The sequence below is a fragment of the Corallococcus macrosporus genome (assembly GCF_017302985.1).
Lineage (GTDB): Bacteria > Myxococcota > Myxococcia > Myxococcales > Myxococcaceae > Corallococcus > Corallococcus macrosporus_A.
Window position 1 is genome coordinate 1 of sequence record NZ_JAFIMU010000010.1, and the last position, 55,159, is coordinate 55,159.

At 70.6% G+C, this 55,159-nt stretch carries 53 protein-coding genes and 1 pseudogene (1 of these 54 cut by a window edge); 24 read left to right on the top strand and 30 right to left on the bottom strand.

From position 1 onward, the window contains the following. The 5 genes and pseudogenes from JYK02_RS30740 to JYK02_RS30760 form a co-directional block, all read left to right on the top strand. Window positions 1-1,098: pseudogene (locus tag JYK02_RS30740) on the top strand (serine/threonine-protein kinase); the annotation flags it as partial. Continuing rightward, window positions 1,095-2,090: a tetratricopeptide repeat protein gene (locus JYK02_RS30745; RefSeq protein ID WP_207056370.1), complete on the top strand. Its 996-nt coding sequence runs from the start codon at window positions 1,095-1,097 to the stop codon at window positions 2,088-2,090. The pseudogene JYK02_RS30740 and the gene JYK02_RS30745, both read left to right, overlap by 4 nt. Window positions 2,091-2,107: 17 nt before the next feature. Further along, the gene (locus tag JYK02_RS30750; RefSeq protein WP_207056371.1) at window positions 2,108-4,006 is read left to right on the top strand and encodes a sigma 54-interacting transcriptional regulator; all 1,899 of its coding nucleotides are present in this window, start codon (window positions 2,108-2,110) and stop codon (window positions 4,004-4,006) included. Window positions 4,007-4,026: 20 nt separating this feature from the next. Next, window positions 4,027-4,611 (top strand): hypothetical protein, encoded by a 585-nt coding sequence (locus JYK02_RS30755; RefSeq protein ID WP_207056372.1) that lies wholly within the window; start codon window positions 4,027-4,029, stop codon window positions 4,609-4,611. Then, window positions 4,608-6,245 carry a carboxypeptidase regulatory-like domain-containing protein gene (locus JYK02_RS30760; RefSeq protein ID WP_347402626.1) on the top strand — a complete coding sequence of 546 codons (1,638 nt, stop codon included), beginning with the start codon at window positions 4,608-4,610 and terminating at the stop codon, window positions 6,243-6,245. Before JYK02_RS30755 ends, JYK02_RS30760 begins: the two co-directional genes overlap by 4 nt. Window positions 6,246-6,248: 3 nt before the next feature. Here JYK02_RS30760 and JYK02_RS30765 read toward each other — a convergent pair whose 3' ends face one another. From JYK02_RS30765 to JYK02_RS30775, 3 genes are all read right to left on the bottom strand, one after another. After that, entirely contained in the window at window positions 6,249-6,758 is a 510-nt protein-coding gene (locus JYK02_RS30765) for a hypothetical protein (protein ID WP_207056374.1), read from the bottom strand. A 101-nt stretch (window positions 6,759-6,859) separates the two neighbouring features. Further along, complete coding sequence (locus JYK02_RS30770; protein WP_207056376.1) at window positions 6,860-7,888, bottom strand: tetratricopeptide repeat protein; 1,029 nt, start codon at window positions 7,886-7,888, stop codon at window positions 6,860-6,862. A 132-nt stretch (window positions 7,889-8,020) separates the two neighbouring features. Beyond that, complete coding sequence (locus tag JYK02_RS30775; RefSeq protein ID WP_207056842.1) at window positions 8,021-8,746, bottom strand: hypothetical protein; 726 nt, start codon at window positions 8,744-8,746, stop codon at window positions 8,021-8,023. 195 nt (window positions 8,747-8,941) lie between these two features. Here JYK02_RS30775 and JYK02_RS30780 point away from each other — a divergent pair, with 195 nt between their 5' ends. Further along, a complete protein-coding gene (locus JYK02_RS30780; RefSeq protein ID WP_207056378.1) occupies window positions 8,942-9,367 on the top strand; it encodes a YciI family protein in 426 nt (141 codons plus the stop codon). A gap of 4 nt (window positions 9,368-9,371) precedes the next feature. Here JYK02_RS30780 and mutL read toward each other — a convergent pair whose 3' ends face one another. After that, window positions 9,372-11,255 (bottom strand): DNA mismatch repair endonuclease MutL, encoded by a 1,884-nt coding sequence (gene mutL, locus JYK02_RS30785; protein ID WP_207056381.1) that lies wholly within the window; start codon window positions 11,253-11,255, stop codon window positions 9,372-9,374. A 102-nt stretch (window positions 11,256-11,357) separates the two neighbouring features. Here mutL and JYK02_RS30790 point away from each other — a divergent pair, with 102 nt between their 5' ends. Both JYK02_RS30790 and JYK02_RS30795 read left to right on the top strand, forming a co-directional pair. Continuing rightward, window positions 11,358-12,329, top strand: coding sequence for an SDR family oxidoreductase (locus JYK02_RS30790; RefSeq protein WP_207056383.1), 972 nt, complete (start codon window positions 11,358-11,360; stop codon window positions 12,327-12,329). Beyond that, window positions 12,326-14,380 (top strand): lysophospholipid acyltransferase family protein, encoded by a 2,055-nt coding sequence (locus JYK02_RS30795; RefSeq protein WP_207056385.1) that lies wholly within the window; start codon window positions 12,326-12,328, stop codon window positions 14,378-14,380. The genes JYK02_RS30790 and JYK02_RS30795 overlap by 4 nt, the downstream gene beginning before the upstream one ends. 15 nt (window positions 14,381-14,395) lie before the next feature. Here JYK02_RS30795 and JYK02_RS30800 read toward each other — a convergent pair whose 3' ends face one another. Next, window positions 14,396-15,274: a GGDEF domain-containing protein gene (locus JYK02_RS30800; RefSeq protein ID WP_207056386.1), complete on the bottom strand. Its 879-nt coding sequence runs from the start codon at window positions 15,272-15,274 to the stop codon at window positions 14,396-14,398. Between the two features lie 97 nt (window positions 15,275-15,371). After that, window positions 15,372-17,963, bottom strand: a complete 2,592-nt coding sequence (locus JYK02_RS30805; protein WP_207056388.1) for a carboxypeptidase regulatory-like domain-containing protein — start codon at window positions 17,961-17,963, stop codon at window positions 15,372-15,374. Window positions 17,964-18,149: 186 nt separating this feature from the next. On the opposite strand from JYK02_RS30805, the gene JYK02_RS30810 reads away from it, so the two are divergent. Together JYK02_RS30810 and JYK02_RS30815 are read left to right on the top strand one after the other, a co-directional pair. After that, the gene (locus JYK02_RS30810; protein ID WP_207056390.1) at window positions 18,150-18,449 is read left to right on the top strand and encodes a DciA family protein; all 300 of its coding nucleotides are present in this window, start codon (window positions 18,150-18,152) and stop codon (window positions 18,447-18,449) included. Further along, entirely contained in the window at window positions 18,446-20,017 is a 1,572-nt protein-coding gene (locus JYK02_RS30815; RefSeq protein ID WP_207056392.1) for a CAP domain-containing protein, read from the top strand. Before JYK02_RS30810 ends, JYK02_RS30815 begins: the two co-directional genes overlap by 4 nt. A 115-nt stretch (window positions 20,018-20,132) precedes the next feature. On the opposite strand, the gene JYK02_RS30820 is transcribed toward JYK02_RS30815, so the two are convergent. After that, window positions 20,133-20,366: a hypothetical protein gene (locus tag JYK02_RS30820; protein WP_014396719.1), complete on the bottom strand. Its 234-nt coding sequence runs from the start codon at window positions 20,364-20,366 to the stop codon at window positions 20,133-20,135. Between the two features lie 295 nt (window positions 20,367-20,661). On the opposite strand from JYK02_RS30820, the gene JYK02_RS30825 reads away from it, so the two are divergent. Further along, the gene (locus JYK02_RS30825) at window positions 20,662-22,797 is read left to right on the top strand and encodes a transglycosylase SLT domain-containing protein (RefSeq protein ID WP_207056393.1); all 2,136 of its coding nucleotides are present in this window, start codon (window positions 20,662-20,664) and stop codon (window positions 22,795-22,797) included. Between the two features lie 94 nt (window positions 22,798-22,891). Here the strand turns inward: JYK02_RS30825 and cmk are convergent, their stop codons facing one another. From cmk to JYK02_RS30840, 3 genes are read right to left on the bottom strand one after another with little or no spacing between them, the layout of a single operon-like run. After that, the gene (gene cmk / locus JYK02_RS30830; protein WP_207056395.1) at window positions 22,892-23,587 is read right to left on the bottom strand and encodes a (d)CMP kinase; all 696 of its coding nucleotides are present in this window, start codon (window positions 23,585-23,587) and stop codon (window positions 22,892-22,894) included. Beyond that, entirely contained in the window at window positions 23,584-24,675 is a 1,092-nt protein-coding gene (gene hisC / locus JYK02_RS30835) for a histidinol-phosphate transaminase (RefSeq protein WP_207056397.1), read from the bottom strand. Before hisC ends, cmk begins: the two co-directional genes overlap by 4 nt. Window positions 24,676-24,688: 13 nt before the next feature. After that, on the bottom strand, window positions 24,689-25,657 hold the full coding sequence (locus JYK02_RS30840; protein WP_207056399.1) for an acetyl-CoA carboxylase carboxyltransferase subunit alpha: 969 nt from the start codon (window positions 25,655-25,657) through the stop codon (window positions 24,689-24,691). 92 nt (window positions 25,658-25,749) lie between these two features. Between JYK02_RS30840 and JYK02_RS30845 the strand changes: the two genes are divergently transcribed. Both JYK02_RS30845 and JYK02_RS30850 read left to right on the top strand, forming a co-directional pair. Beyond that, window positions 25,750-26,439, top strand: coding sequence for a tetratricopeptide repeat protein (locus JYK02_RS30845; RefSeq protein WP_207056401.1), 690 nt, complete (start codon window positions 25,750-25,752; stop codon window positions 26,437-26,439). 108 nt (window positions 26,440-26,547) lie between these two features. Next, window positions 26,548-27,015 carry a hypothetical protein gene (locus tag JYK02_RS30850; RefSeq protein ID WP_207056403.1) on the top strand — a complete coding sequence of 156 codons (468 nt, stop codon included), beginning with the start codon at window positions 26,548-26,550 and terminating at the stop codon, window positions 27,013-27,015. Between the two features lie 25 nt (window positions 27,016-27,040). Here JYK02_RS30850 and JYK02_RS30855 read toward each other — a convergent pair whose 3' ends face one another. The 6 genes from JYK02_RS30855 to JYK02_RS30880 all read right to left on the bottom strand — a co-directional run bounded on the left by JYK02_RS30855 (window position 27,041) and on the right by JYK02_RS30880 (window position 35,569). Further along, window positions 27,041-29,017 (bottom strand): ArsA family ATPase, encoded by a 1,977-nt coding sequence (locus JYK02_RS30855; protein ID WP_207056405.1) that lies wholly within the window; start codon window positions 29,015-29,017, stop codon window positions 27,041-27,043. Between the two features lie 290 nt (window positions 29,018-29,307). After that, complete coding sequence (gene nla6, locus JYK02_RS30860) at window positions 29,308-30,747, bottom strand: enhancer binding protein Nla6 (RefSeq protein WP_120527285.1); 1,440 nt, start codon at window positions 30,745-30,747, stop codon at window positions 29,308-29,310. 72 nt (window positions 30,748-30,819) lie between these two features. Further along, window positions 30,820-31,470: a histidine kinase dimerization/phospho-acceptor domain-containing protein gene (locus JYK02_RS30865; RefSeq protein ID WP_347402627.1), complete on the bottom strand. Its 651-nt coding sequence runs from the start codon at window positions 31,468-31,470 to the stop codon at window positions 30,820-30,822. Window positions 31,471-31,738: 268 nt separating this feature from the next. After that, entirely contained in the window at window positions 31,739-32,197 is a 459-nt protein-coding gene (locus JYK02_RS30870; protein ID WP_120551930.1) for a deoxycytidylate deaminase, read from the bottom strand. 84 nt (window positions 32,198-32,281) lie between these two features. After that, a complete protein-coding gene (locus JYK02_RS30875; protein ID WP_207056409.1) occupies window positions 32,282-33,163 on the bottom strand; it encodes a S1C family serine protease in 882 nt (293 codons plus the stop codon). 150 nt (window positions 33,164-33,313) lie between these two features. Next, window positions 33,314-35,569, bottom strand: coding sequence for a serine protein kinase PrkA (locus JYK02_RS30880; RefSeq protein ID WP_207056411.1), 2,256 nt, complete (start codon window positions 35,567-35,569; stop codon window positions 33,314-33,316). A gap of 332 nt (window positions 35,570-35,901) precedes the next feature. Here JYK02_RS30880 and JYK02_RS30885 point away from each other — a divergent pair, with 332 nt between their 5' ends. Next, entirely contained in the window at window positions 35,902-37,422 is a 1,521-nt protein-coding gene (locus JYK02_RS30885; protein ID WP_207056412.1) for an Hsp70 family protein, read from the top strand. A gap of 83 nt (window positions 37,423-37,505) precedes the next feature. Here the strand turns inward: JYK02_RS30885 and clpX are convergent, their stop codons facing one another. From clpX to JYK02_RS30900, 3 genes are all read right to left on the bottom strand, one after another. Then, window positions 37,506-38,783: an ATP-dependent Clp protease ATP-binding subunit ClpX gene (gene clpX / locus JYK02_RS30890; RefSeq protein WP_207056413.1), complete on the bottom strand. Its 1,278-nt coding sequence runs from the start codon at window positions 38,781-38,783 to the stop codon at window positions 37,506-37,508. A 224-nt stretch (window positions 38,784-39,007) separates the two neighbouring features. Beyond that, window positions 39,008-39,661, bottom strand: a complete 654-nt coding sequence (locus JYK02_RS30895) for a hypothetical protein (protein WP_207056414.1) — start codon at window positions 39,659-39,661, stop codon at window positions 39,008-39,010. Between the two features lie 27 nt (window positions 39,662-39,688). Then, entirely contained in the window at window positions 39,689-40,600 is a 912-nt protein-coding gene (locus JYK02_RS30900) for an AgmX/PglI C-terminal domain-containing protein (protein WP_207056415.1), read from the bottom strand. Window positions 40,601-40,643: 43 nt separating this feature from the next. Between JYK02_RS30900 and JYK02_RS30905 the strand changes: the two genes are divergently transcribed. Further along, the gene (locus JYK02_RS30905; RefSeq protein WP_207056416.1) at window positions 40,644-41,504 is read left to right on the top strand and encodes a tRNA pseudouridine(38-40) synthase TruA; all 861 of its coding nucleotides are present in this window, start codon (window positions 40,644-40,646) and stop codon (window positions 41,502-41,504) included. Between the two features lie 10 nt (window positions 41,505-41,514). On the opposite strand, the gene JYK02_RS30910 is transcribed toward JYK02_RS30905, so the two are convergent. The 9 genes from JYK02_RS30910 to JYK02_RS30950 form a co-directional block, all read right to left on the bottom strand. Then, the gene (locus JYK02_RS30910) at window positions 41,515-41,679 is read right to left on the bottom strand and encodes a ribbon-helix-helix domain-containing protein (protein ID WP_014396701.1); all 165 of its coding nucleotides are present in this window, start codon (window positions 41,677-41,679) and stop codon (window positions 41,515-41,517) included. 63 nt (window positions 41,680-41,742) lie between these two features. Further along, window positions 41,743-42,267 (bottom strand): hypothetical protein, encoded by a 525-nt coding sequence (locus JYK02_RS30915; protein ID WP_207056417.1) that lies wholly within the window; start codon window positions 42,265-42,267, stop codon window positions 41,743-41,745. Beyond that, a complete protein-coding gene (larE, locus tag JYK02_RS30920) occupies window positions 42,264-43,172 on the bottom strand; it encodes an ATP-dependent sacrificial sulfur transferase LarE (RefSeq protein ID WP_207056418.1) in 909 nt (302 codons plus the stop codon). The genes JYK02_RS30915 and larE overlap by 4 nt, the downstream gene beginning before the upstream one ends. 92 nt (window positions 43,173-43,264) lie before the next feature. Further along, a complete protein-coding gene (gene cysC / locus JYK02_RS30925) occupies window positions 43,265-44,038 on the bottom strand; it encodes an adenylyl-sulfate kinase (RefSeq protein WP_207056419.1) in 774 nt (257 codons plus the stop codon). 157 nt (window positions 44,039-44,195) lie between these two features. Continuing rightward, entirely contained in the window at window positions 44,196-44,729 is a 534-nt protein-coding gene (locus JYK02_RS30930) for a M67 family metallopeptidase (protein ID WP_347402628.1), read from the bottom strand. Then, window positions 44,648-45,280: a HesA/MoeB/ThiF family protein gene (locus tag JYK02_RS30935; RefSeq protein ID WP_207056421.1), complete on the bottom strand. Its 633-nt coding sequence runs from the start codon at window positions 45,278-45,280 to the stop codon at window positions 44,648-44,650. The genes JYK02_RS30930 and JYK02_RS30935 overlap by 82 nt, the downstream gene beginning before the upstream one ends. A gap of 10 nt (window positions 45,281-45,290) precedes the next feature. Further along, complete coding sequence (locus tag JYK02_RS30940; RefSeq protein WP_207056423.1) at window positions 45,291-45,563, bottom strand: ubiquitin-like small modifier protein 1; 273 nt, start codon at window positions 45,561-45,563, stop codon at window positions 45,291-45,293. 3 nt (window positions 45,564-45,566) lie between these two features. Continuing rightward, the gene (locus JYK02_RS30945; RefSeq protein WP_207056425.1) at window positions 45,567-45,806 is read right to left on the bottom strand and encodes a sulfurtransferase TusA family protein; all 240 of its coding nucleotides are present in this window, start codon (window positions 45,804-45,806) and stop codon (window positions 45,567-45,569) included. After that, window positions 45,794-46,570: a HesA/MoeB/ThiF family protein gene (locus JYK02_RS30950; RefSeq protein ID WP_207056427.1), complete on the bottom strand. Its 777-nt coding sequence runs from the start codon at window positions 46,568-46,570 to the stop codon at window positions 45,794-45,796. Before JYK02_RS30950 ends, JYK02_RS30945 begins: the two co-directional genes overlap by 13 nt. A 102-nt stretch (window positions 46,571-46,672) precedes the next feature. Between JYK02_RS30950 and JYK02_RS30955 the strand changes: the two genes are divergently transcribed. The 6 genes from JYK02_RS30955 to JYK02_RS30980 all read left to right on the top strand — a co-directional run bounded on the left by JYK02_RS30955 (window position 46,673) and on the right by JYK02_RS30980 (window position 52,639). Next, on the top strand, window positions 46,673-47,095 hold the full coding sequence (locus JYK02_RS30955) for a hypothetical protein (RefSeq protein WP_207056429.1): 423 nt from the start codon (window positions 46,673-46,675) through the stop codon (window positions 47,093-47,095). Between the two features lie 87 nt (window positions 47,096-47,182). Next, window positions 47,183-48,466 carry a sensor histidine kinase gene (locus JYK02_RS30960; RefSeq protein WP_207056430.1) on the top strand — a complete coding sequence of 428 codons (1,284 nt, stop codon included), beginning with the start codon at window positions 47,183-47,185 and terminating at the stop codon, window positions 48,464-48,466. A 21-nt stretch (window positions 48,467-48,487) separates the two neighbouring features. Continuing rightward, window positions 48,488-49,228 carry a response regulator gene (locus JYK02_RS30965; protein ID WP_207056431.1) on the top strand — a complete coding sequence of 247 codons (741 nt, stop codon included), beginning with the start codon at window positions 48,488-48,490 and terminating at the stop codon, window positions 49,226-49,228. A 100-nt stretch (window positions 49,229-49,328) separates the two neighbouring features. Further along, the gene (locus JYK02_RS30970) at window positions 49,329-50,441 is read left to right on the top strand and encodes an S-(hydroxymethyl)glutathione dehydrogenase/class III alcohol dehydrogenase (RefSeq protein ID WP_120552425.1); all 1,113 of its coding nucleotides are present in this window, start codon (window positions 49,329-49,331) and stop codon (window positions 50,439-50,441) included. Continuing rightward, entirely contained in the window at window positions 50,438-51,292 is an 855-nt protein-coding gene (gene fghA, locus JYK02_RS30975; RefSeq protein WP_207056432.1) for an S-formylglutathione hydrolase, read from the top strand. The genes JYK02_RS30970 and fghA overlap by 4 nt, the downstream gene beginning before the upstream one ends. A gap of 72 nt (window positions 51,293-51,364) precedes the next feature. Next, on the top strand, window positions 51,365-52,639 hold the full coding sequence (locus tag JYK02_RS30980) for a DEAD/DEAH box helicase (protein ID WP_207056433.1): 1,275 nt from the start codon (window positions 51,365-51,367) through the stop codon (window positions 52,637-52,639). Here JYK02_RS30980 and JYK02_RS30985 read toward each other — a convergent pair. Further along, a complete protein-coding gene (locus tag JYK02_RS30985; protein ID WP_207056434.1) occupies window positions 52,633-53,121 on the bottom strand; it encodes an FKBP-type peptidyl-prolyl cis-trans isomerase in 489 nt (162 codons plus the stop codon). The two genes, JYK02_RS30980 and JYK02_RS30985, sit on opposite strands and share 7 nt — an antisense overlap. A gap of 75 nt (window positions 53,122-53,196) precedes the next feature. Next, on the bottom strand, window positions 53,197-53,733 hold the full coding sequence (locus tag JYK02_RS30990; RefSeq protein WP_207056435.1) for a DUF2378 family protein: 537 nt from the start codon (window positions 53,731-53,733) through the stop codon (window positions 53,197-53,199). A gap of 188 nt (window positions 53,734-53,921) precedes the next feature. Between JYK02_RS30990 and JYK02_RS30995 the strand changes: the two genes are divergently transcribed. The 3 genes in view from JYK02_RS30995 to JYK02_RS31005 are tightly spaced (each overlapping or abutting the next) and all read left to right on the top strand, a layout consistent with a single transcriptional unit that may run on beyond the window. Beyond that, entirely contained in the window at window positions 53,922-54,464 is a 543-nt protein-coding gene (locus tag JYK02_RS30995; RefSeq protein ID WP_207056844.1) for an RNA polymerase sigma factor, read from the top strand. Beyond that, window positions 54,461-55,120 (top strand): DUF1109 domain-containing protein, encoded by a 660-nt coding sequence (locus tag JYK02_RS31000; RefSeq protein ID WP_207056436.1) that lies wholly within the window; start codon window positions 54,461-54,463, stop codon window positions 55,118-55,120. Before JYK02_RS30995 ends, JYK02_RS31000 begins: the two co-directional genes overlap by 4 nt. Continuing rightward, window positions 55,117-55,159, top strand: partial view of a Carotenogenesis protein CarS gene (locus tag JYK02_RS31005; protein WP_207056437.1) — the start only. The gene runs 254 nt beyond the window's last position; only the first 43 of its 297 coding nucleotides appear in the window; the start codon lies at window positions 55,117-55,119; the stop codon falls past the right edge of the window. Before JYK02_RS31000 ends, JYK02_RS31005 begins: the two co-directional genes overlap by 4 nt.

Genomic DNA, 55,159 nt, shown 5'->3' on the forward strand with positions numbered 1-55,159 from the left:
CGCGCGCTGGCGTGCCTCAACCACGTGCTCGCGCTGGACGCGACGAACGAGCGGGCGCTGGGGTTGCTCAAGAGCATCCAGCGTCAGCAGCGGCGGCGCACGTGGCGCAGGCGCGGCATCCGCGCGGGCATCGGAGCCGGCGTGGCGCTCGCGTTGGGCCTGGGCGGCTGGCAGGTGTACCGGATGAACGCCGGTGCGCCCGAGACACCGAAGGTGGAGACGGCGGGCCCGCGAACCGACGGCACGAAGGCCACCGTCGGCACCCAACTTCCGACTGGCACCGCTGCCGCCACCGGCATGCAAGGCTCGCAGGTCGCCGGCGCGCCGAGCGGCACTCAAGGCACGGGTGGCACGCCCAACGGCACGCAGGGCACGGGTGGCACAAACGGCTCGCAGGGCGCGGGGGCTTCCAACGGCTCGCAGATCGCGGGCGCGCCCAATGGCTCGCAAGGCACGGGCGACGCCACGGGCACGCCTGGCGGTTCACGCTCCACGGGTGCGCAGGGCACGGGCGGCACGGGCACTCCCGTCCGCGACCCCGACACCAACCCTCGCCTCCCCTCCCCCACGGAGCGCACGGCGCGCCCCACGATGGTCGCCAGCCTCGACCCGCAGGACGACCCGAAGTCCTCTCGCGCTGGCCGGATCCCCGTGTCCATCCTCGTGCGCCCCTACGGCTCCATCCGCGTGGACGACGGCCCCGCCGGCACGCAGCAGCTCGCGCAGCACGACGTGCACCTGACGCCGGGCCCGCACACCATCACCGTCTCCTGCGGCTACTGCGAGGACGCCACGGAGACCATCGACGTGAAGCCCAACGGCGAGAACGTCTTCCGCCTGCGCGCCCTCCTCAAGTCCTCGCGGCTCGCCCTGGACTACCAGCCGCCGGACGCCACCGTGCGCGTGGGCGACGCGGAGCGCACCGCGCACGACAGCCTCCAGAACCCCTTCGACATCCGCTCCCCCCGGGGCCCCGCCAGCTTCCAGCACCGCGTGGAGGTGGAGATCTCCTCCCCCGGCTACAAGACCGAGAAGCGCGTCGTCCTGCTGGAGCCCGGCAAGCCCACCACCCTGCGCGGGAGCCTGGCCCCCGAATGAGCCGTGGCCCGCTGCTTCTCGTCGCCCTCCTCGTGGCCCTGCTGGGCCCCGCGTCCGCGCGCGCCCAGGTCCCCAACGGCGCGGATCCGGAGGTCGCGGCCCTGCGCTCGTCCTTCGAGTACGGCAAGTACGCCGAGGTGCTGGAGCGCGCCGGCCAGCGCATCGACCGCGGCGACCTGCCCGAGGACGACCTGGTGGAGCTGCATAAGCTGGCGGGCCTGTCCGCCTTCAACCTCAACAAGACCGACGAGGCCGAACGCCACCTGCGCGCCGTGCTCCGGCTGGACCCCGACTTCAGCCTGGACCCCTTCGTCGTCCCGCCCCCGGCCGTCGCCTACTTCGAGGACCTGAAGAACCAGATGTCCGGCGAGCGCGAGTTCCTCCGCCAGGAGCAGCGCCTGCGCCTGGAGCGCGAGAAGGCCGAACAGGAGCGCCGCGAACAGGAGCGCGTCGCCCTGGAGACGCAGCGCCGCCGCGCGGAGGAGCTGGCCCGCCAGGTCACCGTGCGCACCGTGGAGAAGCGCAACTTCCTGGTCAACTTCGTCCCCTTCGGCGCCGGCCAGTTCCAGCAGGGCCGCAACAGCATGGGCATCGTCTTCGCCGCCACCGAAGGCGCCCTGGCCGTCACCAGCATCATCGCGTTCTTCGCGTACGACTCGCTCTTCGAGGAGCGGTTCGTGAACCTCGACAACGTGCTGGACGAGGACGGCCGCGCGTCCATCCCGGTGCGCTTCATCCCCACGGATCGCGCGCGGCAGGCGGACACGTGGCAGCTCATCAAGCTCGCGTCCGCCACCGGCTTCTACACCGTCTACACCCTGGGCGTGGTGGACGCCGTCTACCACCACGAGGACCAGGTGGTGAGCAGCACCACCGTGGAGTCCCGCCCCGAACCGAAGCCTTCTCCCTCCGTCTCCCAGGCCGCGCCGCCGCGCATGCGGCTGTACTCCACCCGTGGTGGGCTGGGCGCCGGCTTCTCCCTCACGTTCTAGCCCCAGAAACTCCGCCCATGGCCAGCCTCACCGTCCGCACCCCCGATGGAAAGGTCCGCACGGTCTCCCTGCTCAAGCGCATCACCAGCCTGGGGCGGGGATCCGACAACGACGTGCCCCTGGAGGACGCCAGCGTTCCCGCCAGCGCCCTGCACGTCACCTTCGACGGCTCCCGCTATGAAGTGGGCAGCCTGGGCGCCACCTTCCACGTCAACGGCAAACGCCGTGACAACCACGCGCTGGCCACCGGCGACGTGGTCAAGGTCGGCGGCACCGAGCTGACCTTCTCCCGCGAGGACGCCCCCCGCGAGCCCGTGCGCCGCGAGGTGCCCGAGCGCGAGGTGTCCCTGCCCTCCGCCTCCACGGCCTCCTCCGACTCGCACACGGCGGAGCTGCCCGGCGTGGTGGGCCGCGAGCTGGTCCTGCTCAAGCGGCTCACCGCGTTCAGCGAGCGGCTCTTCGGCAGCTACGACGTGGACCGCATCCTGGAGAGCCTGCTGGACGAGGCCATCGAGGTCACCCGCGCCGACAAGGGCTTCCTCATCCTGATGGAGAGCGGCGAGCCGCGCGTGAAGGCCGCGCGCAACGTGGCCCGGGAGAACATCGAGGACGCGGTGGAGAAGCTGTCGGACTCCATCATCTCCAAGGTGGTGAAGGACCAGAAGGCCATCATCGTCGCGGACGCGCTGGACGCGCCGGAGTTCAAGGCCAGCGAGTCCGTGGTGAACCTCAAGGTCCACTCCGTCATGTGCGTGCCCGTGATGCACAAGGGTGACCTGTTCGGCGTGCTCTACGTGGGCAACGACCGGCTGGTGAACCGCTTCGAGCCCAAGAGCCTGGACATGCTCACGGTGTTCGCGGCGCAGGCGTCGCTGCTCCTGCAGAACGCGCTGCTCGTGAACGACCTGAAGCTCGACAACACGGAGCTGCGCCGCAAGCTGGAGGACCAGCGCTACGGCGACATCGTGGGCTCGTGCCAGGGCATGCGGGACGTGTACAAGCGCCTGGACAAGATCGCCCCCACGGACATCTCCGTCCTGATTACCGGCGAGACGGGCACGGGCAAGGAGCTCATCGCCCGGGAGATCCACCGCCGCTCGCCGCGCACCAAGGGCCCGTTCATCACGGTGAACTGCGGCGCCATCCCGGAGAACCTGCTGGAGAGCGAGCTGTTCGGCCACGCCAAGGGCGCCTTCACCGGCGCGGTGGCCACGCGGCCCGGCAAGTTCCAGGCGGCCATCGGCGGCACACTCTTCCTGGACGAAATCGGCGAGATGCCGCTCCAGCTCCAGGTGAAGCTCTTGCGCGCGCTCCAGGACAAGGTCGTCTACAAGGTCGGCGAGAACCGCGGCGAGCCGGTGGACATCCGCGTGGTGGCCGCGACGAACAAGATCCTGGAAGAGGAGGTGAAGCGGAACACGTTCCGCGAGGACCTCTACTACCGGCTCAACGTCGTCACCGTGAAGCTGCCGCCCCTGCGCGAGCGCGGCGAGGACGTCATCGTCCTGGGCCGCTTCTTCCTGCAGAAGTACGCGCGCGAGTTCAACTCCAAGGCGCGCGGCTTCACGCCCGCGGCCGCCGTGTCCATGAAGAAGTACGGCTGGCCGGGCAACATCCGCGAGCTGGAGAACCGCTTGAAGAAGGCCGTCGTCCTCGCGGACAAGCCGCTGCTGGGCGCGGACGACCTGGACCTCAAGCCGGAGAACCTGGAGCCCATCATGCCGCTGCTCCAGGCGAAGGAGGAGTTCCAGAAGCGCTACATCAACGAGGTGCTGGCGCGGAACAACGGCAACCGCACCAAGACGGCCAAGGACCTGGGCGTGGACCCGCGCACCATCTTCCGCCATTTGGAGAAGCTGGAGGCGGAGAAGACGGGCGGTCCGCTGCCCCCCGACGACAACGAGGAACTGCTATAGGGTTGCCGTCAAGCCACGCCATGCACCACCACGCGACGCGACAGTCCCGGGGCATCCTCCAGCCGCTCGTGACGGCGCTGGGGCTGGCGGCGCTCGCGGCGGGTTCGGGCTGCCTCATCCCCCAGGATGAGGCGTTGCTGGAGAGCGTGCCGCAGTTCCGCAACCGCCCGCCGCGCATCCTGGAGGAGCAGGTGACGCCCTCGGAGCGCATCCTGCGCAGCTTCGGCGTGGGCAGCTGCGTCCAGGACTTCAAGGTGGTGGTGGAGGACCTGGACGTCGACGACCGCATCACCGTGGAGTGGTACGTGGACTACAACCCGTCCAACCCCACGGGCTTCTACCGGCAGTTCGTCCTGCCCAACACCGGCCAGCCCGCCCGTGGCGACCGCGGCGATCTGCGCATGGACCTGCGCTCGGCCAACAACCCGCTGGCCCCGCCGGGCATCCACCTGGTGGAGGCGCTCGTCACCGACCGGCACCTCACCAACCGCCAGCCGGATCCCCCGGAAGAGGTCCTGCTCGCGGACGGCGGCGTGGTGAAGGACCCGGGCTTCGTCACCTCGTACTCGTGGGTGGTGAACACGGTGGCGGGGGACTGCCAGTGACGCGCGCGCTCCGGGCCCTGGCGCTGGCGCTCGGGCTGACCGGGGCCGGGTGCGCGTTCCTGGAGGACGAGCCTCCGCCGGATCAGCTCGTGTGCCGCTCCGACGCGGAGTGCGCCGCGGGCCAGGTGTGCTTCGTGGACGGCTGCGGCAACCCCGGCGGCGACATCGTCGTGGAGGTGGAGCCCCACCCCAAGGCGGGCCTGCTCGCGCAGGACTTCCCGGTGGACCGGCTGCGGCCGGAGCAGAACCTGGAGCTGTTCAGCCCCGTGCGCCTGCGCGGCGAGGTGTCCCGGGGCGCCGCCGCCACGGCCGACGGCGGCACGTCCCCCGTCCCCTACCGGGCCCCCATCCACCTGCTGGCCACGGGCGAAAGCCGCCTCATCCCGGGCGTCGCGCGGCGCTACGAGACGACGCTCACGCCGGACGACGGCGCGTGGATGCTGCCGGTGGGCAGCGGCGACTACACGGTGACGCTCACGCCGCTGGACCCCGCGCTGCCGCCGCTGTCGCGCACGGCCTCCGTGGACCCCGCCACGGGCGGCATGGTGGCGTTCGACCTGCCCACCGCCCCGCGCGTCGTGACGATGACGGGGACGCTGGTGCTCCAGGGCTCGCGCAGGGTGGACGCGGACATGGAGGTGCAGGCGCTGGATGAGTCGCTGCGTCCGCTGTCCCAGCGCGCCCGCGTGGCCCGCGACACGGGCGCTTTCCAGCTGGCGCTCAGCGTGGAGGACGCCTCGCGCGACACGGTGCTGCTGCGCGCGACGCCCGTGGACGCCGGCAGCCTGATGCCCTGGAAGACCTTCGTGGTGGAGCCGTTCAGCGAGCTCCCCTCCGCGCTGGAGCTGGGCGACCCCGGCGCCGCCGTGCGCGTGGAGGGCCGCGTGCTGGAGTCCAACGGCCAGTCGCCCATGGCCGGCGCGCGCGTGTCGCTCCAGGGCCGCGTGGCCGGCGGCGGCACGTTCAAGGGCCTGCCGGTGCTCACGGACGCGCAGGGGCGTTACCAGCTCCAGTCCCGGCCCGGCGTCGCGGAGTCCCCGCTCACGCTCGTCGTCGTCCCGCCGCCTGGCTCGCCTTCGCGCCTGACGCTCCAGCCGGTGGCGGTGGGCGCGGCGGACACGGTGCTGCCGGACGTGACGTGCCCGGCGCGCAGGGTGGTGGTGGGCAGCGTGAACAACCCGGAGGGCACGGGCCCCGCGTCCGGCGTGCGCATCGTGGTGGAGCCGGTGGGCGCCCTCACGGGCTGGCCGCAGCCGCCCCTGGGCTTCGAGTCCCCCCTCACCACCAACGGCGAGGGCCGCTTCGAGCTGGCCCTGGACCCGGGCGAGTACCGCCTGGACTTCCTGCCCGGGGAGAACCTGCCGCGCGTCAGCCGCTTCGTCACCGTGGCGGCGGGTGCCGACGAGACGGGGCCGCTGGAGCTGGCGGCGTTCACGCTGTCGCGGGGCCGTTCGCTGAGCGGCCGCATCACCCTGCCCCCGGATCCGGCGCTGGCGCCGGACGGCATCGCGGCGAACGCGTCCGTGCGCTTCTTCCGCGTGGTGACGGTGGCGGGACGGCCGGACTCCATCCTGCTGGCGCAGACGGTGTCCGACAGCACGGGGCGCTACTCCACCGTGCTGCCCACGCGCTGAAGGCTAGCGGCCGCTGTCCTTGCGGCGCGCGGTGTCGAAGGCGGCGTGCAGCGCGTCCACCGCGCCGCCCACCTCACCCGCGTACTGCACCGCGTGGATGGTGTAGAGGTCCTGCACCCGCGTGAGGTGGCGGTACACCGAGCGCAGCTCCACGCGGGCGGGGTCTCTCGACTCCAGGGCGCACTCGGACTCCGACTTGCGCACGCGCGTCAGCCAGTCGGTGCGGAAGCGCATCCACTCCTGGTCGACCTTGCGCGCGGGGAGGACGTGCACGAGCTTCTCGCGCTCGGCCTCCAGGTCCTTCCAGTGCGCGTCCGCGGCGTCCAGGCACTCGCGCACGGTGAGGGGCGGAGTCACGGCCGGGGGCCGCTCGGGCGTCATCGCCGCGACGGAGTGCCCCACGTTCCAGATCATCCACAGCGAGAACAGCGTGGCCAGCGTGATGTGGACCCCGTACGCGGCGCCACGGTAGGTGCGGAAGCGGGGGTCTTTCCGGGGGTCGGGAGCGGACACGGGGCCCAGGTCTTACGACCCTGGACCCCGGGTGGCAATCCTTCCCTTGCACACCGTCCGGAGCTTTGCGCTTCCGGACGGCGGCGGGCTTCCGGGCCGGACTACTGGCCCGCGGGAGCGGTCTGCACGGCCGGCGTGGCCGTGGGCGCGGCGGCCGGGGCGGCGGCGGGCAGCGCGGCGGCGTCGGCACCACCGGAGGCGGCGCGCTTCGCGGAGCTCAGGCGGCCGCGGAACTGCGACAGGTACTGGGTGGCCGGGTACGTGGCCAGCGCGTCGCGCACCGTGTCCGCCGCCTTATCGAACGCGCCCGTCTCCTGGTACGACTGGGCGAGCAGCAGCATGGCGTAGTCGCGCGTCTTGGACTTCTTGTCGCCTTCCACGAAGCGGGCCAGCAGCGGCACGGCCTTGTCGTGCTGACGCAGCTGGTTGTAGGCGGTGCCCAGGAAGAAGGACGCGTCCAGCGCGTCGGCCTCCGGCGGGTTCATGGCCAGGAAGCGGGACAGGTCCTCCACCACGGCGGACATCTCGTTCTTGCGGAAGGCGATCTTGCCGCGCTCGAAGGCGGCGTCGCCCGTCTCACGGCGCAGGATGGCGGCGCGGTCGTTGAGGGCCTGGCGCTCCAGCGAGGACAGCTTCTGCGTGTCCAGCTTCACCAGCGCGTCGATGCCCTTGAGGCGCTCGTCGCCCGGCAGCGTGGTCATCATCTTGTAGACCTCGCCCGCGGCGCGCTGGGCCGTCAGGTGCGCGGTGGTGTCCGCGCGCTGCTTCTCCAGCTGCGCGGAGAGGTCCGACACCTGCTTCTCCAGCCGCTCGCGCTCGTTGGTGTTGCTGGAGCTGCGCGCGCCGTTCACCAGGACCGCGCCACCGACCGCCAGCACCGCGAAGAGCGCGTAGGCCACCGCCGAGGAGATCCACTGCCGCTTCTGGAAGTCCTCGTGACGCTTGCCAACCGCCTTCACCTCCGCATGGAGGTTCTTCAGCAGGTTGTCCGTCTTGATGACGAGGTTGCGCGACTCGATGACCTCGCGGCGGAGCTCGGAGAGTTCCTTCTCGACGTCGGTCTTCGGCTGTTCAGAGGGGGGCATGGACATCTTCCTGGGACCGGAAATGACTTCGGCCGACTCACGCATGCTAAGGGACTCTCCGGGATGAGGGGGCGGGTTCTTTTGTCGCTCCCCAACAGAGCCCTCCGTGCCCACCATTCCCCGGACTCCCCGCTTCGTACGCGCTCGCCTGCTCTCGCGTTGGAACTTTCCGCGCGCCTAGAACTTGGGCATCGGCCGGGACGGATCCGGCGGGAACGCATAGGTCACACCGAGCGCGAACCAGCTGCCGCCGTGGCTGAAGCTGAAGGGCCCGCCAAACTTCGCCGCGTCCGGTGACTCCACGGGACCGCGCAGGAACGTGAAGCGGTACTCGGCGGTGATGCCCCACTTCGCGGACAGGCGGAGCGTGGCGCCGAGCGAGCCCACCCAGGCCTGGGCGACCCGCTCCTGGACCGCCGAGCCCTCGCGCGTGGACGAGATGACGGTGGGCCCCGTGAGCAGGCCCACGTAAGGCACCAGCCCCTGAGGCCCCACGTCCAGCACGCCCTGGAAGCGCAGCCCCAGGAGGATGCCGTACGAAACGGTGCTGACCTTGCGGGACACGGCGCCGTCGCTGCCGGGCTCCGTGAGCCGCAGGTTCTGCGCGGTGCCGAACAGGTCGAAGCCCACCTCCACCAGGTCCGACATCGCGTACGCGAACGTGGCCACGCCCACGGGCGCTCCCGTGGACTCCGGCGCGCGCTCCAGGCCGTTGCCCGGCCCCTTGGCGCCATACCAGGCGTCGTACAGCGTGCCGTTGGACGTGAGCCGGTAGCCGGCCAGCACGGTGATGCGGCCCACCCCGTCCAGGTCGGTGGGGGCGCGCTCTGCGCCCGTGTCTTCGTCCTGGGCAAGGGCGGGAGCGGCGGCGAGGGCGAGGAGGAGCGGCAGACGGCGGAGCATCACGGCGCGGAAACCCGGGGCTTTCTGCCAGCACGGGCGCACACGGCCCCGGTGCTACAGGCGTGTCGCACACCGTAGCCGGGGGCCCTTCCGCGTCAACTTTCCGGTTCGTCCCCCGCCGTGTCGATTTCGCGCCCTACCATTCGTCGCGCTTTTGAACCCGACGTTGAACCCCACGTTCCAGGAGACCTCCCCATGCGCTTCATGATGCTCGTCAAGGCGACCCCCGACAGCGAGACCGGCCGGCTTCCCACGGAGGCGGAGCTGACCGAGATGGGCAAGTACAACGAGGAGCTGGTGAAGGCCGGCATCCTGCTCGCGGGCGAGGGGCTGCACCCCAGCTCCAAGGGCGCCCGCGTGACGTTCTCCAAGACGGGAAACACCGTGACGGATGGCCCGTTCTCGGAGACGAAGGAGCTGGTCTCCGGCTTCTGGATCATCGAGGTGAAGTCGCGCGAGGAGGCCATCGCCTGGGCCCGTCGCGTCCCCTTCAAGGACGGCCAGGTGGAGATCCGCCAGGTGGCCTCCGCGGAGGACTTCGCGCCCAGCGACCCCACCGGCGAGCTGCGCGCGAAGGAGGATGCACTGCGCGCCCAGGTCGAGGCGAAGGCCAAGGCCTGAGCCGTCAGCGGGCGCGCCGCTCCAGCTCCAGGAGCGGCATCTCCAGCACCACCACCGTGCCGTGCGTGCATGGGGGTGTGAAGTCCGCGCGGTCCAACTCGCCCAGGAGCGCGCGAAGCTGCGCGTCGGTGAGCGGCGAAGAGGACGCGCGCCGGGCCGCGTGACAGGCCATCACGCGCACGGCCTCCGCCAGGCTCGTGACATCCAGCGGGGCACTGCGCGGCGGCAGCGCGCGCGACAGGGCCTCCAGGAGCGCGCGCGGATCCACGCCCTCCAGCCCCGCCGGCACCGACTTGAGCGCGAGCGCCGTGCCGCCGAAGGGCTCCACGTCCACGCCCAGCTTGAGCAGCGCCTCGCGGCCGTCCACCAGCGCCTTCACCGCGGCGAGAGACAGGTCCACCGTGGTGCCGAACAGCGACGGCGGCGGCGCCTTCGTGTCGTCGTCCAGCCGGCGCAGGTACGCGGTGAGGCGCGTGCGCTCCAGCGCGGCGTGCGGATCCAGCACCACCAGCGTGCCGCCGGGGCCCTCGCAGACATGGAAGCGGCTGCCCAAGAGGCCCATGGGGCGCAGCGCCGCGAAGTAGCCCGGAGGTGGCGCCTCGTTGAGCTGCGGCTGGGCCTCGCCGAACGCGGGCGAGCGGCCCGGCACCTGCGGGCCCTGGAACGGACCGGGGAACGCGCCGCCCTGCCCTCCTCCGTTTGGCGTGAAGTAGGACGGCGTCAGCGGGCGCGCGGGCGTCGAGCCACCGGGCCCTGGAGCGTCCATCGCGGTGGGCAGCGGCGCGCCCCAGGTGGCCTCCTGCGCGCGGGTGAGGAAGCGCTCCACGGCGTGCGCGTAGTGCGCGGCGTCGCGGGGCTGGGGGTTCGCGGCCTGCTGCTCGGGCGTGCCCAGCCAGGGGGCCGCGCGCAGCACGCGTGAGAGGGCGGCGCTGATGGCGTCCTGCACGCCCCGGGCGTCCGCGAAGCGCACCTCCATCTTCTGCGGGTGCACGTTGACGTCCACCGCCGCGGGCTCCACGTCGATGTGCAGCACCACCACCGGCTGACGGCCCGCGGGCAGGTAGTCCTGGAACGCGCGCTGAACGGTGCTGATGAGGCCGCGGTCGCGGATGTAGCGGCGGTTGACGAAGGTGTAGAGGCCACGCGCGTTGGGCAGCGTGTACTCGGGGGACGCGAGGTAGCCCGTGACGACGACGCCCAGCCGGCGCTCCTCCACCGGGAACAGGTGCGCGAAGGACGCGGGGCCCAGCGCCGCGGCGATGCGCTCGCGCGGATCATGTTCGCTGACCGGGCTGGAGAACAGCTCGTTGCCCTCGTGCGAGGCGAAGAAGCCGACCTCCGGATACGCGAGCGCCAGGCGCACCACGGCCTCCTCGCAGTGCTTGAGCTCGGTGGCGCCCTGGCGCATGAACTTGCGGCGCGCGGGCACGTTGAAGAAGAGGTCCTCCACCGTGATGACGGTGCCCACGCGGGGAGGCGCGTCCTCCACCGTCGGCGGACCTCCGCCCTCCACGCTGACCTTCGTCCCCTCGTGCGCGTCCGGCTCCGCGGTGTGCAGCGTGAAGCGGGACACGGAGGCGATGGCGGGGATGGCCTCGCCCCGGAACCCCATGGAGTCGATGTGGAAGAGGTCGTCCAGCTCGCGCAGCTTGCTGGTGGCGTGGCGCTCCAGGCAGAGCGTGGCGTCCTCGCGGCTCATGCCGTGGCCGTCGTCGGAGATGGTGATGCGCCCCACCCCGCCGCCCTCCAGCTCCACGCGCACGGTGCGCGCGCCGGCGTCGAGCGAGTTCTCGCACAGCTCCTTCACCACCGACGCGGGGCGTTCCACCACCTCGCCAGCGGCGATCTTGTTGATGAGCACGTCGCTCAGGCGCGCGATTCGGGACATGGCGATCAGCCACCCTCCGCGAACTGGATGACGTTGTCCAGAACATCACTGGAGCGCTCGGCTGACATTCCCGGACGGCTGGGCTAACACCCGCCCCTGCGAATGGAAGTGATCCGAGCAGGCAAGGGCCCGATGCGCATCGCGGTGACAGGCGCCAATGGCGACTACGGCAAGCTGCTCCTGCCGAGGCTGGAAGCGGACCCCGACGTGGAGAGCATCCTCGTGCTGGACACGAAGGAGCCCCAGGGGACGAGCAAGGTGGAGTTCCACCGCGTGGACCTCACGCGCTACGACGCGGAAGGCGAGCTGACGGACGCGCTCACCGAGCGCCCCGTGGACGCCCTCTTCCACCTGGCGTTCCTCTTCGGGCCCATCCTCAACGGTCCGCTGGCGCACGAGCTGGAAGTCATCGGCACCATGAACGTGCTGACGGCGGTGGGCCGCGCCCGGCTGCCACGGCTGGTGGTGCCGTCGCTCACGGTGACGTACGGCGCGCGGGGCAACAACCCGGCGCTCCTGCGCGAGGGCTCCCCGCTGTTCGGCTGTCCGCACAGCCGGTTCGTGAACGACAAGGTGGAGGTCGAAGGACAGGTGCGGGCCTTCCGCGAGCGGCACCCGGACACGCGCACGCTGGTGTTGCGCTTCGCACCCCTGCTCGGCCCCAGCCTGGACAATCCGGCGACGCGGTTGCTGTCGCACTCCGTGGTGCCCACGCTTCTGGGATTCGACCCGCTGTGGCAGGCCGTGCACGAGGAGGACGCGGGCCGGGCGCTGCACCTGGCGCTGCGGGCGGAGGCGGCCGGGGAATTCAACATCGTGGGGCGCGGGGTGTTGCCCCTGTCGGGGCTCATCCGCCAGGCGGGCGCGCAACCGCTCCCCCTGCCAGGGCCGTTGTTTCGTGGAGCACTTCGCGCGCTCGGGGTGGTGGGAGCGGGCACGTTGCCGGTGGCCCTGCTCGACTACATGCATTACTCCTGGGTCGCGGACGGGGAGCGCGCTGAGTCCGCGCTGGGGTTCGTGCCCCTTCACCATGTCAGGGACGCCGCCTCGGCGCTCAGAAGGAGCCAGTCATGACCAAGGGTGTCCTCGGGAATGATCCCTTCCCGAAGGCCGCGAAGAAGTCCGCGGCGTCGAAGTCCGCGAAGGGCGCGAAGTCCGCCGGCAAGGCGAAGAGCGCCAAGGGCGGCGCATCGAAGTCCGGCGCGCAGGCGAAGGCCGCTTCCAAGGGCGGCACCCAGGGCGCGGAGGCGAAGCAGGCCGCCGCGACGCCGAAGACGAAGACCCCCGCCGCCAAGGTGCACATGTTCGAGGCGCGCACGAACGGGCATGGAACGCCGAAGCAGGAACAGGACGCGCGCGAGGCCGAGCACGCCCCGCTGCGCGAGCCCTCCACGCCGGGCGCCTCCTCGTCGGAGCCCCGGCCGTCACGGCCACAGGTGCTCGCGGATGAGGTGCACGGCGCGCGCCCCCAGGAGCGCACGGTGGATCGCGCCCTGACGGAGGCCATCGCCTCGGACGCGGCGGAGGCCGCCGCGAAGACGGCCGTGGACGAACTGTTCGAAGGACGTAAGGGACCGGACCGGGACATCGAGCGCGTGCTCGCGACGGAGATTGTCGCGGAGCTGGCCGAGTCCGCGGTGCGGCAGGTCCTGGATGACGCCAACGGCAGCGGCCCCGAGCGGGAGATCGCCACCGCCGTCGCCACCCAGGTGGCCGAAGCCACCGCGGGCGTCGCCGTGGACGAGGTGCTGGACCGCCACGTCAACAGCCCCGAGGAGCGCGCCCTGTCCACCGCCGAGGACCGCGATGCGCGGGACCTCGACGAGGATACCGGAGCCGACGAGGACGCGGATGGGGTCTGGACCGCCAACGCCTGGCAGCGCGACCCGAAGGACGTCCCTCCTCCCGAGGACACCGAGGAGGTCTGGACCGCGGACGCGTGGAGCCGCAACCCGGAAGGCATGGCCGCTCCGGTCGATCCCGACGAGGACGACCTGCCTGGCGGCGTGGAGCGCGTCGAGGAGGACGGCGTGAGCATCTCCGTCTCCATCATCGAGGGCGCGGCCCCGACGGACGTGGAGCCGGAGGTGGAGCTGCCCGACGAGTCCCACGACGAGCTGCCTCCCAGCCGGCGCCCCCTGTCGCTCGTGAGCGACCCGGGTGAACAGCCTTTCGACGAAGGCCCGGAGCGGGACGAGCGCGCCTTCGACCGTCCGGAGGAGCCCGCCCCGGCAACGGGCTTCGCGGGCCGCGCGGCGGGCATGTTCTCACTGGCCAGGGAGATTGCCGGGCAGGCGCTCGCGAGCGAGGGCCTGGGCCGCGCCGTCGGTGCCATGCACGGCCTGATGGAGGCCGTGCGCACCAGCCTGGGCACCGGTGGCGGCAGCCGGCTGGATGACTACGGCAAGGACGCGGGGCTGGTGGAGAACCTCCAGCCCGTCCTGGACTTCCTCTACGAGCAGTACTGGCGCGTCTCCGTGGAGGGCGTGGATCAGGTGCCGCGCGGCGCCGCCATCCTCGTCGCCAACCACTCCGGCGCCCTGCCCTACGACGGCCTCGTGATGGCGCAGGCGCTCGTGCGCGAGCGTCCGGACCTGCTGGAGGCCCGCTGGCTCGTGGAGGATCAGGTGTTCCACGCGCCCATGCTCGGCACCCTCTTCAACCGCCTGGGCGCCGTGCGCGCGTCGCCGGAGAACGCGCTGCGGCTGCTCGACGAACGCCGGCCGCTCGTCGTCTTCCCGGAGGGCTACCAGGGCGCGAGCAAGCCGTTCGCGGAGCGCTACCGCCTCAAGCGCTTCGGCCGCGGCGGCTTCGTGAAGCTGGCCCTGCGCACCGGCGCGCCCATCGTGCCGGTGGCCATCGTCGGCGCGGAGGAGACGTCCCCGCTGCTGGGCCGCCTCCCCGGAGGCTTCCTCGGCTTCCCGTCGCTGCCGCTCACCGCGCCCGGCCCGCTGCCGGCCAAGTGGACCATCCGCTTCGGCGAGCCCATCACCATGGAGGACCTGGCGCCGGAGGCCGCGGACGACCTGGGCGAGGTGCAGCGGCTCACGGAGCTCACCCGCGAGTCCATCCAGAGCATGCTCCAGGCCCTGCTGCGCGAGCGCCGCTCGGTGTTCGCGGGCTGAAAGGTCCCGGGGGCGTCAGCCGCAGACGCGGTTGCGCCCCTGGCTCTTCGCCTCGAAGAGGTGCTCGTCCGCCGCGCGCACCAGCTCCGCGGGCTCGCGGTGGTGCGGCTCCAGCGTGGCCACGCCCACCGACAGCGTGACGGGGATGACCTGCTTGTCGAACTCGAAGCGCTGCCGCTCCACCAGCTTGCGCACCTTCTCCGCGAGCTGGCGGGCGCCGCCCAGGTTGATCTCCGGCAGCAGCAGCGCGAACTCCTCGCCACCGTAGCGGGCGAAGACGTCCTCGCGCCGGATGCGCGTGCGCACCGTGGACGCCAGTTGCTTGAGCACCGAGTCCCCGGCGAGGTGCCCGTACGTGTCGTTCACGTCCTTGAAGTGATCCAGGTCGAACATCACCAGCGACAGCACGCGCTCGTAGCGGCGGCTGCGGGAGATCTCCCGGTCCAGCTGCTCGTCGAAGTAGCGGCGGTTGTAGATCTGCGTCAGGCCGTCCATCGTGGTCAGCCGGTAGATCTCGTCGTGGTACGCCGCCTCGATGTTGCCGCCCGCGATGAACTTGAAGATGGTGCGGCCAATCTTCACCAGGTCGCCATTGTGCAGCGACCGCGCCGCCGACGCGACGTCGTCGTTGACGAACGTGCCGTTGGTGGACCCCAGGTCCTCGATGCGCACGCCCTTGGTGGTGTTGGTGATGCGCGCGTGGTTGCGGCTCACCGCTTCCTGATCAATCTGGATGTCCGCCTTGGACGACCGGCCGATGAGCGTCTCCTCACGCGCCAGGTCGTATTTGCGCCCCAGATCCAGGCCGTAGATGACCACCAGCGCCGCGTCCAGGTTGACGGGGCGCTCGGAGATCTTCGAGATGACGGTGACGACCGTCTCCTTCTGGCCCATGACGAAGGCAAACGTATCACCGCGCAATTCGCGAAAGCGAATTCACGGCCGGAACGGGTGCCCCTCCAGGTCGTAGAACCCCTGACACCCCGCCACGTCAGGGCACCCGCACCGTGCGCACGGCGCTGACGGCGGGTCGCAGCGGCAGGCCGAGCAGGTCCACCAGCGACGCCACCAGCGTCACCTCCGGCCCGGAGCAGGCGGCGGGCAGCGTGAGCGCCACCTCGCCCGCCCGCGTGGTCACGTCGCCGCGCACCAGCGCGCCATCACAGCCCGGGCCGCCGTCGCGCACGGTGAGCAGCACCCCGCCCTCGTCGCCGTTGGCGGATGACGTTCCCACCTGGAAGCCGTCCACCCGCACGCGCACGGTGGCGCCGCGCGAGAGCGACGCGCCCTCCGCGGGCTCCAGCCACGTCACCTGGGGCCGGCCGTAATTCAGCGTGGACACCGCGCGCGCCGCCGCCGCGAGCGGCTCGGGCGCCAGGCCCCCGGACTCCGCCAGCGTGGAGAGGTTCAGCGACCGGCCCTCGGGCGTGGCCACGGCCAGCGCCTCCACCGACAGCGACGCGCGCGAGCCCTCGGTGTCCCCCTGAAAGGTGCGGTCCTCCATGCCGGAGGGCGGCACGGGCAGGCGCACGCCGGTGACGGAGCGCCGGCCATCCACCCACATCGTCCAGCGCCGTCCGGCCGCGTTGGTGAACGTCGCGCGCACGAGCGTCGCGCCCGGCACCGAGGCGGACATGCGCCACTCGCGCGGCAGCAGGCCGTGCCATGGCGATGCGTCGGGGTTGTAGCGGCCCCCCTCCGGGATGCCGAGGAACGCGTCGGAGAGCGTCACCGGCTCCAGGCCGTCCGGATCGAAGTGGGGCGCATCCAGGGGCGCCATCACCGCGCTGGTGGCCCGGCCCATGGGCTCCTCGCCGCCCAGCGTCCCGGACGACGCGAGCGCGAGCAGCCGGTACGCCTGTCCCTCCAGGCCGTGATGGGCCGGCGCCATGCGCACGCGCACGAGGCCCGGCGTGGAGAGCCCCGGCTGCGGATCCGTGTTCGGATCCACCGGGTTGACGTTGACGGCGGCGCCCAGGCCCAGCGGCACGGTGCCGCGTCCGGAGGCCGTCACCGAGCCCACCACCAGCACGCGCTGCAGGTAGCCGTCGCGGAAGCGCGGAAGCGGCGGCAGGCGCGTCACGAACGGGAAGGCCAGTGGCACCTGCCGGAAGTCCAGGGACACGAGCGGCACGGACACCGCCGGCTCGCCCGGGTTGGACGAGCGCAGGGCGAACTGCACGTCGCGCGACACGGCGGAGGAGAACCGCCCCGACGGCGGCAGCGCGCGCGCCAGGAGCAGCAGCGGATCCGTGCCCGGATCCATCATCCCCGCCGGCAGCTCGTTGTTCAGCACCTGCGCGGTGAGCGCCCAGAGCGCGCGCGTGCCGCAGCCGCCCACGCGCGTGGCCGCGTCCGGGTTGGCCACGCCCGCGAGCGCCGCGTCGCAGACCCCGGCGATGCCCGGCACGTCCACGAACTCGGGCGCGACGACGCCCAGCCCGTTCACCCAGATGTTCGCGGGCACCTGGAACTGGCGCATCGCCCCGCCCAGCGTGAGGTCCACGGCGCGGTCGGGCCCCTGCACCTGCGCGGGGGCCGCCTCCGACAGGAGCCCCGGCACGGACAGCCCCGCCATGCCCAGGGACAGCGAGCCGTTCGGAACCACGGGCGCCAGGTTGGTGAACCGGGCGCGCACCCCGCCCACGCGGTCCACCGGGTTGCGGCGCAGGGGCAGCCGCAGGTCGCGCGAGCCGGCCATGTCGTAGTTCGCCACGGTGAGGTAGCCGAAGTCCGGGTGGAAGACGGACAGCGTCGAGTCACTGCGCGCCGCGAGCACCGCCACGCCCTGCGCGTCCGTCGACTCGCGCGCCGTCGCGCCGCCCAGCGCGTCCGCCACCACCACCGAGGCCGCCTGCACGGGGTGGCCCGTGAGCGCGTCCGTCACCACCACCCGCACCTGCCCTTCGGCCGTATGCGGGGGCAGCACGGTGACGCTCGCGCGGCACGCGATGGTGCCCACCCGGGCCTCCACCGCTTCCACCTCCGTGCCCACGGAGTCCAGCGTGAACGTGGCCCCGGCTCCAGTGCCGCCGCCCTTCACGCTCGCCGACACGGCGGCCCAGGTGAGGCCGTCGCGCAGGACGACCGGCTCGCCGCGGGCGTCGGTCACCCAGGCCTCGAAGCGCAGGGCGGTGCCCACGGGCGCGACGACGTGCTCGGGGACCACGCGGCAGGCCACGGCGGTGGACGGCGACGGGGGCGGACGGCAGGCGCCGTCGCGGCACACCTGCTGATCATCGCAGCCGTCGTCTCCGGTGCAGAGGGCGGGGACGCAGCGGCTGGCGTCACAGCGGCAGCCCAGCGCCTGCGACTCGCACGCGGCGATGGCGTTCAGCTCGCCCCGGCGCTTCACGGAACAGTCGAGGTCCGTGCGGCACGAGGGCTCACAGCGCGACAGGGCGGTGTTGCAGAAGAACAGCGCCGGATCCGCGCAGTCCTGATCCACCGTGCAGGCATCGTCCGCCCACCCGCCGTGGATGTAGGGCGAGTTCTGGTCGGACATCCCGCAGCCCAGGGCGCACGCCAGCAGGCATGCGAGCACGAGGCCGGGGGACCGGACCGGAAGGGGGATGTGACGCATGGGAACTCCGAGGGGGACCGGCCTTGCCCCGACCTTACAGGGGGATGGGCCGTGACGCGACCGGGGACGACACCGGATCCGCTTTCATTGAATGCCCTGGAACCGGGGCGCGGGCCGCAATCGGCCGGGCGGGCAGGCAAAGTGTGGGTTGGCATCCGGCGCCAGGGGTTCCAGAATCGCCCGACGATGGCGCGCAGCGAACCGAAGACCTTGGAGAGCCTGCTGCCCCGCGTGCTGGCGCGCCTGGCGGGAGAGTCAGGCCGCGCCTCGTCGCTGACGCCGCTCTGGGTCGCCGCGGTGGGAGAGAACATCGCGCGGCACAGCCGCCCTCACCTGCTGGACGGCACCACGCTGGTCATCTCCGTGGAGAGCGCCGAGTGGGCCCAGGTCCTCACCCGGCAGGCCGACGCGCTCTGCGAGCGGCTCAACGAGAAGCTGGGCCCCGGAAGAGTGAAGGCCCTCACCTTCCAACTGGTGTCGCGATGAAGGGCGTGCTCCTGGGCCTGCTGCTCGCGGGCGCTTCCGCCGCGCCGCCCGACCCGACCGTGGCCGCCGTCTCCGTCCCGGCCCCCGTCGTGGAGGAGACGCCCCAGTCCCAGGAGGCCCGGGCCCGGCTGCACGTCCAGCGCGAGTTCGAGCGCGTGGGCCGGCGTGCCCCCACCAGCGACAAGGCGCTGGAGACCGCGGCGCGGAGGCTCGCGCGCGAGGCCCTCACCGAGTTCACCACGGGCGCCCCGGACCTGCGCACGCTGACGGAGGCGGTGAGCGACTCGGGCGCCGCGGATCCATCCCCCAAGGCGTTGGTCATCCGCGCCTGGGTGCACGCGCACGCCATCGAGACGTTCCTCGCCCGCACGGACTTCAACGACGAGCGCGTGAGCCACTACGGCGTGGGCGTGGCGTTCCTGGGCGAGCGCGCCGCGCTGGTGCTGCTCACGTCGGACCGCAAGGCGGAGATGCTCCCCTTCCCCCGGACCCTGGCCAAGGCGGGGACGGAGAAGCGCGTGTGCGGCCGGCTCATCCCGCCGCTGCGAAGCCCGCAGGTCTTCGTCACCCGGCCAGATGGTGAGGTGGAGCGCGTGGCCCTGAGCCGCGCGCCCTCCGGCACCAACGGCTTCTGCGCGCCCGTGACGTTCGAGACGCCCGGCGGCTACACGCTGGAGGTGGTGGGCGAGGCCAACGCGGGGCCGGAGGTGACGTCGCTGTTCCTGGTGCAGGTGGGCGCCCGCACCGCGCGCGGTGAGCAGGAAGCCCAGCGCGAACCCACCACGCTGGCCGAGGCCCGCCCCGCCCTCTACGAGCGCATCAACACCCTGCGCCGCGCGCACAAGCTGCCGGAGCTCACGCCGGACCCGACGCTGGAGGACGTGGCGCTGCGCTACAGCACGCGCATGGCGACGGAGGGCTTCTTCGCCCACATCGCGCCGGACGGCTCCACGCTCACGCGCCGGCTCCCGGAGGGCACGCGCTACGTGCGCGCCGGGGAGAACCTGGGGCTGGCGGCCGGTCCGCTCGCGGCGCACTTCGGCATCGAGCACAGCCCCGGCCACCGCAAGAACCTGATGGACCCCGCGTTCCGCTTCATGGGCGTGGGCGTGGCGTTCCAGAAGGTGGACGGCCGCGACCAGGCCATCGTCACGGAGGTCTTCACCGCGGCCTCGCCCGGCGCGTCGCTCCCGTCGGACCCGGTGTCGGACGTATACGAGGCCCTCTCCCGGCACCGCGCCACGCTCAAGCTGCCGCCGCTGGTGCGCAGCGAGGCGCTGGAGCGGCTGGCGCGCGAACACGCCCGCGCCGCCCTGGCGCAGGATGAGCCCACCGCGGGAGACGGAGACCCGTCCCCGCTGCACGAGCGCGTGTTCACCGCGCTGCCGGATGCGGGCACCGCGTCGGTGGACTTCTTCGTCGTGGGAGACCCGAGCGCCGTGCCGGAATCACGCAGCCTGGCCACCGCCACCAACACCCGCGTGGGCGTGGGACTGGTGCGGGGCAACTCCAAGCGCTTCGGCCAGGGTCAGTACTGGGTGGCCGTCATCTACGCGGCGGTCCCCTGAAGCGCTGGCTTCGGGAGCAACCGCCACGCGGACTCCGGCCACGTCCGGACTTCGGGCGTGACCGGGGACCCGTTCTCTCAGGCCCGGTGACTTGGGCCCATGTCAGACGTCCTTGTTAGACAGGACGGCGCTGCGTGGCGTACGCCTCCAGCCCCATCTGCGGAGGAGCGAGGTTGGCGTACATCGGGCACTTCATGCACGTGAACGACTGCCAGCCGCGACGGACCGCCTCATCGAGGCAGTTGTCGTAGTGGTTGCAGTTCAGGTTGCGATGCGTCTCGACGCCTGCCCGCTTCGGGCCGGCTTCGGGATTGATGGTCTGCGGCAGATCGGATGGACACGGCTTCATGGAGCCTCCCCTATGAGCTGTTTCCCCCCCCGAGGTCTGTGAACGAGCAGTGCTACCGACGACAGGTGTTCCTGACACGACTGCGGTCCGGAGTAGCGCTCAACGGCGGCGCAACGTAAGGATTCCCTTCGGATAGCGCAACGGGCCGACAACCCCGCGGGACCAGCCCGTGGGCGCGGGATCTAGGACTTGTCGGGCCGACTGTCAAACCGACCCCCGCCCACCTGGTGGGGAATGTCGACTGCAAACCTCTCGTTCCGAAGCCGCAAGGCCGCGAAGTGAAAGGAAGAATCCCATGAGTTGGACCGGTTGGGTGGCGGGTTGGATGACGACGGCGGCGCTGGGGCAGTCCCCCGCGACGCTGGAGGCCGTCCGCCTGCACCGGTCCGACGCGGCGGCGCTCGCCCAGGCGGAGCTCACCGCCTGCGAAAAAGCGAAATGCCCGGATGCGGGCCGCCTGGGCCTGCTCGCCGGGACGCTGGTGCTCTCCGACGGGGACGCCGCCGGGGCCCGGGACCTGCTCACCCGCCACGCGCCCCCCGCCCCCCTGGAGGCCTTCCACGCCTTCTACCTGGGCCAGGCGCGCTTCTACGCGGGCGACCCCAACGGCGCGGCGAAGGACTTCGAGCGGGCCCTGGAGAAGGCCTCCCCGTCCCTGGCCGTGCGCGCGCGCGCCCGCCTGGGGGAGTCGTTGCTGGACGCACACCGTCCCAAGGACGCGGCCCCGGTGCTGGAGTCGGCGGCGGCGGCGCAGCCCACCCCGGAGCTGCTCTTCCAGCGCGCCCAGGCCCGCGCGGCCACCGGCAACGCGGCGGGATTCAAGGCGGACCTCAAGTCCGTGGCGCTGCGCTTCCCCACCCACCCCTACGCGGACGAGGCGCTGGAGCGGCTGGCCGCGCTGAAGCCCGCGGTGAAGCTCACCCTGCCGGAGCACCTCCAGCGCGCCCGGGGCTTCCTGTCCGACGGCCCGGCGGCACGCGCCGAGGAGGAGCTGGCGACGGCGGAGAAGCGGGGGCTGGTGAAGGGCGCGCCCGCGCAGGCGCAGGTGGCGCTCTTGCGCGCCCAGGTGCTCTTCGCGCGCGGCAAGAAGGAGGAGGCGGAGAAGGCGCTCGCGGTGGCGCGCAAGGGGCCGCCGGCCATCGCCGCGGAGGCCCAGTTGGTGGTGGCGCGCCGGGCGCTGAAGTCGGACGACAACGAGAAGGCGCGCAAGCTGATGGCCGCGCTGGACAAGGCCTATCCCTCCCAGGCCGCCGGTGAGGAAGGCGCGTTCTTCGCCGCGTGGCTCGACTTGCAGGGCGGCCGCTTCGAGGACGCGGCGAAGTCCTTCGCGGACTACGAGAAGCGCTACAAGGGCTCGCGCCGCCGCGACGAGTCGATGTGGTTCCGCGCCCTCTCGCACATCCGGCTGGAGCAGTACGCGAAGGCCCGCCAGGCGCTGGACGACCTGGTGACGGCGTACCCGAAGACGAGCATGGCGCCGCAGGCCCGCTACTGGCAGGCGCGCACGGAGGAGCTGGGCGGCGGCAAGCCCGCGACGGTGGGGCCGGCCTACGAGGCCGTCATCAGCGCGGCGCCGGCGTCGTTCTACGCGCTGCTCGCCACGGAGCGGCTGCGCGAGCTGGGGCGCACGCCGCCCGCGGCCTTCCCGCAGCCTCCGAAGCAGCTCACCCTCCCCCGCCCGCCGGAGCTGGAGCTGGCGGTGGCGCTCACCCGCGCGGGGATGTTCCGCGACGCGGCGGACGAGGTGCAGTCGCGCGTGTCGGGCCTGCGCACCGCGGACCAGGCGCTGCCGTTCGCGCACGCGCTGCTGCAACTGGGCGAGTTCGGCCACGCGCACGTGGTGGCGGCGCGCTACCTGTGGGGCCGGGCCTTCGGGGCCAAGGCGCCGGACGCGCTGGCCGCGTTCTACCCTCGGGCGTTCGCGCAGGCGGTGGAGACGGAGGCCACGCGGCAGGCGCTGGATCCGTTCCTCGTGTGGGCCATCATGCGGCGGGAGAGCGCCTTCCGCCCGGAGGTGATGAGCGCGGCGGACGCGCGCGGCCTCATGCAGATCATCCCGCCCACCGCGACGGAGATTGCCCAGAAGATGGCGGAGCCCGCGCCCGCCCCGGCGGACCTCTTCGCCCCGGAGCGCAACATCCGCTACGGCGCGTGGTACCTGGCGCAGCTCATGAAGCGCTTCGCGCACCCGGCGCTCGCGGCGGCGGCCTACAACGCGGGCCCCAAGGCGGCGGTGCGCTGGACGCAGGAGCGCGGCACCCTGCCCCTGGACCTCTTCGTGGAGTCCATCCCCTACCGGGAGACGCGCGGCTACGTGAAGCAGGTGGTGGCGGACCTGTACCTCTACCACCGCTTCTACGAGAAGGACGGCACCCAGGCCCGGCTGGCCATGACGGTACCCCCGCCCTCCACGGACGGCGTCAGCTTCTGACGAGGTGGTGACGGCCCGGGCGCCGCTCCAGCACGGGCGGCGCGAGCGCTCCGGTGCGAGCGGGACGGCCGCTGCTCGCGGCAGCATGCCGACTTCAGGCGCCGCGCGAGGCCCGGCGGCGCTCGATTTCGTGCTCCAGCGACTGCACGACCTCCGACAGCGGCATGCTGCTGGAGTCCACGTGCACGGCGTCCTCGGCGGGCTTGAGGGGCGCCACTTCGCGCTCGGAGTCCGCGGTGTCGCGGCGCGTCTGGTCCTGGAGGACGCCCTCCAGGCTGCTGTCCACGCCCTTCTGGAACAGCTCCTCGAAGCGGCGGCGCGCACGCACCTCCGGGTTCGCCTGGAGGAAGAACTTCACGTCCGCGTCCGGGAACACCACGGTGCCGATGTCCCGGCCCTCCAGGATGGCGCCCGACGCCGCCTCCAGCGCCAGCCGCCGCTGGAGCGCCAGCAGCCCCGCACGCACCACCGGCCGGCCGGACACCTGCGACGCGCCCATGGAGATGGGCGGCGTGCGGATCTCCGACGACACGTCCTCGCCACCCAGGAAGACGTGGTTCTCCTCGCCCACCACCTGGAAGTGGATGCGCACGCGCCCGAGCAGCTCGCCCAGCTTCGCGTCGTCGTCGAACGCGATGCCCTCACGAGAGGCCATCAGCGCCACGCAGCGGTAGATGGCGCCCGTGTCCACCAGCGCGAAGCCCAGCCGCCGCGCGAGCAGCTTGGACACGGAGGACTTGCCCGCTCCCGCCGGCCCGTCGATGGCGACGATGAACGGACGCGCGCTCACGACAGGACCTCCTTCAGCGCGGCCACGCAGCGCGCGTTCTCCTGGGGCGTGCCCACGGAGATGCGCAGGCAGTTCGGGTGGCCGTTGCCCGCCATGGGCCGCACGATGACGCCCCGGCGCAAGAGCTGCTCGTACACCTGCGCCGACGGACGGTGGCAGTCCACGAACACGAAGTTCGCGTGGCTCTCCGTCAGCGTGAGCCCCAGCTTCGGCAGCTCCTCCCCGAAGTAGCGCAGCCCCACGCGGTTGTTCTCGCGCGTGCGCTCCACGTGCTCGGTGTCCTCCAGCGCCGCCATGCCCGCCGCCTGCGCCACCGTCGTCAGGTTGAACGGCATGCGCGTGCGGTGCACGTAGCCCGCGAGCTTCGCGTCCATCACCGCGCTTCCCAGCCGGATGCCGGCCAGCCCGTGGATCTTGCTGAACGTGCGCAGCCCCACGAGGTTCGGGTACGTGTGGAACAGCGCCACGGCGCTCGCGTAGTCGGGCCAGTCCACGAACTCCGCATAGGCCTCGTCGTGGACGACGAGCACGTCCTGGGGCACCGCCTGGAGGAACGTCTCCAGGTCCTTGCGCCCGAACGTGGTGCCCGTGGGGTTGTCCGGGTTGGCCAGGAACACCATGCGCGTGCGCGGCGTGACGGCGCGGGCCATGGCCACAAGGTCGTAGCGGAAGCCCTCGCGCATGGGCACCTCCACGAACGCACGGCCGTGCGCCTGCGCGGAGATGCGGTACGCGGGGAACGAACCCTTGCAGAGGAGGATCTCCTCCTCCGGCGTCGTGAACGTGCGGATGAGCAGCTCAATCAGCTCGTTGGAGCCGCTGCCCAGCACCACTTCCTCCGGCTTCACGCCCAGGTGCGCGGCCAGCCGGCGCACCAGGTGGAAGCTGGTGGCGTCCGGGTACAGGTTCACCTGGCCAGCGGCGTTGCGCATGGCCTCCACCGCGCGGGGCGATGGGCCCAGCGGGTTCTCGTTGGAGGCCAGCTTGATGACACCGGTGAGGCCGTACTCCCGCTCGGTCTCCTCGATGGGCTTGCCCGGGACGTAGGCCTTGAGCGTCTCGACGTAGGGAGGAACGAGCGGTCGCATGGGAGACGGGCCTCTATTTGCCGGTGAACACGCCGAAGGCGCGGAACTTGTTGTAGCGGTCACGCACCAGCGCGTCCGGGGACAGCTCGGCCAGTTGGCCCAGGTGCTTGCGCAGCGTCTTGCCCAGCGCCTCGGCGGCCTTGGCCGGGTCGCGGTGCGCGCCGCCAGGAGGCTCCGGGACCACCTCGTCGATGATCTTCATCTCCAGCAGGTCGGGCGCGGTGGGACGCATCGCGTCCGCGGCCTTGTCCGCCTTGCTGGCGTCACGGAAGAGGATGGACGCGCAGCCCTCCGGGGTGATGACGGAGTAGACGCTGTTCTGGAGCATCAGCACACGGTTGCCTACGCCAATGGCCAGCGCGCCGCCGGAGCCGCCCTCGCCAATCACCGTGGAGATGATGGGCACGCGCAGCCGGCTCATGACCTCCAGGTTCACGGCGATGGCCTCCGCCTGCCCGCGCTCCTCCGCGCCGATACCCGGGTACGCGCCCGGCGTGTCCACGAAGGTGAGGATGGGCTTCTCCATCCGCTCGGCCATTTCCATCAGCCGGCGCGCCTTGCGGTAGCCCTCCGGGCGCGGCATGCCGAAGTTGCGCGCCATGTTCTCCTTGGTGTTGCGCCCCTTCTGATGGCCAATGACCATCACGGTCTTGCCGTCGAAGCGCGCGAAGCCACCGATGATGGAGGGGTCCTCGCCGAAGTGCCGGTCGCCGGCCAGCTCGAAGTAATCCGTGAACAGGTGCTGGACGTAGTCGAGGAAGAACGGGCGCGAGCTGTGACGCGACAGCTGCACCATCTGCCAGCGGGTCAGGTCGCTGAAGATCTCCGCCTGGAGCTTCTTCGCCTTCTTCTCCAGCTTGGAGATCTCCGAGGAGAAGTCCGCCGTGCCGGTGGTGGAGAGGGCCTTCAGCTCCTCGATCTTCTTTTCCAGCTCGATGAGCGGGCGCTCGAAGTCCAGCGCGTAGCCAATGCCGGTTGCCATGGCGCCGAACTAGCACCAGGGTTGAGGCCTTTCAACGCGCAAGCGGTTACGCACCCCTGGAATGTCCCGGGGTGCCGCCCGTCTGGAGCCACATGATCCTCGCCCTCTCGCTGGCCCTGGCGCTGTCCGCCGCCCCGTCCACGCCCCCGTCGGGCAAGGAGCTCAACACCCAGGGCTTCCGCCTCTACCAGTCCGGCCGTTATCCAGAAGCGCTGGAGAAATTCCAGGCGGCCGCCCGGGCCACCCCGGACTACGCCCTGGCCCACTACAACGCCGCCGCCACCCTGGGCGTCCTGCGCAAGCAGGGCAAGGTGTGCGACCACGACGCCTACCGAGGCACCATCGTGGAGGAGCTGACCACCGCCGTGCGCCTGGACGCGCGCCGCCTCCAGCGGGCGAAGGCGGACCGGGACCTGGACGTCATCCGGGACACACTCGGCTGGCAGAAGCTCCTGGGCCACACCCCGGAGCAGGAGACCAGCGTCCCCACCCTCCTGCGGAACGTGTCCTGGTACGGCCCCGGCGTGGGCGTCTACGGCACCACCCGCGCCCTCAAGTTCCAGGACGGCGGGCGCGTGGAGCTGTGGAGGAAGGACGTCGACGACTCGGGAACCCCCAAGGAGTCGCGCATCCAGGGCACGTACACCGTGAAGGGCCGCGCCGTGACGGTGAAGCTGCCCAAGGCCGCCCCCGTCACCGGGAGCCTGGACGCGGACGGCACCCTGCGCTTCCCAGCACCCCTGGAGACGTTCACGGACAGCCCCTCCGAATGCGAGGCCTGAACGGGGGAAGTGACGACCCGTTCACGCCTACACGCCTCCGGGTTGCGCCGCCCTGGCGGGCCTGCCTGCCGGTGCCCACCTTCCCCGTGAAGCCGAGGGGGGAGCGCAGTGCACCGACTCAATGCAAGACACTGGGGGCTGGTGGCCATCATCGCGGCGGCGCCCTTCGTCCTGGCCTTCGTGCTGGGGGCCGCGGCCCCGCGGCTGCTGGAGCCGGTGCTGGGCACCCCGGTGGGCGGACTGAGCTGGGGGCTGGCCACGGTGCTGGGGCTGGTGGGCGGCGCCCTCTTCGCGCGCATCCTCGCGGCCCTGCAGCGCCCGCGCATCCAGCGGTCCCCGGTGCTGCGCCTGTTGGGGACGGTGGGCGGCGCCAGCGTGGTGGTGACCCTGTGCATCGTGCCGGCGGTGGCGCTGATGCTCGTGGGTCCGGGCTGGGTGCTTCAGCAGCACCTGACGGTGCCGGCGGCGCCGACGGTGCGCTCGCTCAAGTCGAGCGCCGTGGACCTGCTGGGCCAGGCGCGCCGGGCGTATCCCCACCGGCTGCCCCTGTCCCTGCTCCTGCCGGGCCCCCACTAGGCGCCCGGCGTCTCCCACACGTCCGTCAGGCCGCCTTGATCTTCGCCGGCGGCGCGGACAGCGCGTACCACGCGGTGCGGAACGCCTTGAGCTCGCGCAGCCCCGCGGGGTGACGGCCCAGCGCGGGCGCCATCGTCACGGGCAGGCCAATCTTCTTCTCCATGGCCTTGGCCGCGTTGAGCTCCAGCTTGCGGCGGTTCTCGCACTTCTCGCAGGTGGACTTGGGGCCCACGCGGTTGACGAGCACCCGCTCCACCTGGAGCTTCTTCTCCTTGAGGTACTCCACCAGCCGCTCCGTGCGGGACGCGGCCAGGTCCTCGCCGCGCGTCACGACGACGAAGCGCGACTCGCTGGGGGACGCCAGCGCGTCCTCGAAGCGCTTCACGTGCTTGAGCATCGCCGCCAGGTCATCCGCCAGCTCGCCCAGGCCCTTGGCGCGGTGCTTGTTGAGGATGCCGTGCAGCGCGCCCAGCCACGTCTTCGCGGTGTCCGCCAGCTCCACCACGCGGACGTTGGTCACCTGCGGCGACGAGTCCACCACGATGCGCTTGAAGCGCTCCTGCACCAGCGCGTCCGTCAGCACGGACATGGCCGCCAGCTCGTCGATGCCCGGGGGCGCGCACTCCAGCAGGTTGCGCAGGTAGAGCAGATCCGCCGGCACGTCGTTGCCCGCCTTGGGCGCGCCCTCGAAGGCCTTCTCCGCCTTCTCCTTCAGGCGCTTGCGCAGGGCGTTGAACCAGCCCGCCATGTCCAGCTCGCGCGCGTACAGGCCCTTGGTGCCCTTCACCTGGGTCTCGGTGTCCGTCAGGCGGCTCTGCAGCACGTCCGACAGCGAGTGCGCGGGGTCCGTGGAGATGAGGAGCACCGGCCCCTCCTTCTCCGTCAGCGTCACCGCCGCGGCGGCCGCGCAGGAGGACTTGCCCACCCCGCCCTGCCCCACGAAGAAGATGAGCCGCGTGGGCGGCAGCGGGGGCGCCGCGATGGGAGGCATGGACGGGGCGCGCACCAGCGCCGGAGGCCCTTCCGCCGCGCTGAACTCCAGCGCCTTGGTCTCCTTGCCCGCCGCCCACTCCTTGGCGAACTCCTTCAGCCCGTCCAGCCCCCGGGGCGCCACCTCGCGGCGGCCCAGCAGGTTCACGGGCACGGTCTTGTCCAGCGCCTGGTACTTGCGCACGTGCGGCGCCTGCAGGCCGCGGCGGCCCTGGCACGCGGGGCAACCCTGGTGGTCCTCCACCTGGTTGACCACGACCTCCGTCACCGGCAGCCCGCGCTCGCGCAGCTGGGTGAAGTACATGCGCGTCTGCGCTTCCGGCACCGGCTCCGCCAGCGCCACCAGGTGGAAGGCCGTGCGCGCGGGATCCTTCAGCAGCGCCAGCAGCTTCTCCGCCTTCTGACCCACCTGCTCCAGGAAGCCCGCGGGAGCCGCCTCCGCCGCCGCGGCGGCCTTCTTGCCCTTGCCGCTGGGGGCCGGGGCGGCGCGGTCCTGGCCCGCCTTCACGAAGCCCAGGAACTTGCGCAGCTGCGCCGGCAGGTCGAACAGGCGCAGCGTGTGGCTGGTGGGCGCCGTGTCCACCACGATGCGGTCGAATTCGTTGGACTCCAGCAGGTCCACCACGTGGAAGAGGGCCACCAGCTCCTCCAGCCCCGGCACCGCCTGCTGGTAGAGCTTGCCCATCTCCTCGTCCGACAGGTGCGTGCCCTTCACCGCCGCCTTCGCCAGCGCCGGGAGGTACTCCGCCAGGAACGGCTTGAGCAGCGCGGGCGGGTTCAGCTCCGCGCCGAAGAGGCCGCCTTCGCCCTTGCCCGCCTGGAGCTTGGTGGGCTTCGCCGGAAGCTTCTTCTTCACCAGGTCCGACAGGGACTGGACCGGATCCAACGAGACGACCAGCACCCTGTGCTTGGGCGCTTCTTCGGAGAGCCTCACCGCGTACGCTGCCGCGAGCGTGGTCTTGCCAACCCCGCCCTTGCCGCCGAAGAAGTGAAGTACTCGCGCGTCGCTCATTGCGTTGTGGCCTTCCTTGATGCCCCCCCGGCGGCACCCCAGATGACTCACGTTGGCCGACCGCCCCGTGGGGGGCGGACGTGGCCCGAAATGAGACGTCCCGGCCGGGCCCTCACCAACGGGTGGGAGAGGCCCGGAGGATCCCCCGTCCAGGGGGGAAAAGTCAAGAATTGACAGGGGTTTTCGAGACCTCCCCCGCCCGTTTAAACCGGCTTGGGGAGGCCCCGTGCGCGCCCTCCAGGAGCCCTGCCAAGGGCCCGGAATCCGGGCCCTCCTGCCTACCCACCAGGTCAGCGGGTCAGGAAGCTGCTGGCCCCCATGGGCCCGTCGTTGCCCTGGCCGCCCAGGGGGCTTCCGCCGCCCGGGGTGCCCTGCGCCCGGTTCTCCGCCGCGTAGCGGTTGAGCTTGTTGTAGAGCGTCTTCTCGCTCACCCCCAGCACCTCCGCCGTACGGGCCTTGTTGTTCCCGTTCCGCTGGAGGCTGCCCAGGATGTACTCGCGCTCCACGGCGTCCAGGCTCAGGCCGAACGGCAGCTTGAACGTGTGGCGCTCCGGGCTCTTGCCGGCCATGTCGGGCGGCAGGTGCTCGCGGGTGATCAGCTCCCCGTCGCAGAGGATGACCGCGCGCTCCACGGCGTTGCGCAGCTCGCGGATGTTGCCCGGCCAGTCGTAGTTCTTGAGGACCTCCATCGCGTCCGGGTGCACGCCGGAGACGCGCTTGGCGGAGTCCCCGCGGAACTTGTCCACGAAGTGCTGGACCAGGATGGGCACGTCGTCCCGGCGCTCGCGAAGGGGCGGCAGGTGCAGCTGGAACACGTTGAGGCGGAAGTAGAGGTCCTCGCGGAAGCGCTGGTTCTTGATCTCCTGCTTCAGGTCGCGGTTCGTGGCGGACAGCACGCGCACGTCCACTTCGATCTCCACCTTGCCGCCCAGCCGGCGCAGGCGGCCCTCTTCCAGCACGCGCAGCAGCTTGGCCTGCAGGTCGATGGGGATTTCGCCCAACTCGTCCAGGAAGAGCGTGCCGCCGTGGGCCATCTCGAACACGCCCGGGCGGCGCTGATCCGCGCCGGTGAAGGCGCCGCGCTCGTGACCGAAGAGCTCGGATTCAATCAGCGTCGCGGGGATGGACGCGCAGTTGATGGCGATGAAGGGCTTGTCGCGGCGCAGGGACAGGTTGTGCACCGTGCGGGCGACCACTTCCTTGCCCGTGCCGGACTCGCCGCTGATGGAGACGGAGGCCTTGGAGGGGGCCACCTTCTCGATCATCTCGATGACCTTGCGCATGCCGGTGGAGCCGGCGATGAGGTCCGTGGAGCCCAGCTGCTTGAGGCGCCGGCGCAGCGTCTGCACCTCGCGCATGGTCTCCTTCTTCTCCAGCGCGCGGTCGATGCAGACCTTGAGCCGCGCGGTGTCCAGCGGCTTCACGATGAAGTCGTAGGCGCCCTCGCGGATGGACTCCACCGCGGTGTCGATGGTGCCGCGGCCGGTGAGGAACACCACCGGGCAGTCCGGCAGCTCCTCGCGCAGGTTGCGCAGGAGCCACAGACCGTCCGTCTCCGGCATGGCGAGGTCCGACAGGACGACGTCGGGCCGGAACTCACCGGCCTTGCGGAGAGCGTCATGCCCGTCGAACGCCGTTTCGACCTTGTGACCCCAGGCGGACAACATCTCCGCCAGGGCCTCGCAGGTCTCACGTTCGTCATCCACGGCCAGGATTCGTGCGCTGCCCAAGGTGAAAACCTCCACTGCGATGAAGCGTGATGAAACCGGATGGAAGACCGACAACGCCTGAAGGGGGGAACCTCAGGCGCGCGGGAACACGAGGCGGCACGTCCCCGCCTGAATAGCGACTTCAATGCCCAGTTGCGCCGCGCGCAGCGTCAGCGCGGCCACGGTGTCCGTCGCCCGTTCGGGCGCCGAGGAGCCGTCCACGACCTCCAGCACCGCGCGAGGCCCTTCGGCGCGGACGGCGACCACCACCGTGCTGCCGGACTCCGCGCGCTGGAAGGCGCGCATCAGCACCTGCACCAGGAAGAACCCCAGCTCGGTGGTGTCCTCCATGCGGGCCTGCACGTCCGGCTCGATGGTGCGCGTGACTTGAAGGCGGCGCCGGCGGCTCTCGTGGCCCAGCACGTCCAGGGCCTTGCCGGTGGCGTCCGACAGCGGCGCGTCCCCGGAAGGGCCGGCCCCGCGAAACACGATGAAGTCCGAGAAGAGCTTGAGTAGGCTGTCCACGCGAGCGATCTGCTCGCGCATGGCCTTGAGGTTCTTCTCCTGCGTGGCCGGCACCTGGCCGGACTCGCCCTTGAGCTTCTCGGAGAGCACCTCGAGATGGATAGCCAGCGCGTTGAGCGGGTTGCGCACGTCGTGCAGCAGGCTGTCCATCAACGGCGGAACCGCGTCGTAGCGGGCCGCGCCCACCACGGGATCCGACACATCCTGGACAGAGGGCACACTGCTGGCCATTGCTGTTGAGCTAACCACCTGGAACTCCTAGTAATTTTCCGTCTCCCCACCCCCGCCGCCGCCCTACCGGAGCCAGGATTTAGGGAGCACCCCGGGGATCGTCAACCCTGGGTCGGTAATTCTTGCCGGAGTTCTAAAATTCCCGTGTCGGAACGGCCACTTAGGACCTCTCCCGAGTGTCATTCAACGAACGGGAGCCCTGCACCCGGCGATCAGCGTGTCCAGGGGTTGTCCAGCCCTGGACACCGGACGGCCTTCAGGTACCGGTGGCGGGCGCCGGAGGCTGCGCGGCGGCGCCCAGGCCCACAAGCTGGAGGCCCAGGCGGGCCGCGTACTCGAAGATGCGCGGATCCCGGTAGAACTCGCCGAACACGATGCGGGTGCAGCCGCTGTTGGCGATGAGCTTGAAGCACGGCCAGCACGGGCTGGCGGTCGTGTAGATGGTCGCCCCGTCGATGCCGACGCCGTTCTTCGCCGCCTGGATGATGGCGTTGGCTTCCGCGTGGACGGTGGCCACGCAGTGGCCGTTCTCCATCATGTGGCCCACTTCATCGCAGTGGGGCAGGCCGCGGATGGCGCCGTTGTAGCCGGTGGACAGGATGGTCTTGTCCCGCACCAGCACCGCGCCCACATGCTTGCGGTCACAGGTGGCGCGGGTGGCCACCTGCTGGGCGATGTCCATGAAGTACTGATCCCAATTGCCCCGAGCGGACATGCGGCTCAACCCTCCAGCGGATGAGCTCGCAGCTGTAACGCCGGATGCGGGCCGGAACCAATTCCTGGCCGGCCCGCTGTCGGATCAGCGACTGGCCGTCTTCTGGGGCCCCGCTTCCGTGGAGCGCTCCAGCAGCCGGCCGAAGCCCTTCGCCCGCAGGAAGCCGCGCACCTTGGCGCTGGGCGCGGCGAACGTCTCCCCGGGCATGGGCACGTCGAAGCTGAAGTTCTGGGACGCGACCTCGAAGTCCACCTTCGCGGTGCGGTAGCCCTCCACGATGGCCAGCAGCCGCCCCGTCTCCATGCTGAAGATGCCGCCGCCGGAGGCCCCGTAGCCGATGGGCGCGTCCGTCTTGAGCATGCGCGGGTGCTTCGTCTGCTTGTCCCACTCCACCTGGGACACCATGCCGCCGGAGATGGACAGCGCGCGGCCGTACGGGGACGCGGCCACCACCACGTCCTCGCCGGGCTCCGGCTCGTCGTCCGCCGCCAGCTCCGCCACGGGCCACGTCACGCCCGTCACGCGCAGGAGCGCCAGGTCCACGTCCGGCACCTCACCCGTGGCCACCACCTCCGCCGCGTACTCATGCGTCTCCGCGCGCCGGTCCAGGACGACCTTGAGCACGGGGTCCGTGAGGTCGCCCTGCTCCACCGCGTGCGCGTTGGTGAGCACGTAGCTGACGGGGCCGGACTCACCGGCCTCCGTCCCGATGACGACGCCGGACGCCGAGCGGCGCACCTTGCCGCCCTCCGTCGTCACCAGCCGCACGTTGAGCGGGAGGATGCGCCGCACCATCGCCTTGCGCGTGGGCTGCGCCGTGGGCTCGGGCCGGGACAGCACCCGCTCCACCCGGAGCGGGGCCTGCGTGTGCGTCGCCACCGGAGTGTCCGCGGAGGACTGCGACGGGGCACTGGCGCACGACACGAGGGCCCACAGGAGGGGGGTGCCCAACAGCAACCGGTTCATCAACACTCCAGGCGCAAGGAAGAGGAGGGACGAAAGACGACGACACACGCGCGAACTCGCTGTGAGGTCCCATCATCCCGAGCCCCGGCCTGGATTTGAAAGCAGGCGAGCAGGCATCGGCTTATCGGATGCCTGCCCTCCCGCCCCCGGTCAGGCGTAGCGCTGCCGCATCAGGAACAGGATGGCGTCCTTCGCGCAGAACTCGCAGTAGCCGTAGCGGTCCGCCATCGTCTTGAGCGTGTCCTGCACCTGGGACTGCTCGCGCGGGGTGAGCTGGGCGCGGTCCTCGGAGAGGTACTTGAGGATGTTCTCCTTGTTCTTGCGCAGCACGCGCTTGCGCTCCTCGAAGTAGTGGTCGCGCAGGCGCTTGAACATGTCCGGGAAGATGCGCGGGTAGTCCATGGCGCCGTCCGGGTTGTCCAGCCGGTGCGCGCCGATGCTCGCGATGAGGCCCCGGCGGAAGTCCGGCGGCGCTTCGCCCTGCGGCATCACGATGGCCTCCACCTCCGCCATGCGCGCCTCGTCCGGCTTCTCCGACTCGCCCGTCACGCGGTTGCGCATCTTCTCCCCGCGCACCCAGTGGCTGACGCTCTGGATGTAGCGCTCCACCAGCTCGCGGTACTGCCCTTCCGACACCAGGCCCATGGAGTCGCGCACCTCGGAGTCCACGCGGTCCAGGTACTCGCCCTCCACCACGCGCACGAAGGTTTCGTGGTCGTGGTAGCCGTCCATCACCTCCTGGAGGAGGAACTCGTAGACGCTCTTGTCCTTGCAGAGCGCGTGCAGTTCCTCCAGCACCGCCAGCGCGTGGAGGCACTTGTAGTCCGGGTTCTGCGCGGCGTTGAAGAGCGCGGTCTTGATCTCCCGCGCGCTCGCGCCGGAGCGCCCCTCGTAGTTGGGGTACGCGTCGGACTCCTCGTACATCTCCTCGCGCAGCTTGAGCAGCTCCTTGGTGTTGGACGAGGACAGCCGCGCGGGCACCCCACCCTCCTGGTACAGGTGCATCTTCTCCGCGGGCGCCACCTGATCCACCAGCGGCTTCACGTTGGCCGGGTAGCGGTCCGGGATGGGCTTCTTCAGGCGCGTGAGCACCGCCCACATCGCGGCCACCTCCGTGGCGTGCGGCGCGACGTGCTTGCCCACGGACGTGGCGGTGATCTGCGCGTCGTAGATCTCCTGCTCGACCTTGTAGCGGCGCAGGTACGGCACGCGCACCAGCTCGATGCGGCCCTTGAACGACGCGAAGTCCGGCAGCTCCTTGAACGCGTTCAGGTGCTTCTCGTTGGAGGACGCGATGAGCACCTCGTCCAGCTGGAGCACGAAGGGCTCCAGGGGCACCTCACCCGTCTCGCTGAAACCCAGCAGGTACTTGAACGCCTCCAGCGGGCGCTTGAGCAGGTCCGCGTACTCGATGAGGCCGCGGTTGGCGTGCACCAGCGGGCCATGCGGCTCGAAGAGCACCGTGCTGTGCAGCGCGGCGGGCAGGTTGAGCTGGGTGCGGTCCGCGCTGATCTGCTGCGCGGCGGCGTCCACGCTCATCTGCGGCTCCACCGTCACCGTGCCCACCTGGTAGCGGCGCGACACGTAGAAGCGCTCCACCTGCACGTGGCGCAGGACCTTGAGGTAGTCCCCGCCGTAGGAGTTGAGCAGGGCCGTGTAGATGCGGCGGCACTTGGCGCACAGCTCGCCCTCGCGCACGTAGTCGGACAGGAGGAAGTCCCCCGTCTCTCCGTCGCCGTTGCCCAGCCCCTTCTTCTTGAGCGCGCCCTCCAGCAGGGCCTTGCGCTCCGTGGGCGGCACCGCGAAGAGCGGATGGTCGCGCAGCTCGCAGGGCATGCGCAGGTCCAGCGCCTCCGCGTCCAGGTGGGCGTAGGTCGTGAGTTCGCCATCCGCGGTCTTCGCGCCCGCGCGCTCGCCGAAGCCGATGGAGCCCTTGATGAGCTTCTCCGACGGGAACACCCACGCGATGCGGTAGAGCGCCCCTTGCGGCTGACGGGAGTAGTCCTCCATCCCCTGCTTCAGCGCGTTGACCAGGCTGGACTTCGCGCTGCCGTTGGGGCCGTGCAGCATGATGAGCTTGTTGATGCGGCCGGCGCGCACGAAGTTGCCCAGGATGCGGTAGAGGGCGTTCTGCACCTCCTCCTGCCCGGCGACGCGGCCGTCATGCTCGGCGGACGGGACGTCGAAGACCTTGAAGCGCCGGATGGTGCCGGTGGGGTGCGGAACGGTTTCCGTCCCGTAGTGGTCCATCACGTCCCGCAGGTACTGCGCCGCGTTGCGCGACTGGCCCTTCGGGTCCGCGAAGAAGAGCGTGAGGTACTCCTCGAAGGACAGGATGGACCGGTTCTTGACGAAGTCGGCGCTGACCTGTGCGCCCACCTCCTGCAGATAGCCCTTCGCTTCCACGGCGGCTCCCCTCTGTGGGTGGGTAGTCTCTCGGATGTAGCCACGGCGCTTCGCCGTCGCATGTGAACCCCGGGGAACGACCTTCGTTCCCGGCCCGGGGGATGTAAACCTCCCGGGCGGCCGGTCTGTTCGGGGCCACGCGCTTGGACGCCGGCCGTGTCCCACCCGGCCAGGCGGGCGCCCGGGGTGGGAGGTTGAAGGCGCGCTGGAAGTTTGAGGGCGTCCGTCGGATGACGGATGGTTGGTGATTCGCGCACCCGGGATGGGTGAGATACGGTCCCGGACTGCCACACCCCACAGAGCCGCAACGCCTCACCCGGAGCCCACACGCGATGCACAAGGAGCCCATCATCGGCATCGACCTCGGCACGACGAACTCGTGCGCGGCGATCGTCGAGGACAGCGGGAACGTCAAGCTCATCCCCTACAAGGGCGGCGAGTACACCATCCCCTCCATCTTCGCCATCGACGACAAGGGCAACGAGCTCATCGGCTTCGAGGCGAAGCGCCAGTGGCAGCTCAACCCGCGCAACACCGTCTACGGCGCCAAGCGCCTCGTCGGGCTGAACTTCAGCAGTGAAGTCGTCGGCACGATGAAGAAGTCCGTGGCGTACAACATGCGCCCGGGCTCGAAGAACGACGTCACCCTGGACGTGGGCAAGAAGGAGTTCACCCTCCAGGAGATCAGCGCGAAGATCCTGGGGAAGATCCGCGAGGTCGCCTCCAACTACCTGAAGACGCCCATCAAGCGCGCGGTGGTGACGGTGCCCGCGTACTTCAACGACCGGCAGCGCCAGTCGGTGAAGGACGCCGGCAAGCTCATCGACCTGGAGGTGGTGCGCATCATCAACGAGCCCACCGCGGCGGCGCTCGCCTACGGCGTGGGCAAGGGGCTGTCGGAGAAGGTCGTCATCTACGACCTGGGCGGCGGCACCTTCGACGTCTCCATCATCGAGATCCGCGACCGCGTCTTCGAGGTGAAGTCCACCGGCGGCGACGTGTTCCTGGGCGGCATCGACTTCGACAACGCCATCATTCACCACGTCCTCAAGGACTTCGCGGCCAAGACGGGCATCGACCTGGCCACGGACCCGGTGGCCATGCAGCGCATCAAGGACCTGGCGGAGCGGACCAAGATTGATTTGTCCGCGCGCGAGGAGGTCCCCTTCAACATCCCCTTCATCACGATGACGGCGCAGGGCCAGCCGCTGAACATCGAGATGAAGTTCACGCGCAAGATGCTGGAGCAGCTGACGAACCAGCTCGTGGACCGCACCCTCCAGATGGTGGCGCGCGTGCTGGTGGACTCCGGCCTGTCCACCAAGGACATCGACGAAGTGATGCTGGTGGGCGGCCAGACGCGCATGCCCGTCGTGCAGGATCGGCTCACCAAGTTCTTCGGCAAGCCGCCCAGCAAGGGCGTCCACCCGGACGAGGCCGTGGCCATTGGCGCCGCGCTCTACGCGCACTCGCTCCAGGACGACACCAACCTGCGCATCCAGTTGTTGGACGTGATTCCCATGGCCATTGGCCTGGAGCGCGGCGACGGCGGCTTCCACGTCGTCTTCCCGCGCAACGCGTCCATCCCCAACGCGAAGCAGTTGCTGGCGACGACGAGCATCGACAACCAGACCGAGCTGGCGATGCGCATCTACCAGGGCGACCACGACACGGTGGCGCGCAACGACCTGCTGGGCGAATTCACCTTCTCCGGCATCGTCCCGGCGAAGGCCGGCACGGTGAACGTGGAGATCATCTTCGACGTGAGCGTGGAGGGCATCCTCACCATGCGCGCGAAGGACCCCGCCACCGGCCGCGAGATGAAGACCACGGTGCGCGTCACGCAGAGCTGAGGGCGCCCCGGAAACACCGCGGCGCCCCTGCCTGCTGAAGGCGAGGGGCGCCGGGTGGGAAGCAACGACCGCCGGGGGAAACCTCAGGCGGTCTTCTTTTCCTTCTCCATGACGATCTGCGGAGGCTCGTGCTTGGTGATCACCTGCTCGGTGATCTTGCACTCCTTGACGCCCTCGCGGAACGGCACGTCGTACATGATCTCCAGCATCGCGTCCTCCATGATGGCGCGCAGGCCGCGCGCTCCGGAGTGACGGCGCATCGCCTCGCGGGCGATGGCGCGCAGCGCTTCCTTGGTGAAGGTGAGCTTCACCTTCTCGATCTCGAACATCTTCTGGTACTGCTTCACCAGGGCGTTCTTCGGGATCGTGAGGATGGTGACGAGGTCATCCTCCTTCAGGTCGTTGAGCGTCGCGATCATCGGCAGACGGCCGATGAACTCCGGAATCATTCCGAACTTCATCAGGTCTTCCGGCTCGGTCATCGCCAGCAGCTCACCCACGCTGCGCTCTTCCTTGTGGGTGATCTTCGCGCCGAAGCCCAGGCCCTTCTCACCCACGCGGCGCTTGATGACGCCGTCGATGCCGTGGAAGGCACCGCCGCAGATGAAGAGGATGTTGGTCGTGTCGACCTGGACGTACTCCTGCTGGTTGTACTTCTTGCCGCCGCGCGGGGTGACGTTGGCGCGGGTGCCTTCGATGATCTTCAGCAGGGCCTGCTGCACGCCCTCGCCGCCCACGTCGCGGGTGGCGCTGGGCATGTCGCCCTTGCGCGCGATCTTGTCGATCTCGTCGATGTAGACGATGCCGCGCGCGGCCTTCTCCACGTCGTAGTCGGCGTTGTGGAGGAGGTTCTGGATGATGTTCTCGACGTCCTCACCCACGTAGCCGGCCTCGGTGAGGCTGGTGGCGTCCGCGATGGTGAAGGGCACGTTGAGGAAGCGCGCCAGCGACTGCGCGAGCAGCGTCTTGCCCGAGCCCGTGGGGCCGATGAGCAGGATGTTGCTCTTCTGCAGCTCCACGTCCTCGCCGCCGGGGCTCTTCACGCCGGGGCGCGGCCGGGCGGCCGGCTTCTTCTGGTAGATGCGCTTGTAGTGGTTGTAGACCGCGACCGAGAGGACCTTCTTCGCCTGGTCCTGACCGATGACGTAGTCGTCGAGGAACGCCTTGATCTCCAGCGGCGTAGGCAGGCTGACCTGCGGCTTGCCCTCCTCGCGTTCGTTCTCGTCCGCGATGATGTCGTTACACAGCTTGATGCACTCGTCGCAGATGTAGACCGTGGGTCCGGCGATGAGCTTCCGAACCTCGCGCTGCGATTTGCCGCAGAACGAGCAGGACAGGTTGACGTGGTGCTCCTTCTTCACTGCCGCCTCCGAGTTCGCCGGTCCCAGATTGGGACCTTCTCCGCCGACCACCGCACTCCGCCACCCTCGAAGCCGCCCACGTCTTTACGACGGCTCCAGGCCCACCTGCTACAGGCCCTGAACCCACTATAGGGCCCTCCCCTCCGGGCAGGAAGCCCGGCGGAGGTGCCCTTTCCCAGGAGCGTTCATCCCAGGTCAACGGGTCGACGTTGGATAACAGCGACTCAGGCGTCCGTCACGCTCGACGCGATCTCTTCGACATCGTCCGCCAGGGCGGCCGCCCGCTCGGCGACAGCGTTGGGGACTCGACGGCTTCCCGCCAGCTCGGAGGCGAGCTTGCGCGCCATCTGCGCCAGTTTCCGCACCTGGAGGCTCTCCGGCGGCGGCTCCGGCGGGGGCCGGGGGAAGCGCTCGGTGAACTCCTTCTTGAGCTCCGTGGGAGACTTCTCCGGGCTCCAGATGCTGTCGCGCAGGGACTTGTATTCGGTGGGTGACAGCTGGCCGCGCTCCTCGGCGTCAGCCAGGACTTCCACCACTTCGAAGGCGGGCGCCTTCTCCGGGAACTCGTGCTGCTGGAGCTCTTCCGGGGCTTCGTGCTTGGCCAGGAAGCTGAACGAGCGCGTGAGCTTCAGCGCGGTCTGCTTCTTGATGTGCAGCTCCTTGAGGCAGTAGGCCTCGAAGGAGGCGTGGCCCCACTCCTCGTACTTGGCTTCGTCCCGGACCTGGACGAGCAGCTTGCCCAGCTCCGCCCAGGTGGACTTGAAGCGCTTGGCGGCGAGCAGGACGGTGTGGCGGAACGTCCCCGGGGGGACGCTCATGGCCTTCTTGGCGATTTCGACTTCGGCGACAGAGGCGGACATGCCTGTTGTATCGGGCACGTCCGGGGGGTGGGCAAGAAAGTCGCCCTACCCCCGCTTGCCGATATTGAACGAAAGTCCCACGGTGGCGCGCTCGCCGTCGTAGGCCTTGAAGGGCCACTTCTTCAGCTCCGCGAAGAGGCACTCGTAGAGCGGGCCCTGCTTGAACTGGGGGTTGTCCACCCAGAGCTTGTTCACGCGGCCGTCGTTCCCGATGACGAACTCCATCGGAATCTTCGCGGCCAGGCCCGGCGTGCGCTCGGCCTCTTCCTTGAAGCAGCGGAAGAGCTTGGACTGGTTGCCGGCGACGACGCGGTTGATGGCGCCCTGGTCGAACTGCTGGGCCATCTCCAGGCCGTCCGGATCCGTGGAGACGCTGCCCGTCCGGGGCGGCCGGTTGGCGGAAGCGGCGCTGGCCACCGCGCCACTGCCCGCTGTCTTGGGGGAGGCACTGCCCTGCCCCGCGGGGCGATCCGGGCGGCGCGGGTCGTTGGTCGGGTAGGCGAAGAGGTCCTCGTCATCCCCCCGGGCCTGGGCCAGGCGGATGGTGGGCGGATCCATGGTGATGCCGTCGCCCTCGTCCGTCGCGCCGAACAGGCCGTAGACGGCGGCGTTGCGCGCCAGGTACCAGCCGGTGACGCCCAACAGGAGCGCCACGCCCGCGGCGACGCCCGCGAGCACCTTCACGCGCTTCTGGTTGCGGGCCTGCTCCACGAGCATCGTCTGGGCGACGCGGCCCTGCGCCTCGAAGCGCGCGATGTGCACCTGGAAGGCGGCGGTGTCCCGGAGCGTCCGGAACTCCCGCTCACCCGCCGGCGCCACCGGGCTGTCCGGGGTCAGTTCCCCCGTGTAGAGCTTCTCCACCACCTGGGATGCGGTGATGGGCCCCAGCACCAGGTCTCCCTGTCGGAAAAGCCACTGCCCATCACTGTCCACCGCGAGTTCTTGTCCGGCCAGCATTCGCGCGGGAGTATCGTGTGTCTCCCAGCGTCATCGCAACGCCGTGGCAAAGCCCTCGCTCAAACGAATTCCCGCCGTACTGTGGACTTGGTATCGCGGTGGAAACTTCCGCGGCTTCCAGCGCCAGGTGGAAGGCCCCACGGTCCAGGACGCGCTCGAAGACGCCCTGGAGCAGGCAGGCTCACCGGCGACGGTGATGCCGTCCGGGCGCACCGACCGGGGCGTGCACGCGCGGATGCAGGTCATCAGCCTGCGCCTCAATGAGGACGTGCCCCTGGACTCGCTGCCCGCGAGGCTCCAGCCGCACCTCTCCCCGGACGTGGGGCTGTGCATCGCGAAGCGGCCGCCGGGCGCCTTCCACGCCCAGTGGAGCGCGAGCGGCAAGGAGTACCGCTATCACCTGACGCTGGGTGGACCGCCGACGGAAGCGTGGCGGCCGTACGCGCTGGACGTGGCGGCGGACGGGACGCTCCAGGCCGGTCACCGGGTGACGCCGGAGCGGCTGGAGGCGCTGCTCGCCCGCGCCGTGGGCACGCGGGACTTCACCGCGTTCCACGAGCGTTCCAGTCCCCAGAAGCCGCGCACGCTCGCGTCCGCCACCCTGCGGGAGCTGGGCGGAGGGCTCTTCGAGGCGCGGCTGGAGGGAGATGGCTTCGCGCGCTACCAGGTGCGGTACCTGGTGGGCAGTGCGCTGAAGGTCGCCGCGGGGCTCCTGTCCGAGGAGCAGTGGCACGCGGCGCTGGATGCGGGGAGCGCCCTGGCCGGCTTCAAGGCCCCGGCGCATGGGCTGGTGCTGTGGGAGGTCCGCTATCCTTCCGCGGTGGACCCCTTCGGGCCCGGCGAGCGCCTCCACCCGCCCGGTCTGCCCGACGCGCCACCCTTCACGGGAGCGCCGCCGGGCTGACGTCGCGCTTTCAGTCCACGAAGCGCGCTTCGTACTTCGCCAGCAGATCCGAGATGGCCTCCCGGAGGTACTCGCTCTGACGGATGCGCGTGGTGCGCGACAGCTCCTTCAGGGCATCCAGCTTCTCGCGATTGAGACGAAACACGACCGAGGTGAGGCGGGGATTCATGTCCAAGTGCGTGGCCTCCGACAGATGCACACACCCTCTCACAATGTCGGACAACCTCAAGAAAACAACCTACGAGGCCGAACCCACCGGGATGATCCACTGCAACCCGGTGAAGAGCTCGGTGTCCGCGCGCAGTCCGGAGCCGAACCCGAACGTGAAGCCGAGCCCGCCGTACAGCGCGAAATGATCCAAGAGGGTGTGTCTGGCGCCGAACCCTAAGCGAGGCCCCAGCCACGGCCCAGAAATCGGCCGCACGGAAACGCCGAGATCAAAGAAGGTCCGCCACGACTCGGATCCGAAGACGCTGCGGTAACCGGTGATCAGCGCCAGCTCCTCCCCCGGGCGGCCGGTGCTGCCGCGCGCGAGGAGGAACACCTCATTCCCCTCGTAGCCGACGGTGAGCGCGGCCCCCAGGTCCAGGTGCCCGGCGAGCCCGGACACGGCGGAGGTGCCGCTGATCCGTTCGGTGTACGTGGCCCCGGGCCCCACGGTGAGGATCAGCGAGCGCTGGCGCGCGTAGGGCCCGTCGTCCACGAACTCCGCCGCGGCGGCGGGGGCGGCCGCGAGGATCAGGACGGCCGGGAGCCCCTTCACCCCACCACCGGGAGCTTGAAGCCCTCGGCGGGTCCCTTCCCCTGCCCTGCCCCGGCCGCGGGGGTGATGCCGGCGGCCTCGTTGAGGCGGCCCGAGCGGAAGGGCTCCAGGTCCAGGGCCACGAACTTGAAGCCCAGGGACTTGAAGGCGCCGTTGATCCGCTCGCGGATGCCGGCCTCGAAGAAGCGCGGGTACTCCTCGCTGGCCAGCTCGATGCGCGCCACGTCCTGGTGGTAGCGCACGCGGAACTGCTTGAACTCCAGGGCGCGCAGCTCCGACTCCGCGGCGGCGATCTGCAGCAGCCGGTCGCGCGTCACGGACGTGCCGTAGGGGATGCGCGACGCCAGGCACGCCATCTGCGGCTTGTCCCAGGTGGGCAGCCCCAGCTTGCGGCTCCACGCGCGGATCTCATCCTTGGTGAGCCCCGCCTGGGCCAGGGGGGACGACACCTGGTGCTCCTTCGCGGCCTTGTGGCCGGGGCGGTGATCCTTGAAGTCGTCCGCGTTGAAGCCGTCCAGCACCACGGCGAGCCCCAGCTCCGCGCGCTTCGCCTCGCAGAGGTCGTACAGCTCCGTCTTGCAGAAGTAGCAGCGGTTGGTGGGGTTGGCGGCGTAGTTGGGGTTCGCCAGCTCGTTGCTGGAGACGACGACGTGGCGGGCGCCCAGGCGGTCCGCCAGCTCACGGGCCTCGCGCTCCTCCTCCGGGGCCACGGAGGCCGACAGCGCGGTGAGCGCCAGGGCGCGCTCGCCCAGCACCTCCGCAGCGATGGCGAGGACGAAAGTGGAGTCCACGCCGCCGGAGAACGCCACCAGCGCACTGCCGTGGGCGCGCAGGGCTTCGCGCATCGCCTCCAGCTTGGGGCGGGACGCTTCACACAGGGCTTCAATCCGCTCGGGGCTCAGCATGGGGGACTCCTAAAACGGAAGGGCCCCGGATTGCACGCGCATCGCGCGAGCAACCTGGAGCCCTTCGACAGTCAGGGGACAGCGGGGGGCTTCTAGCGGGCCTTGCCCTTCACGGCCTTCTTCTTCGCGGCGGCGGGGGCCGGCTTGCCCACGCGGGCGGCGCGGGTGGCCGGACGCGCCTTGGCGCCCTTGGAGCCCTTGTCCGCCTTGGGCGTCTTCGCGGCCTTCACGGCGGCGACCCGGGCGGGGGCCTCCTCCTCGTCGCGGCGGGCCTTCTTGGCCGGCAGCGGGTTGGCCTTCATCTTCTTGCCGGTGATGATCTTCAGCTCGTCCGTCGTCATCAGGCCCAGGTCCAGCAGCGCCTGGAAGATCTTCGTGCCGCCGTCCTCCACCGACTCCGTGTCGGAGTAGATGGTCACCTCGGGAGAGGTGGGCGGCTCGTAGGGCTCCGTGATGCCGATGAAGTTCGGGATCTCGCCGTTGAGCGCCTTCTTGTACTTGCCCGTGGTGTCGCGCTCGATGAGCTTCTCCGTGGGGCAGTCGACGTAGACCTCCACGTACTTGCCCACCGAGCGGCGCACTTCCTCACGGCTCGACTTGTAGGGGCTCACGCAGGGGACGAGCACCGCCGTGCCGTTGCGGGCCAGGAGGCCGGCGACGAAGCCCAGGCGGCGCACCACCATGTTGCGCTCGTCCTTGGTGTCGCCGATGCCGGCCCACAGGTCGTTCTGGAGTTCACCCTCATCGAGGACCTCCACGTTGCGTCCGACCTGCCGGAGGCGCGCCGCGATGTAGGCGGCCGTCGTGCTCTTCCCGGTCCCGGACATGCCGGTCAGCCAGAGGGTGAAACCAGTGTTGGGGGCCATAAGGGTTCAAACTCCCTGCGTCCGGAGCGCTTATTGCACGCGGCGTGGGACGCGGCAGATCCAATTGACCGCCGCTTTATAGACGATAACCCGGTCACTTGACAATTCGGACCCACCTTTCCGCAGGTGGGGTTGGTCGCCGGGCAAGTTCCCGCCCTTACACGGGTTTTTCAAACCTGAAATCCGCCAATGGAAGCGGAACAGTCTGAAAACCCCCCGTGCTCCAAACCGACTGGGAGGCGGAGGCAGCCCTGCCTCCGCATATGGCGACTACGATATATGACACCTGAGGCAGGAGCGCGATTCCCGACGGGGCGGCTTGGCGTCGATCTTCGCTGGAGAACACTGCGGGCGTGTCCACATGCGAGTGGAAGACACTGACCACCGCCTCCTGTCGCAGGTCCGCGTCCAGGCACACCTGGAGCCACGCCTCCGGCGCGAAGGCATAGGCGACACGGGGCGTGGGGGAGACGTTGGGCAGGGGAACGACCCGCCAGGAGTCCCCCTCCCCCACCCCGCTCCGGAGGATCACGCCGCAGCCCTCGTGGGGCCACGCGGCCTCCAGGTGGCGGATCATCCCGGCGAGGACTTCCGGGGGGACGTCGCGGATCAGGGCTTCGCTTCCGCCGCCGCGCAGCGCGAGCACCGGCGCGGCTCCAGGTCCGTCATCGCGCCCGGCGCGCTCAACCACCGGCCGCCCAGCGCCGGGCCCATCCCCAGCCGCAGCCGCTGGAACACCAGCGCGCCCAGGGCGCCCAGGGCCACGCCCATGGCCCCGTCCGGCGGCGTGCCCAGGTGGCGCACCGTCTCCCCGAAGCACCAGACGCAGCCGTCCCTGCCCCGGAAAACCACTGCGCCGCGCACGCCGTCACCGCCCAGCGCGACCCAGGGGGCCTCGCCGCTCCAGGCCGCCGGCAGCTCCGCGAGCAGCCCGCCGCCGGACGTGCCCACCGCGTCCGGGTTCACCTCCGGAATCACGCGCGCCAGCACCTCCGCCACGGGCTGGCCCACGTCCTGGGCCGACGCGAGGAACCCCGGCGACCAGGGCCCCATGGTCAAGGAGCCCACGCCCGTCACCGGGGTGCCGCCGCCGGCCAGGTACGCCGTGGCGGTGAGGCCGGACGCGCCCAGCCCGTCCACGCGTGCGCCGCCCGACAGCAGGGCCTCCTGGCCGCGCCCGCCCACGTCCCGCAGGAGGATCTGCCGGGAGTAGCGGAGAATCTGATCCTCGCGCAGCGCCATGACGCTCCTCTCAGCCCCCCGCCATGGCCGGGATGAGGGTGATGCGGTCCGCGTCCTTCACCGGCGTGTCCAGGGCGTTGAGCGCGCGCACGTCCTCCTCGTTGAGGAAGATGTTCACGTACCGGCGCACGGTGCCCTTGTCGTCGAAGAGGCGCGCGCCCATGCCGGGGTAGCGCGCGTCCAGGTCGCGCAGCACCTCGCCCACGGTGGCGCCGGTGGCCTGGACCTCGGCCTGGTTGCGCGTGAGCGTGCGCATGGGTGTCGGAATGCGAATGGTGGCCATGGTTCATTTCCCCCGCTTGCGGATGATCAACCGGTGCGTGCCGTCCCCGCGCGGATCCAGGGACACCACGTCGTGGCCCTCATCCTTCGCGCTGCGGGGCACGTTCTTCAAGGGTTCATCGCCCTTGAGCAGCACCTCCAGCAGCGAGTCCGCGGGCAGCGACTCCAGCTTCAGCTTGGTGCGCACGTAGGTCATCGGACACACCTCGCGGGTGATGTCCAACGTCGCCGTCACGTCGGGCATGCGGTGTCCTCCTGGGACGAGGGGAACGGGGGCAGCGTCTGGATGTTGCACCCCGGGCAGCCGGGCGCGCGCGTCACCTTCACCGTGCGCCCCTCCAGCGTCTCGCCGTCGAGCACGTGCAGCGTGGCCTGACCCCGCGGCCCCGTCGCCGCGCCCGCCAGCAGCTCCAGCGCGAGCAGCGCCTGCACCGCGCCGATGAGCCCCGCCATCGCGCCCAGCACGCCCGCCTGCGCGCAGGTGGGCACCGCGTCCGGGGGCGGCACGTCCTCGTAGAGGCAGCGCAGGCACGGCCCGCCGGGGTCGATGCGCAGGGCCTGGCCGTTCATGCGCAGCACGCCGCCGTACACCAGCGGCACGCCGGTGAGCACCGCCACGTCCGACAGGAAGAACTTGGTGGCCACGCCGTCCGTCGCGTCCACCACCAGGTCGTGCTCGCGGAAGAGGCCCTCCGCGTTGCCCGCGTCCAGCCGCTCCGGCAGGGCCTCCACGCTCAGGCCGGGGAAGGCGCGCAGCAGGCCCGCGGCGGCGGACTCCGCCTTGAAGCGGCCAACGTCCTGGGTGCGGTGCCAGAGCTGCCGGGGCAGGTTCGTCACGTCCACCCGGTCCGGATCCACCAGCGTCAGGTGGCCCACTCCGCCCTGCGCCAGCGCGAGCGACGCCGGACAGCCCAGGCCGCCTGCCCCCACTACCAGCACCCGCGCGCGCTCGATGCGGGTGGCGTGGGGAATGCGCGCGTGGTGGTCGGTATCCGGCGAACCGTGCATGGGGCTGGTGCTCCGCGAGGAACGAAACGAATATGGGGCGTCGACTGGACGTCCCCTCTTCAAACCGCCGCCGTCACAAGCGGCCCTCACCTGCCAGGACATATGAAAAACCTGACCGGCGCGCTCGTGTTTTCCACCCTGCTGTCCCTGGCTGTCGGCTGCCACAAGAACACCGGCGAGAGCCCTGACGCGGCCACGCAGACCGGCACCGTCAAGGAGGAGCTCCAGGCGGCCCCCGACGCCGCTCCCGCCCCCACGGCCACCGCCGAGGCCGGCACGAAGGACGCGAGCGCCGTGAGCTACGACTCGGGCGCCAGCGACCGCCTGGCCCTGGAGGCCTGCGTGGACGGCTGGCTCAAGTCCCACAACCTGGACCGCTACGGCAGCCAGAAGGGCACCATGTACGCGGGCGGCACGCCCCTGTTCGACGAGCGCACCGGCGAGACGAAGGACCGCCTGGACTTCGTCCTCGAGCGCCAGCCCGAAGCCAAGAAGGCGTGCGCGGACGAAGGCGCCCCCAAGTAACGCGTGTCTCCGCACCCGCCAGGATGCCGACCTGGCGGCTTGCCGGGAATTCCGCTCCCGGAGAAGGTCCCGTAAGCTGCCGCTCGCATGGACAGCGACCTCCGACCCGGCGACGACCACCCGGCCCATGACCTGAAGGCCCGCGTCCGCGCCGTGCTGGAGCGCCGCAACCTCACGGACAACGTGTCCGCGGAGCAGGCGGCGGCCTCCTGGGAGCAGGACCGCTTCGTCGCCCGGGCCCGCGCGCTGTTCTACGCGCGGATGATGTTCCTCACGTTGGGCCTGCTCATCCTCGCGGTGCCCGCGTGGAGCGGCTACTTCGGCTTCAACGGGCCCATCTCCTTCCTGGGCTACTTCGCGATGCTCATCTACAGCGTCGCGAACCTGCTCGTCATCGACCACCCGAAGGCCGGCCGGTGGGTGACGTACCTGTCGCTCTGCTTCGACCTGCTGATCACCGTGGTGCTCATCGCGCGTCCGCAGGTGGGCGGCGGCCTCCAGAGTCCACTGCTGGCGACGCAGCTCTTGTTCACCACGCTCTTCGCCATCCTCTTCCCCAAGCCGCTGGCCATCCTGCCGCCGCTCCTGGCGCTGCCCATCACCACGCGCCTGGACCTGCTCCTCAACCGCTCCGTGACGGCGGTGGAGCTGCTCACGCTGCTCTGGTACCTGGGACTCAACTTCATCATCGTCTACGTGCTCGTGTACCTGAACGAGCGCGAGGCCACCGCGCACCGCGAGGTGGTGTCCCTGCAGGGCGACCTGAAGGAGCTGGCGGTGGTGGAGGAGCGCAACCGGCTGGCGCGCGAAATCCACGACGGCCTGGGCGCGTCGCTGTCCTCCATGATCATCCAGGCGGAGTACATCCTGAACCTCGCGCGCGAGGACGGGCTGCGCACGGAGATCCGCGAGATGAAGGCCACCGCGGAGGAGTCCATTGAAGAGCTGCGCCGCAACCTGCGGATGATGCGCGACGACTTCGAGCTGGCGCAGGGTCTGGAGGACTACGTCAAGACGTTCCGCGAGCGCACCGGGCAGGACATCCGCTTCGAGCGCACGGGCCTGACGCGCAAGCTGCCCCCGGACGCGCAGCTGGCGCTGTTCCGCATCCTCCAGGAGTGCCTGTCCAACGCCGCGAAGCACGCCGAGGCGAAGGAGGTCCAGGTGCGCCTGGACTTCAGCGCGGAGGGCGTGCACCTGGTGGTCCGCGACAACGGCAAGGGCTTCGACCCGGGCCGCACGCCGCGCGGCCACTACGGCCTGCTCAACATGCGTGAGCGGGCCATGAAGCTCGGGGGTTCCATCGTGGTGGACTCGGCGCCCGGCGCTGGGGCCCAGGTGGCCTTCTCCCTTCCCTGTCTTTCCGCCTGACACGCACCGGAGATCCGCCCCGTGGACCCGACTTCCAGCGCCGCCCCCCTCCCCATCCGCGTGTTCGTCGTGGAGGACCAGACCAAGATCCTGAAGAACCAGCTGCGCCTCTTCGAGGGCCACCCGGACATCGACATCGTGGGCACCGCGCTGTCCGGCGAAGCCGCGTTGGCGGAGGTGGAGCGCGATCAACCGGACGTGATGCTGCTGGACCTGGGGCTGCCGCGCATGAGCGGCATCGACGTGACGCGCGAGGTGAAGGCGCGCTTCCCGAAGGTGGAGATCCTGATCTTCACCATCTTCGACGAGGAGGACAAAGTCCTCGAAGCCGTGAAGGCGGGCGCGTCCGGCTACCTGCTCAAGGGCGCGACGGTGGACAAGATCGTCGAGGCCATCAAGGAGGTGCGCGCGGGCGGCACGGTCATCCAGCCGAACCTCGCGCGGCGCCTGTTGCGCCACTTCCGCGTGGAGCCGGACACCGCGCCCGTGCCCACCGAGCCGCTGCCCGTGACGCCGTCCGCCGCGGAGGCCGCCGCGGATGCGTCCGCGCGCGAGCCGCTGCTCAAGCCGCTGTCGGACCGCGAGCGCGAAATCCTGCAGCTCATCGCCAAGGGCGTGTCCAACAGCGAGGCGGCCCGGCTGCTGTCGCTCTCCAAGGCGACCATCCGCACGCACCTGGAGCACATCTACCGGAAACTCGAGGTGACGAACCGCGTGGAGGCCGTCACCGAGGGCATCCGCAAGGGCCTCATCTCCGTCTAGTAGCGGGCCCTGATGGGTCGGGCCGTTTCTTTTCACGGACGACGCGGTGCGTGGCCTCTACAGTGGGGAGTCTTCCTTCCCCACTCACAGGAGCCCCACCATGGACGTCCGCGCCGCCGTCGCCTTCGAGGCCGGCAAGCCCCTGAGCATCGAAACCGTGCACCTGGAAGGCCCCAAGGCGGGCGAGGTGCTGATCGAGCTGAAGGCCACCGGCCTGTGCCACACCGACGAGTTCACCCGCTCCGGCGCGGACCCGGAGGGGCTGTTCCCCGCCATCTTCGGCCACGAGGGCGCGGGCATCGTCGTGGACGTGGGCCCGGGCGTCACCAGCGTGAAGAAGGGCGACCACGTCATCCCGCTCTACACGCCGGAGTGCCGCGGCTGTAAGTCGTGCCTGTCCCAGAAGACGAACCTGTGCACGGCCATCCGCGCCACGCAGGGCAAGGGCCTGATGCCGGATGGCACCAGCCGCTTCCGCCTGGGCAAGCAGATGATCCACCACTACATGGGCTGCTCCACGTTCGCGAACTACACGGTGCTGCCGGAGATCGCCGTGGCGAAGATCCGCGAGGACGCCCCGTTCGAGAAGGTCTGCTACATCGGCTGCGGCGTCACCACGGGCGTGGGCGCCGTCGTCTACACCGCGAAGGTGGAGGCCGGCGCGAAGGTCGTCGTCTTCGGCCTGGGCGGTATCGGCCTCAACGTCGTGCAGGCCGCGCGCATGGTGGGCGCGGACATGATCGTCGGCGTGGACCTGAACCCCGCTCGCAAGGAGATCGCGGAGAAGTTCGGGATGACGCACTTCGTGAACCCGAAGGAGGTGGAGGGCGACCTCGTCCCCTACCTCGTGAACCTCACCGGCGGCGGCGCGGACTACAGCTTCGAGTGCATCGGCAACGTGAAGACCATGCGCCAGGCCCTCGAGTGCTGCCACCGTGGCTGGGGCGAGAGCATCATCATCGGCGTGGCGGGCGCGGGGCAGGAGATCAGCACCCGGCCGTTCCAGTTGGTCACCGGCCGCGTGTGGAAGGGCAGCGCGTTCGGCGGGGCCCGTGGCCGCACGGACGTGCCGAAGATCGTGGACTGGTACATGGACGGGAAGATTCAGGTGGACCCGCTCATCACCCACACGCTGAAGCTGGAGGAGATCAACCACGGCTTCGACCTGATGCACGAGGGCAAGTCCATCCGCAGCGTGGTGAAGTACGCATGAGCGCCGTGACTCCGACGCTCGTCAGCGAGCACGCGTGCTTCGGAGGGACGCAGTCCTTCTGGAAGCACCCGTCCGAGGCCTGCGGCGGTGAGATGCGCTTCAGCGTCTACACGCCGCCCCAGGCGAAGCACGGCAAGGTGCCGGTGCTGTACTACCTGGCGGGCCTCACCTGCACGGAGGAGACGTTCGCCATCAAGGGCGGTGCGCAGCGCGTGGCGGCCGAGCTGGGGCTGATGCTCGTGGCGCCGGACACCAGTCCTCGCGGCGCGGGCATCCCGGGCGAGGACGCGGACTGGGACTTCGGCACCGGCGCGGGCTTCTACCTGGACGCCACCCAGGAGCCCTGGAAGGCGCGCTACCGCATGGGCACGTACATCACGAAGGAGCTGCCCGGCATCATTGGCGCGCACTTCCCCGCGCGCATGGACCGCGAGGGCATCTTCGGGCACTCCATGGGCGGGCACGGCGCGCTGGTGACGGCGCTGCGCGACCCGGGCCGGTACCGGTCCGTGTCCGCGTTCGCGCCCATTGGCGCGCCCATCCGCAGCCCCTGGGGCAAGAAGGCCTTTGGCGGCTACCTGGGGCCGGATGAGGCGACGTGGCGCGAGTACGACGCCACGGAGCTGCTGAAGGCTGGCCGGCGCGTGCCGGCACTGCTCGTGGACCAGGGGACGAAGGACAAGTTCCTGCCGGACCAGCTGCACCCGCACTTCCTCAAGGAAGCCTGCGAGGCGGCGGGCCAGCCCCTCACCCTGCGCATGCAGGAGGGGTACGACCACGGCTACTACTTCATCTCCACGTTCATGGAAGACCACCTGCGCCACCATGGCGCGGCGCTGAACGCGGGCTGAAGCCGCGGCCCGGGCACTCATGCCCCTCAATCCCCTTCCCTCCCCGGCCCGAAACGTGGGAGGCGTGGGGGCATGAGTGCTTCCTTCAAGTCCCTGGGCCTGTCCCCCGAAACGCTGGGCGCCGTGAAGCGTGCCCGCTTCGGCGCTCCCACGCCCATCCAGGCGCAGGCCATCCCGCCCGCGCTGTCCGGCCGCGACGTCATCGGCTGCGCGGCCACCGGCACCGGCAAGACGGCCGCCTACCTGCTCCCCATGATTGAACGCTTCGCGGGCGAGCGCGGCACGCTGGGCCTCATCCTCACGCCCACGCGCGAGCTGGCGCAGCAGGTGACCGAGCAGGCCCGCTTCTTCGGCGAGTCCCTGCGCGTGCTGCCCACGCTCATCGTCGGCGGCGAGGACATGAACGCGCAGGTGGATGCGCTCAAGGAGCGCCCCACCCTCATCGTCGCCACGCCGGGCCGGCTGGTGGACCTCTTGGGCGTGAAGGCCGTGAACCTGTCGCGCATCCAGACGTTGGTGCTGGATGAAGCGGACCGGATGCTCGACATGGGCTTCCTGCCGCAGATCAACCAGATCCTCCACGCGCTGCCCCGCGAGCGCCAGACGCTGCTGTTCTCCGCCACCCTGGGCGCGGACGTGACGCGCTTTGGCCAGCGCGCCCTGCACAAGCCCGTGCGCGTGGAGGTGACGCCCAGCGGGACGCCCGCGCCGCGCGCCGAGCAGCACCTCTACATCGTGAAGCCCGAGGAGAAGTGGCCGCTGCTGCTCACGCTGCTCGCGCAGGACCAGGCCAGCGCGCTCGTGTTCGTGCGCACCCAGCAGCGCGCGGACAAGATGAAGGAGCTGCTCGCCGCCGCGGGCCACAAGTCCGCCGCCCTGCACGCGGGCCGCACGCAGGCGCAGCGGCGTCAGGCGTTGGAGGGCTTCCGCCGGGGGCAGTACCGCTGCCTCGTGGCCACCGACCTGGCGGCGCGCGGACTGGACGTGGATGACATCGGCCACGTCATCAGCCTGGATGTGCCGCACGGGCCGGAGGACTACGTGCACCGCATCGGCCGCACCGCTCGCGCGGCGGCCAGTGGGCGGGCGTCACTCTTCGCGCTGGAAGTGGAGCGCCGCACGCTCCAGGACATCGAGCGCATCATCCGCCAGGAGCTTCCCCGCACGGAGGTGCCTCGCAAGGACCCCATCTTCCAGCGGGAGATGGCGGCGTTCCTGGCGAAGCAGCGCGACCCGGGGCCTCCCCAGGCCGACCATGGCCGCTCCAAGCGGCCCGAGGGCGCGGCGCCCGGGCGGCATGCCCGGACGCACGGCAAGGGCCGGCCAAAGGGCCCCAGCGGTCAGTGATCGTGGTCCTCACCGGGGCCGTGCGCGTGGCCGTGCTCGAGCTCCTCGGGCGTGGCGGCGCGCACTTCCTTGATGGTGACCTCGAAGTGCAGCTCCTTGCCGGCGAACGGGTGGTTGAAGTCCACCAGCACCGTGTCCTTGCGAACTTCCTTCACCAGGAAGTCGACCTCGTCCCCTTCCGGGTCCGTGGCGCTCAGGATGCCGCCGGCCTTGATCTCCAGGTCGTCGGGGAACTCGGTCCGGGGGACCTCTTCCACGCCTTCCGGGTCGTAGTCGCCGTAGCCATCCGCCGCGGAGACGACCGTCTTCAGCGACTCGCCCGCGGACTTGCCCTCCAGCGCCTTCTCCAGGCCGGGGACGATCTCTTCGTAGCCGTGCAGGTAGACGAGCGGATCGCCTGCCTCGCTCTCGTCCACGATCTTCCCGTCGCCGAGGTGCAGCTTGTAGTCAATGGCGACAACACTGTCCTTGCCGATTTTCATGGGGCCCTCATAGCGCATTCAGTCATGTCGCGGTGGAAGGATGATGCTCACCGTTACAGCGTGCACACGGACCGCCTACCAGCGCATGCGCAGCTCGAAGCGGCCGTGTCCGTCGTCGTTCTCCAGCACCGCGTGGGCGGTCGCGGCGCCGGCCTGACGCAGGGCCTCCTCGCAGCACCCCGCCGCGGCCTCCGCCGGAAAGGGGTAGCCCTGGAATGTCACCCGCCAGTCCTTGGGACCCAACTCCAGGGAGGTGATCTCCACCGGCTCCATCACCGAGCGGAAGCTCAGCGCCACCCGCTTCATGGCGCGCTCCGGGCCCGCGACCTTCAGGGCCACGTTCACCACCTTGCCCACCAGCGTCTCGAAGTAGCCGCGCACCAGGTCCCGGCCCATCTGCCGCAGCGCCTCCTGCTGCGGACGGCCCGCGTAGGCGGCCTGCAGCACCAGGTTCTGGCAGCGCAGGAACACCGACGCCGGATAGCTGGCCCGGGGACGGTCCGGGTCATAGCCCGCGGCCGTCATGCGCTCGCGCAAGGACGAGTCCAATCGCACGCAGCGCAGGAGCGACTCGAACAGCGTGGACTGGATGACGACCTCGGCCGGGGACATGGGCGCTCGAATTGGGGAAACGCGTTGAAACCGGTAAGGCGCGCGACACTATCCTTTCGGGTCGTGGAAGCGAGCCCCCTGGCGATGTCACGTCCAGCGCTTGTCGTTTCAAGGCCTTGGAGCCGCCAGGGGGGCAATCGTCCGTCCCTGGAAACGATTTCCGGGCAGGGCCGTCCGTGAGCCAGACGATGGAAGGCGTCACGGACGAAGCGCTCATGGACCAGTTCTGTCAGGGAGACCACCCGGCGTTCGAAGCGCTGTTCGCCCGGCATGCCGGGCGTGTGCACGGCTTCCTCGCCCGCATGGTGAGGGACGGACCGCTGGCGGAGGACCTCATGCAGACCACGTTCCTCTCCGTCATCCGCGCCCGGGGCCGCTACGAGCGGGGCACGCGCTTCACCCCCTGGCTGCTCACCATCGCGGCGAACGCGGCCCGGGACGCGCTGCGGCACCAGCAGCACGTGGACGCGCATGCCCACGCGCCGCCGGAAGGGCTCCTGGCCGTGCCCGCGCCGGACGGCGACCCGGCCATGCGCCGGCGCATCGAGGACGCGCTCCAGCAGTTGCCCGTGGAGCAGCGCGAGGCCGTGGTGCTGAGCAAGCTCGAGGGCTGGTCCTTCGAGGAGATCGCCGAGATGCGAGGCATCCGCGCGGGTGCGGCGCGGCTGCGGGCACACCGGGGCTACGAGAAGCTGCGCGAGCTGCTCGGCGGATTGGAGGAGGTGTCATGAGCGCTCCTTCGGACCCGTGGCGGTCCACCCCACCCCGTCTGGACCCGAAGGCGATGCAGCGCGCGCTGGAGGCGTCGCGCGCGGAGCTGGCGCTGAAGCGGCCGGTGCGCTCCTGGCGCGCTCAGGCGGTGGGGCTGTTCGCGGCGTCCGCGGGCCTGGCGTTCGCGGTGGCCGGGGTGTTCCTGGCGCTGGGGCGCATCACGGGCGCGGTGCTGACGGGCCGCGCGCCGATGCTGGCGATGCTCCTGTCCACGGGCGCGGTCTGCTCGTGGGGGGCGCTGTCCCCGCGCGGGCGCCGGCTGCGGTGGGTGGGCGTGGGGATGGCGCTGGTGAGCTCCGCGCTGCTGGTGCTGACACGGGCGGCCCCGAGGGGCCCCTCCACGCTGCCCGAGTGGGTGTGCACGGTGAGCCATGTGGCGCTGGCGCTGGTGCCCCTGGTGGTGGCGGTGGTGGCGCTGCGGTCGGCCGCGTTCGACCCGCTGCGCGCGGCGGTGGCGGGGCTGTCGGTGGGGACGGTGGGCGCGTTCATGGGCGAGCTGGCGTGTGAGCAGGGCCCCGGACACGTGGCCATCTATCACCTGGGGGCGTGGGCGCTGCTGACGTTCACGACCTGGGCGCTGTCGAAACGACTCAAACCCCGGACCTACGCACCATGAAGCACGACCCCTCGCTCATCTTGACGGAAGACGTGGACG

Bases quoted from the DNA above. Each gene is read 5' to 3' on its own strand.
- JYK02_RS30745 (WP_207056370.1), top strand. From the start codon at position 1,095: ATGAGCCGTGGCCCGCTGCTTCTCGTCGCCCTCCTCGTGGCCCTGCTG.
- JYK02_RS30750 (WP_207056371.1), top strand. From the start codon at position 2,108: ATGGCCAGCCTCACCGTCCGCACCCCCGATGGAAAGGTCCGCACGGTC.
- JYK02_RS30755 (WP_207056372.1), top strand. From the start codon at position 4,027: ATGCACCACCACGCGACGCGACAGTCCCGGGGCATCCTCCAGCCGCTC.
- JYK02_RS30770 (WP_207056376.1), bottom strand. From the start codon at position 7,888: ATGCGTGAGTCGGCCGAAGTCATTTCCGGTCCCAGGAAGATGTCCATG.
- JYK02_RS30775 (WP_207056842.1), bottom strand. From the start codon at position 8,746: ATGCTCCGCCGTCTGCCGCTCCTCCTCGCCCTCGCCGCCGCTCCCGCC.
- JYK02_RS30780 (WP_207056378.1), top strand. From the start codon at position 8,942: ATGCGCTTCATGATGCTCGTCAAGGCGACCCCCGACAGCGAGACCGGC.
- mutL (WP_207056381.1), bottom strand. From the start codon at position 11,255: ATGTCCCGAATCGCGCGCCTGAGCGACGTGCTCATCAACAAGATCGCC.
- JYK02_RS30790 (WP_207056383.1), top strand. From the start codon at position 11,358: ATGGAAGTGATCCGAGCAGGCAAGGGCCCGATGCGCATCGCGGTGACA.
- JYK02_RS30795 (WP_207056385.1), top strand. From the start codon at position 12,326: ATGACCAAGGGTGTCCTCGGGAATGATCCCTTCCCGAAGGCCGCGAAG.
- JYK02_RS30800 (WP_207056386.1), bottom strand. From the start codon at position 15,274: ATGGGCCAGAAGGAGACGGTCGTCACCGTCATCTCGAAGATCTCCGAG.
- JYK02_RS30805 (WP_207056388.1), bottom strand. From the start codon at position 17,963: ATGCGTCACATCCCCCTTCCGGTCCGGTCCCCCGGCCTCGTGCTCGCA.
- JYK02_RS30810 (WP_207056390.1), top strand. From the start codon at position 18,150: ATGGCGCGCAGCGAACCGAAGACCTTGGAGAGCCTGCTGCCCCGCGTG.
- JYK02_RS30815 (WP_207056392.1), top strand. From the start codon at position 18,446: ATGAAGGGCGTGCTCCTGGGCCTGCTGCTCGCGGGCGCTTCCGCCGCG.
- JYK02_RS30820 (WP_014396719.1), bottom strand. From the start codon at position 20,366: ATGAAGCCGTGTCCATCCGATCTGCCGCAGACCATCAATCCCGAAGCC.
- JYK02_RS30825 (WP_207056393.1), top strand. From the start codon at position 20,662: ATGAGTTGGACCGGTTGGGTGGCGGGTTGGATGACGACGGCGGCGCTG.
- hisC (WP_207056397.1), bottom strand. From the start codon at position 24,675: ATGCGACCGCTCGTTCCTCCCTACGTCGAGACGCTCAAGGCCTACGTC.
- JYK02_RS30840 (WP_207056399.1), bottom strand. From the start codon at position 25,657: ATGGCAACCGGCATTGGCTACGCGCTGGACTTCGAGCGCCCGCTCATC.
- JYK02_RS30845 (WP_207056401.1), top strand. From the start codon at position 25,750: ATGATCCTCGCCCTCTCGCTGGCCCTGGCGCTGTCCGCCGCCCCGTCC.
- JYK02_RS30855 (WP_207056405.1), bottom strand. From the start codon at position 29,017: ATGAGCGACGCGCGAGTACTTCACTTCTTCGGCGGCAAGGGCGGGGTT.
- JYK02_RS30870 (WP_120551930.1), bottom strand. From the start codon at position 32,197: ATGTCCGCTCGGGGCAATTGGGATCAGTACTTCATGGACATCGCCCAG.
- JYK02_RS30875 (WP_207056409.1), bottom strand. From the start codon at position 33,163: ATGAACCGGTTGCTGTTGGGCACCCCCCTCCTGTGGGCCCTCGTGTCG.
- JYK02_RS30885 (WP_207056412.1), top strand. From the start codon at position 35,902: ATGCACAAGGAGCCCATCATCGGCATCGACCTCGGCACGACGAACTCG.
- JYK02_RS30900 (WP_207056415.1), bottom strand. From the start codon at position 40,600: ATGCTGGCCGGACAAGAACTCGCGGTGGACAGTGATGGGCAGTGGCTT.
- larE (WP_207056418.1), bottom strand. From the start codon at position 43,172: ATGCTGAGCCCCGAGCGGATTGAAGCCCTGTGTGAAGCGTCCCGCCCC.
- cysC (WP_207056419.1), bottom strand. From the start codon at position 44,038: ATGGCCCCCAACACTGGTTTCACCCTCTGGCTGACCGGCATGTCCGGG.
- JYK02_RS30935 (WP_207056421.1), bottom strand. From the start codon at position 45,280: ATGGCGCTGCGCGAGGATCAGATTCTCCGCTACTCCCGGCAGATCCTC.
- JYK02_RS30940 (WP_207056423.1), bottom strand. From the start codon at position 45,563: ATGGCCACCATTCGCATTCCGACACCCATGCGCACGCTCACGCGCAAC.
- JYK02_RS30945 (WP_207056425.1), bottom strand. From the start codon at position 45,806: ATGCCCGACGTGACGGCGACGTTGGACATCACCCGCGAGGTGTGTCCG.
- JYK02_RS30950 (WP_207056427.1), bottom strand. From the start codon at position 46,570: ATGCACGGTTCGCCGGATACCGACCACCACGCGCGCATTCCCCACGCC.
- JYK02_RS30955 (WP_207056429.1), top strand. From the start codon at position 46,673: ATGAAAAACCTGACCGGCGCGCTCGTGTTTTCCACCCTGCTGTCCCTG.
- JYK02_RS30960 (WP_207056430.1), top strand. From the start codon at position 47,183: ATGGACAGCGACCTCCGACCCGGCGACGACCACCCGGCCCATGACCTG.
- JYK02_RS30970 (WP_120552425.1), top strand. From the start codon at position 49,329: ATGGACGTCCGCGCCGCCGTCGCCTTCGAGGCCGGCAAGCCCCTGAGC.
- fghA (WP_207056432.1), top strand. From the start codon at position 50,438: ATGAGCGCCGTGACTCCGACGCTCGTCAGCGAGCACGCGTGCTTCGGA.
- JYK02_RS30980 (WP_207056433.1), top strand. From the start codon at position 51,365: ATGAGTGCTTCCTTCAAGTCCCTGGGCCTGTCCCCCGAAACGCTGGGC.
- JYK02_RS30985 (WP_207056434.1), bottom strand. From the start codon at position 53,121: ATGAAAATCGGCAAGGACAGTGTTGTCGCCATTGACTACAAGCTGCAC.
- JYK02_RS30990 (WP_207056435.1), bottom strand. From the start codon at position 53,733: ATGTCCCCGGCCGAGGTCGTCATCCAGTCCACGCTGTTCGAGTCGCTC.
- JYK02_RS30995 (WP_207056844.1), top strand. From the start codon at position 53,922: ATGGAAGGCGTCACGGACGAAGCGCTCATGGACCAGTTCTGTCAGGGA.
- JYK02_RS31000 (WP_207056436.1), top strand. From the start codon at position 54,461: ATGAGCGCTCCTTCGGACCCGTGGCGGTCCACCCCACCCCGTCTGGAC.